Annotated in this window: 59 protein-coding genes, 3 tRNA genes and 1 other RNA gene; 45 read left to right on the top strand and 18 right to left on the bottom strand. The window is 58.8% G+C overall.

The annotated features are described in order from the left end of the window. Positions 1-249: 249 nt before the first annotated feature. Entirely contained in the window at positions 250-870 is a 621-nt protein-coding gene (locus HMPREF1249_RS05955) for an L-2-amino-thiazoline-4-carboxylic acid hydrolase (RefSeq protein ID WP_021775980.1), read from the top strand. Between the two features lie 392 nt (positions 871-1,262). After that, positions 1,263-2,216 (top strand): zeta toxin family protein, encoded by a 954-nt coding sequence (locus HMPREF1249_RS05950; RefSeq protein ID WP_008520812.1) that lies wholly within the window; start codon positions 1,263-1,265, stop codon positions 2,214-2,216. A gap of 427 nt (positions 2,217-2,643) precedes the next feature. Here the strand turns inward: HMPREF1249_RS05950 and relB are convergent, their stop codons facing one another. Beyond that, positions 2,644-2,841: a type II toxin-antitoxin system RelB family antitoxin gene (gene relB, locus HMPREF1249_RS08240; protein ID WP_008520816.1), complete on the bottom strand. Its 198-nt coding sequence runs from the start codon at positions 2,839-2,841 to the stop codon at positions 2,644-2,646. A 174-nt stretch (positions 2,842-3,015) separates the two neighbouring features. Here relB and HMPREF1249_RS05945 point away from each other — a divergent pair. After that, positions 3,016-3,091, top strand: a tRNA-Arg gene (locus tag HMPREF1249_RS05945). A gap of 116 nt (positions 3,092-3,207) precedes the next feature. Continuing rightward, on the top strand, positions 3,208-3,708 hold the full coding sequence (gene tadA, locus HMPREF1249_RS05940) for a tRNA adenosine(34) deaminase TadA (protein ID WP_008520818.1): 501 nt from the start codon (positions 3,208-3,210) through the stop codon (positions 3,706-3,708). A gap of 102 nt (positions 3,709-3,810) precedes the next feature. Here the strand turns inward: tadA and atpC are convergent, their stop codons facing one another. Genes atpC through HMPREF1249_RS05900 form a run of 8 tightly spaced genes read right to left on the bottom strand, consistent with a single transcriptional unit; the run spans position 3,811 to position 9,886 of the window. Further along, positions 3,811-4,218 carry an ATP synthase F1 subunit epsilon gene (gene atpC / locus HMPREF1249_RS05935; RefSeq protein ID WP_008520821.1) on the bottom strand — a complete coding sequence of 136 codons (408 nt, stop codon included), beginning with the start codon at positions 4,216-4,218 and terminating at the stop codon, positions 3,811-3,813. Then, a complete protein-coding gene (gene atpD, locus HMPREF1249_RS05930; protein WP_008520823.1) occupies positions 4,215-5,603 on the bottom strand; it encodes a F0F1 ATP synthase subunit beta in 1,389 nt (462 codons plus the stop codon). Before atpD ends, atpC begins: the two co-directional genes overlap by 4 nt. Positions 5,604-5,612: 9 nt before the next feature. Then, positions 5,613-6,482: an ATP synthase F1 subunit gamma gene (gene atpG, locus HMPREF1249_RS05925; RefSeq protein ID WP_008520826.1), complete on the bottom strand. Its 870-nt coding sequence runs from the start codon at positions 6,480-6,482 to the stop codon at positions 5,613-5,615. Next, positions 6,470-7,984 carry a F0F1 ATP synthase subunit alpha gene (atpA, locus tag HMPREF1249_RS05920; protein WP_021775984.1) on the bottom strand — a complete coding sequence of 505 codons (1,515 nt, stop codon included), beginning with the start codon at positions 7,982-7,984 and terminating at the stop codon, positions 6,470-6,472. The genes atpG and atpA overlap by 13 nt, the downstream gene beginning before the upstream one ends. 1 nt (position 7,985) lies before the next feature. Further along, a complete protein-coding gene (locus tag HMPREF1249_RS05915) occupies positions 7,986-8,489 on the bottom strand; it encodes a F0F1 ATP synthase subunit delta (RefSeq protein ID WP_008520828.1) in 504 nt (167 codons plus the stop codon). After that, entirely contained in the window at positions 8,486-8,965 is a 480-nt protein-coding gene (gene atpF / locus HMPREF1249_RS05910) for a F0F1 ATP synthase subunit B (RefSeq protein ID WP_021775970.1), read from the bottom strand. Before atpF ends, HMPREF1249_RS05915 begins: the two co-directional genes overlap by 4 nt. Positions 8,966-8,974: 9 nt before the next feature. Continuing rightward, positions 8,975-9,193: an ATP synthase F0 subunit C gene (gene atpE, locus HMPREF1249_RS05905; RefSeq protein WP_008520831.1), complete on the bottom strand. Its 219-nt coding sequence runs from the start codon at positions 9,191-9,193 to the stop codon at positions 8,975-8,977. A gap of 18 nt (positions 9,194-9,211) precedes the next feature. Next, on the bottom strand, positions 9,212-9,886 hold the full coding sequence (locus HMPREF1249_RS05900; protein WP_008520833.1) for a F0F1 ATP synthase subunit A: 675 nt from the start codon (positions 9,884-9,886) through the stop codon (positions 9,212-9,214). Positions 9,887-10,221: 335 nt separating this feature from the next. Between HMPREF1249_RS05900 and HMPREF1249_RS05895 the strand changes: the two genes are divergently transcribed. After that, positions 10,222-10,311, top strand: a tRNA-Ser gene (locus HMPREF1249_RS05895). Between the two features lie 342 nt (positions 10,312-10,653). Here the strand turns inward: HMPREF1249_RS05895 and HMPREF1249_RS05890 are convergent. Beyond that, the gene (locus tag HMPREF1249_RS05890) at positions 10,654-12,276 is read right to left on the bottom strand and encodes a dipeptidase (RefSeq protein ID WP_021775972.1); all 1,623 of its coding nucleotides are present in this window, start codon (positions 12,274-12,276) and stop codon (positions 10,654-10,656) included. A gap of 274 nt (positions 12,277-12,550) precedes the next feature. On the opposite strand from HMPREF1249_RS05890, the gene HMPREF1249_RS08165 reads away from it, so the two are divergent. Together HMPREF1249_RS08165 and HMPREF1249_RS05885 are read left to right on the top strand one after the other, a co-directional pair. Next, entirely contained in the window at positions 12,551-12,673 is a 123-nt protein-coding gene (locus HMPREF1249_RS08165; protein WP_021775977.1) for a hypothetical protein, read from the top strand. Between the two features lie 503 nt (positions 12,674-13,176). Further along, a complete protein-coding gene (locus HMPREF1249_RS05885) occupies positions 13,177-13,875 on the top strand; it encodes a hypothetical protein (RefSeq protein WP_155887017.1) in 699 nt (232 codons plus the stop codon). A 142-nt stretch (positions 13,876-14,017) separates the two neighbouring features. Here the strand turns inward: HMPREF1249_RS05885 and ssrA are convergent. The 4 genes from ssrA to HMPREF1249_RS05870 all read right to left on the bottom strand — a co-directional run bounded on the left by ssrA (position 14,018) and on the right by HMPREF1249_RS05870 (position 15,599). After that, positions 14,018-14,338: a transfer-messenger RNA gene (gene ssrA, locus HMPREF1249_RS07875) on the bottom strand. Between the two features lie 34 nt (positions 14,339-14,372). Next, a complete protein-coding gene (gene smpB, locus HMPREF1249_RS05880; RefSeq protein ID WP_008520843.1) occupies positions 14,373-14,843 on the bottom strand; it encodes an SsrA-binding protein SmpB in 471 nt (156 codons plus the stop codon). 73 nt (positions 14,844-14,916) lie between these two features. Beyond that, positions 14,917-14,994 (bottom strand) — tRNA-Pro (locus HMPREF1249_RS05875). A gap of 50 nt (positions 14,995-15,044) precedes the next feature. After that, positions 15,045-15,599: a hypothetical protein gene (locus HMPREF1249_RS05870; RefSeq protein ID WP_008522736.1), complete on the bottom strand. Its 555-nt coding sequence runs from the start codon at positions 15,597-15,599 to the stop codon at positions 15,045-15,047. Positions 15,600-15,758: 159 nt separating this feature from the next. Here HMPREF1249_RS05870 and HMPREF1249_RS05865 point away from each other — a divergent pair, with 159 nt between their 5' ends. Together HMPREF1249_RS05865 and HMPREF1249_RS05860 are read left to right on the top strand one after the other, a co-directional pair. Continuing rightward, positions 15,759-16,934 carry a coenzyme F420-0:L-glutamate ligase gene (locus tag HMPREF1249_RS05865; protein ID WP_021775973.1) on the top strand — a complete coding sequence of 392 codons (1,176 nt, stop codon included), beginning with the start codon at positions 15,759-15,761 and terminating at the stop codon, positions 16,932-16,934. Positions 16,935-16,967: 33 nt separating this feature from the next. Beyond that, positions 16,968-18,242 carry a hemolysin family protein gene (locus tag HMPREF1249_RS05860; RefSeq protein ID WP_008520848.1) on the top strand — a complete coding sequence of 425 codons (1,275 nt, stop codon included), beginning with the start codon at positions 16,968-16,970 and terminating at the stop codon, positions 18,240-18,242. 81 nt (positions 18,243-18,323) lie between these two features. Here HMPREF1249_RS05860 and HMPREF1249_RS05855 read toward each other — a convergent pair whose 3' ends face one another. Further along, a complete protein-coding gene (locus HMPREF1249_RS05855; RefSeq protein WP_008522742.1) occupies positions 18,324-19,478 on the bottom strand; it encodes a copper resistance protein NlpE N-terminal domain-containing protein in 1,155 nt (384 codons plus the stop codon). Between the two features lie 271 nt (positions 19,479-19,749). Here HMPREF1249_RS05855 and HMPREF1249_RS05850 point away from each other — a divergent pair, with 271 nt between their 5' ends. The 5 genes from HMPREF1249_RS05850 (at position 19,750) to HMPREF1249_RS05830 (ending at position 25,652) form a co-directional block, all read left to right on the top strand. Continuing rightward, on the top strand, positions 19,750-20,184 hold the full coding sequence (locus HMPREF1249_RS05850) for an OmpH family outer membrane protein (protein ID WP_021775979.1): 435 nt from the start codon (positions 19,750-19,752) through the stop codon (positions 20,182-20,184). Positions 20,185-20,303: 119 nt separating this feature from the next. Continuing rightward, on the top strand, positions 20,304-20,801 hold the full coding sequence (locus HMPREF1249_RS05845) for an adenosine-specific kinase (RefSeq protein WP_008520857.1): 498 nt from the start codon (positions 20,304-20,306) through the stop codon (positions 20,799-20,801). Between the two features lies 1 nt (position 20,802). After that, positions 20,803-22,227 (top strand): DNA repair protein RadA, encoded by a 1,425-nt coding sequence (gene radA, locus HMPREF1249_RS05840; protein ID WP_008522744.1) that lies wholly within the window; start codon positions 20,803-20,805, stop codon positions 22,225-22,227. After that, entirely contained in the window at positions 22,224-24,734 is a 2,511-nt protein-coding gene (gene leuS / locus HMPREF1249_RS05835; RefSeq protein WP_008522746.1) for a leucine--tRNA ligase, read from the top strand. The genes radA and leuS overlap by 4 nt, the downstream gene beginning before the upstream one ends. Next, positions 24,735-25,652 (top strand): DNA polymerase III subunit delta, encoded by a 918-nt coding sequence (locus tag HMPREF1249_RS05830; RefSeq protein ID WP_021775982.1) that lies wholly within the window; start codon positions 24,735-24,737, stop codon positions 25,650-25,652. It begins immediately after the preceding gene. Positions 25,653-25,704: 52 nt separating this feature from the next. Here the strand turns inward: HMPREF1249_RS05830 and rpsT are convergent, their stop codons facing one another. Further along, positions 25,705-25,971, bottom strand: coding sequence for a 30S ribosomal protein S20 (gene rpsT / locus HMPREF1249_RS05825; RefSeq protein WP_008520864.1), 267 nt, complete (start codon positions 25,969-25,971; stop codon positions 25,705-25,707). A 111-nt stretch (positions 25,972-26,082) separates the two neighbouring features. Here rpsT and HMPREF1249_RS05820 point away from each other — a divergent pair, with 111 nt between their 5' ends. The 16 genes from HMPREF1249_RS05820 to HMPREF1249_RS05750 all read left to right on the top strand — a co-directional run bounded on the left by HMPREF1249_RS05820 (position 26,083) and on the right by HMPREF1249_RS05750 (position 41,054). Further along, on the top strand, positions 26,083-28,002 hold the full coding sequence (locus HMPREF1249_RS05820; protein WP_008522753.1) for an ATP-dependent DNA helicase: 1,920 nt from the start codon (positions 26,083-26,085) through the stop codon (positions 28,000-28,002). 86 nt (positions 28,003-28,088) lie between these two features. Next, positions 28,089-28,223, top strand: coding sequence for a 50S ribosomal protein L34 (gene rpmH, locus HMPREF1249_RS05815; RefSeq protein ID WP_008520868.1), 135 nt, complete (start codon positions 28,089-28,091; stop codon positions 28,221-28,223). Further along, positions 28,213-28,608, top strand: coding sequence for a ribonuclease P protein component (locus tag HMPREF1249_RS05810; protein WP_008520870.1), 396 nt, complete (start codon positions 28,213-28,215; stop codon positions 28,606-28,608). Before rpmH ends, HMPREF1249_RS05810 begins: the two co-directional genes overlap by 11 nt. Beyond that, entirely contained in the window at positions 28,577-28,852 is a 276-nt protein-coding gene (gene yidD, locus HMPREF1249_RS07870; protein ID WP_081465268.1) for a membrane protein insertion efficiency factor YidD, read from the top strand. The genes HMPREF1249_RS05810 and yidD overlap by 32 nt, the downstream gene beginning before the upstream one ends. Next, the gene (locus tag HMPREF1249_RS05805; RefSeq protein WP_008520874.1) at positions 28,849-29,634 is read left to right on the top strand and encodes a YidC/Oxa1 family membrane protein insertase; all 786 of its coding nucleotides are present in this window, start codon (positions 28,849-28,851) and stop codon (positions 29,632-29,634) included. The genes yidD and HMPREF1249_RS05805 overlap by 4 nt, the downstream gene beginning before the upstream one ends. Positions 29,635-29,672: 38 nt before the next feature. Further along, on the top strand, positions 29,673-30,398 hold the full coding sequence (locus HMPREF1249_RS05800; RefSeq protein ID WP_008520875.1) for a R3H domain-containing nucleic acid-binding protein: 726 nt from the start codon (positions 29,673-29,675) through the stop codon (positions 30,396-30,398). 207 nt (positions 30,399-30,605) lie between these two features. Then, complete coding sequence (locus HMPREF1249_RS05795; protein ID WP_021775976.1) at positions 30,606-31,493, top strand: fructose bisphosphate aldolase; 888 nt, start codon at positions 30,606-30,608, stop codon at positions 31,491-31,493. A gap of 61 nt (positions 31,494-31,554) precedes the next feature. Continuing rightward, the gene (locus HMPREF1249_RS05790) at positions 31,555-32,802 is read left to right on the top strand and encodes a pyridoxal phosphate-dependent aminotransferase (RefSeq protein ID WP_008520882.1); all 1,248 of its coding nucleotides are present in this window, start codon (positions 31,555-31,557) and stop codon (positions 32,800-32,802) included. A 113-nt stretch (positions 32,803-32,915) separates the two neighbouring features. Then, on the top strand, positions 32,916-34,781 hold the full coding sequence (locus HMPREF1249_RS05785; RefSeq protein ID WP_008520884.1) for a thiamine pyrophosphate-dependent enzyme: 1,866 nt from the start codon (positions 32,916-32,918) through the stop codon (positions 34,779-34,781). Further along, on the top strand, positions 34,781-35,347 hold the full coding sequence (locus HMPREF1249_RS05780; RefSeq protein ID WP_008520886.1) for a 2-oxoacid:acceptor oxidoreductase family protein: 567 nt from the start codon (positions 34,781-34,783) through the stop codon (positions 35,345-35,347). The genes HMPREF1249_RS05785 and HMPREF1249_RS05780 overlap by 1 nt, the downstream gene beginning before the upstream one ends. Positions 35,348-35,351: 4 nt before the next feature. After that, positions 35,352-36,446 carry a butyrate kinase gene (gene buk, locus HMPREF1249_RS05775; RefSeq protein WP_008520888.1) on the top strand — a complete coding sequence of 365 codons (1,095 nt, stop codon included), beginning with the start codon at positions 35,352-35,354 and terminating at the stop codon, positions 36,444-36,446. Between the two features lie 12 nt (positions 36,447-36,458). After that, positions 36,459-37,364: a bifunctional enoyl-CoA hydratase/phosphate acetyltransferase gene (locus HMPREF1249_RS05770; RefSeq protein WP_008520889.1), complete on the top strand. Its 906-nt coding sequence runs from the start codon at positions 36,459-36,461 to the stop codon at positions 37,362-37,364. 39 nt (positions 37,365-37,403) lie between these two features. Then, positions 37,404-38,333 carry a DMT family transporter gene (locus tag HMPREF1249_RS05765; protein ID WP_021775985.1) on the top strand — a complete coding sequence of 310 codons (930 nt, stop codon included), beginning with the start codon at positions 37,404-37,406 and terminating at the stop codon, positions 38,331-38,333. A 105-nt stretch (positions 38,334-38,438) separates the two neighbouring features. Continuing rightward, on the top strand, positions 38,439-39,365 hold the full coding sequence (locus tag HMPREF1249_RS05760; protein WP_008520894.1) for a bifunctional enoyl-CoA hydratase/phosphate acetyltransferase: 927 nt from the start codon (positions 38,439-38,441) through the stop codon (positions 39,363-39,365). Positions 39,366-39,595: 230 nt separating this feature from the next. Continuing rightward, positions 39,596-40,666, top strand: a complete 1,071-nt coding sequence (buk, locus tag HMPREF1249_RS05755; protein WP_008520896.1) for a butyrate kinase — start codon at positions 39,596-39,598, stop codon at positions 40,664-40,666. Positions 40,667-40,670: 4 nt separating this feature from the next. Beyond that, positions 40,671-41,054, top strand: coding sequence for a hypothetical protein (locus tag HMPREF1249_RS05750; RefSeq protein ID WP_008520898.1), 384 nt, complete (start codon positions 40,671-40,673; stop codon positions 41,052-41,054). Between the two features lie 42 nt (positions 41,055-41,096). Here HMPREF1249_RS05750 and HMPREF1249_RS05745 read toward each other — a convergent pair whose 3' ends face one another. Both HMPREF1249_RS05745 and HMPREF1249_RS05740 read right to left on the bottom strand, forming a co-directional pair. After that, entirely contained in the window at positions 41,097-42,083 is a 987-nt protein-coding gene (locus HMPREF1249_RS05745) for an asparaginase (RefSeq protein WP_008520900.1), read from the bottom strand. A gap of 4 nt (positions 42,084-42,087) precedes the next feature. Continuing rightward, positions 42,088-42,732, bottom strand: coding sequence for a lactate utilization protein (locus HMPREF1249_RS05740; protein ID WP_008520902.1), 645 nt, complete (start codon positions 42,730-42,732; stop codon positions 42,088-42,090). A 193-nt stretch (positions 42,733-42,925) separates the two neighbouring features. On the opposite strand from HMPREF1249_RS05740, the gene HMPREF1249_RS05735 reads away from it, so the two are divergent. The 15 genes from HMPREF1249_RS05735 to frr all read left to right on the top strand — a co-directional run bounded on the left by HMPREF1249_RS05735 (position 42,926) and on the right by frr (position 53,745). Then, the gene (locus HMPREF1249_RS05735) at positions 42,926-43,273 is read left to right on the top strand and encodes a sigma factor-like helix-turn-helix DNA-binding protein (RefSeq protein ID WP_008522761.1); all 348 of its coding nucleotides are present in this window, start codon (positions 42,926-42,928) and stop codon (positions 43,271-43,273) included. Between the two features lie 4 nt (positions 43,274-43,277). Then, positions 43,278-44,639 (top strand): signal recognition particle protein, encoded by a 1,362-nt coding sequence (ffh, locus tag HMPREF1249_RS05730; RefSeq protein WP_008520906.1) that lies wholly within the window; start codon positions 43,278-43,280, stop codon positions 44,637-44,639. Between the two features lie 39 nt (positions 44,640-44,678). Continuing rightward, positions 44,679-44,951 carry a 30S ribosomal protein S16 gene (gene rpsP / locus HMPREF1249_RS05725; RefSeq protein WP_008522765.1) on the top strand — a complete coding sequence of 91 codons (273 nt, stop codon included), beginning with the start codon at positions 44,679-44,681 and terminating at the stop codon, positions 44,949-44,951. Positions 44,952-44,963: 12 nt separating this feature from the next. After that, the gene (locus HMPREF1249_RS05720; RefSeq protein ID WP_008520911.1) at positions 44,964-45,203 is read left to right on the top strand and encodes a KH domain-containing protein; all 240 of its coding nucleotides are present in this window, start codon (positions 44,964-44,966) and stop codon (positions 45,201-45,203) included. A gap of 2 nt (positions 45,204-45,205) precedes the next feature. After that, complete coding sequence (gene rimM / locus HMPREF1249_RS05715; protein ID WP_008522767.1) at positions 45,206-45,724, top strand: ribosome maturation factor RimM; 519 nt, start codon at positions 45,206-45,208, stop codon at positions 45,722-45,724. Between the two features lies 1 nt (position 45,725). Further along, complete coding sequence (trmD, locus tag HMPREF1249_RS05710; RefSeq protein WP_008520914.1) at positions 45,726-46,874, top strand: tRNA (guanosine(37)-N1)-methyltransferase TrmD; 1,149 nt, start codon at positions 45,726-45,728, stop codon at positions 46,872-46,874. A gap of 33 nt (positions 46,875-46,907) precedes the next feature. After that, positions 46,908-47,261: a 50S ribosomal protein L19 gene (rplS, locus tag HMPREF1249_RS05705; protein WP_008520917.1), complete on the top strand. Its 354-nt coding sequence runs from the start codon at positions 46,908-46,910 to the stop codon at positions 47,259-47,261. 190 nt (positions 47,262-47,451) lie between these two features. Further along, positions 47,452-48,282 (top strand): phosphate ABC transporter substrate-binding protein, encoded by an 831-nt coding sequence (locus HMPREF1249_RS05700; protein ID WP_008520919.1) that lies wholly within the window; start codon positions 47,452-47,454, stop codon positions 48,280-48,282. Further along, complete coding sequence (locus tag HMPREF1249_RS05695) at positions 48,279-49,151, top strand: PstC family ABC transporter permease (RefSeq protein ID WP_021775974.1); 873 nt, start codon at positions 48,279-48,281, stop codon at positions 49,149-49,151. The genes HMPREF1249_RS05700 and HMPREF1249_RS05695 overlap by 4 nt, the downstream gene beginning before the upstream one ends. Further along, positions 49,148-50,023, top strand: a complete 876-nt coding sequence (locus HMPREF1249_RS05690) for an ABC transporter permease subunit (RefSeq protein WP_008520923.1) — start codon at positions 49,148-49,150, stop codon at positions 50,021-50,023. Before HMPREF1249_RS05695 ends, HMPREF1249_RS05690 begins: the two co-directional genes overlap by 4 nt. Beyond that, on the top strand, positions 50,008-50,799 hold the full coding sequence (locus HMPREF1249_RS05685) for a phosphate ABC transporter ATP-binding protein (RefSeq protein ID WP_008520928.1): 792 nt from the start codon (positions 50,008-50,010) through the stop codon (positions 50,797-50,799). Before HMPREF1249_RS05690 ends, HMPREF1249_RS05685 begins: the two co-directional genes overlap by 16 nt. Positions 50,800-50,929: 130 nt before the next feature. Further along, complete coding sequence (gene rpsB, locus HMPREF1249_RS05680; RefSeq protein WP_008520930.1) at positions 50,930-51,748, top strand: 30S ribosomal protein S2; 819 nt, start codon at positions 50,930-50,932, stop codon at positions 51,746-51,748. A 13-nt stretch (positions 51,749-51,761) separates the two neighbouring features. Then, entirely contained in the window at positions 51,762-52,367 is a 606-nt protein-coding gene (gene tsf / locus HMPREF1249_RS05675; protein WP_008520931.1) for a translation elongation factor Ts, read from the top strand. A gap of 73 nt (positions 52,368-52,440) precedes the next feature. After that, positions 52,441-53,154 (top strand): UMP kinase, encoded by a 714-nt coding sequence (gene pyrH / locus HMPREF1249_RS05670; protein WP_008520933.1) that lies wholly within the window; start codon positions 52,441-52,443, stop codon positions 53,152-53,154. 39 nt (positions 53,155-53,193) lie between these two features. Beyond that, positions 53,194-53,745, top strand: coding sequence for a ribosome recycling factor (gene frr / locus HMPREF1249_RS05665; protein WP_008520934.1), 552 nt, complete (start codon positions 53,194-53,196; stop codon positions 53,743-53,745). The last annotated feature ends 24 nt before the right edge of the window (positions 53,746-53,769 follow it).

The raw sequence follows: 53,769 nt of genomic DNA, 5'->3' as shown, positions 1-53,769 counted from the left end.
AAAAAGCGAGTGGCCTTCTTATTGTAATGAAAAGCGAAATCCTGCAATAGAGGTTGCTCTTATTGTAATGAAACGCGAAATCCTGCAATAAGGGGGCGCTTAGTGCAATGAAACGCCAAATCTTGCACTAAGGGGTGCGCTTAGTGCAATGAAACGCGAAATCTTGCACTAAGGAATTTTTATTTGCACGTAATTTTCACAATATCACGTTTTTCTAGATGATACCTAGGACAAGCGGGGAGATTGACTATGAAATATGGAATCATGCTAAAATTCATGTGGGCAGCGTTTCATGGAAGTTTTGAAAGAGCTTTGAAAAGTGAATTGCAGGTTGAAGATGCCAGGTTCGTAATGGCGGCGGCTCACAGGGATTATAAGAAAATCCTTTCGGAAGTGGACGAGTTTGACAAGAAGAGCCGATTTAAAGTCTGTATTTTGAGTGCGTCTCTTTTCCTCGCAGTGCTAATGAATTTGCCATTCCATCCGACCGTAGAGCAGATGAAAAATTATTTCCGCAAGGCGATGTGCGATAATTTTTTTATGAAATTGGCAGCAATCAAAAGTGATTCTTATACTCCTAAAGGCCGCGCTAAATTAAAGGCGGACGCCGCCTTCAGTCAGACGGTAACCAACCCGTATGACTGGCGTTTTACCGTTCAAGATGGAGAAAGCATAAATCAGTACACAGCCGTTTTTACAAGCTGCGGAATCTGTTATCTGATGAAAAAGTGGGGATACTTTGAATATACGCCGGCTCTTTGTGCGTTGGATTATGACATGGCGGCTATGAATCACTCGGTATTTACCAGAAAGTCTACACTCGCGTCCGGCGGGTCTTGCTGCGACTGCCATTATGACCACAAGGCATAGATGAGGCACGAGTTAGCGTCGCCACCTTCATTCAATCTTTAAGGCCGGATATCAAGAGAGTCCATCGCTGAACGGACGCAATTTCCATATTTGCCCGTCGATAGGCCTTTGTGCACTCCTTACCGTCAGCGTCAAAACTTCGCTCTAGCTGTAACACGTCTCACAGAGGGAGAGGGCAGAGCAAAGCATTGCCCTTGTATTTTCATTTATTACTCGCGTGGTGTCATACAGATATATTGTCTTTCTGTCCTGCTGAACTTCGTCAGGGCGAGGGCTCAGAGATTGATTGGGTCGAAAGGTTCCTTCATTAACTATCGACCGAAACACAGAACGACCGCCGCTTGAAGCGTGAAAATGAACAGCTTAGCCGAACAGAGAAAGAAGGGGAACGAATGGCCAGTAACCGCAAGTTTTTGGCAACGGTGGACTATGAGGTGGCGTGTGAAATGTTGGCGATTCAGTCGGGGCTTTTGACGACTGAAATTATCGCAGAGGAAGGAAAAGAAAATCCCGATCAGTCAAAAATAGAAAAATTGACGGCGGAGTCACAGGCCCTGTGGGATGAAAAAGTCTCTCTTCAGCCGGACGACTTTCAAGCCATTCAGAGCGTGTTCGCTCGTTACGGAAAAGCTCATGAATGTCAAACTTTATCTATTAAAGAGTACGGCCGCGTCCTTCAAAAACTCCGAGAAAAAGTCTTTAAGCACGTCGTCTCCTCGGAGCACCCGGAAATTTTTATCCTCGGCGGTCAGCCTGGCTCAGGGAAAAGCACGCTTTTACCGTCGTTGGCAAGAGGAAAGGACATCGTGACTATCAACGGAGACGAGTTTCGATCGGCCCACCCGAATTATCACCAGATGATGGAAAAGGATCCTGAACATATGGCAGAACTTACAGATCCTGAAGTTCGCCGGTGGACGAAAGAAATTTTCGACGAAGCGATCGAACGGCACTTCACCATTGCTTTTGAGAGCACAATGCGACAGGACGAGCCGCTATGCACCACGCTGTTAACTCTAAAAAAAGAAGGTTACAGAGTTACAGCTTGCGTTAAGGCGGTACATGAAAATGACAGTTGGGAACGCTGTGAGAAACGATACCAGCGGGGACTGCAAGCGACCGGCTATGGACGTAAGGTGTCCAGGGCAAGCCATGATGAAGCCTATGCCCGAATGCCATTGACTTTGCAGCGGATTGAAAAAGGAGGTCTTGCCGACGAGATACGGATTTATGATTTAGAAGGGACTGAAATTCCGCATTCAAAAAATTCGGCAGCCGAAGAAGTACTGGCAATCAGAGAAAAGCGCGGCCAAGAGCTCGCCCAGGAAGCGAATCATCGAGTTTGATGGAGGCGAAAAATGCCAAACGTTCATTGAAGTTTATAGAAACACAAGGCCCCACCCCTTCGGCGGGGCCTTGTGTTTATTATTAAATTGTTTCCAAAGATGATTTCCCTTTAATAGCCAGTTCCCATATGGCTTTAGCGTTGTCTCTGACGTTTATTCCTGTTCCATCAGAAGGCGGGAGATTGGGAGCGAAACGTAATGAACCTGTGTGGGCACATGAGCGTACCGTTGATTTAGAGCCACAAAAGAAAAGCCCCAGTGGGAGGAGATGTCTGATGTGTTCACAGACCGATCGGATACGCACCAACGATAACGGAAGGCGACAAAACGAGAAAACAAGAATGGAACATAACAAAAATCGACGAAGCAATAACAACAATGCGGTCTGCCCATTAGGGTAGACCGCCTTTGTCCTTGATTTATTAAATCAATTGTCTAATCCGCAGGCTTTCCGCACTTCTTCCATTGAGTAAGACTTTTTCCCAGAACGCAAATACTCTTGATATGCCTCATCACCGATAGCCGCGTCTTCTAAATCTTCAAGATACTGATTTAGTGCCTGTTCGACGTGCCACTGCTCCGTGTGACCGGATTTTTCCGCTACTGCACGCAGTCTGGCTTGCATTTGTCCTGTAAGTTGCAAAAAGGTGTATGGACACCTCTTTTACTGCGATCTTTTTCTCGTATACCAAGGCAGTTTAATTATAGCCTCTTCGGCGATTGATAACGTTTTTCAGCCATTGAACCTTCTTTCATTCATACGACCTTTTTTCACTTTCTGTGCTAGAATAAACTATATGCGCCGGTAGCTCAGTGGATAGAGCATCTGGCTTCGGACCAGATGGTCGTGGGTTCGAATCCTGCCCGGCGCGCCAGAAGATAAGAAGAGGCTTCTGCGGTCAGCGCAGAGGCCTTTTTTCGGCTCGGTAAAATATCAATATCAAGGGGGCCTTGTGGAGTGGCGATCTGTTTTTCGTCTTTTGACTGTCAGATGATGGAGCAGGCGCTCTGCGAGGCTCGGCGCGCGTTTGCTGGGGGAGAAGTGCCAGTTGGCGCAGTTGTTGTCGATGAGAAGGGAAATATCATCGGCCGAGGGTATAACCTTCGAGCCGCTCTGCATGACCCGACTGCTCACGCGGAGATTGTGGCGCTTCGTGAGGCCGCTCAAGCTCTGGGGGGCTGGAACCTTTCAGGCTGCTCGCTGTTTGTCACGCTTGAGCCGTGTCCGATGTGCGCCGGCGCCCTCGTCCAAGCTCGGATCGCTCGGGTCGTTTTCGGCTGTCGAGACGAGAGGGCTGGGGCCTGCGGGTCGCTGTATTCTATCCTTCGGGACGGGCGGCTGAATCACCGGTGCGACGTGGCCGAGGGGCTGATGGCCGACGAGTGCCGGTCGCTTTTGCAGAGCTTTTTCTTGGCGGCTCGGGAGAAAAAACGCCAGTCCTTGGCGGCTCAAAGCAGATTTGAAGGCGTTGAAACGTCCAGAAACGAATGAGCTTTAATATAAAAGGGAACCGCCGGCGCTGTCCGGCGGTTCCCTTTTTGCGGTTTTGACAATTGCCATCTTGGCAGGTCGACCGCGCGAATATTGTAAGAATCAGCTGCTTTTCCTTCGGGCGTACTTGAGTCGCGTAAGGGCGCGGGCCAAGGCGGCTTGAGAGCGGAAATAGTCCTGCTGATTTTGTTGATGTTTCAGTTGTTCCTGCGCGCGTTCTTTGGCGCGCTGGGCGCGTTGGGCGTCGATGTCTTCGGGGCGGACGGCCGCCATGGTGAGCATGCGCACGTAGCCCGGCATGATTTCCACAAAACCGTCGCTGGTGACGGCGTAGCGCCACTCGCCGTCGACGACGAAGGAGACTTCTCCCTCAGAGAGGGCGGTCAGGGTCGGCTCGTGTCCCGGCAGGACGCCGTAGCTGCCGTCAACCGACTGGAAGCTGAGCTGTTCGGCCGGCCCGCTGTAAAACAGCTGGCGCGGCGTGACGATGTCCAGCTGAAACGTTTTCATTGCTCTTTTGCCTTTGCCAGCAGGTCGTCCAGCCCGCCGGTCATGGAGAACGCGGTTTCCGGTATCTTGTCCAGCTCGCCGGACAGCAGGGCGTCGAACGACCGCAGGGTGTCCCGAAGGGTGACGTATTTGCCCTCCCGCCCCGTGAAGGCCTGAGCGGTGGCAAACGGCTGGGAGAAGAACTGCTGGGCCTTGCGCGCCCGCATGACTGTGAGTCTGTCCTCTGCGGAGAGCTCTTCCATGCCCAAGATGGCGATGATGTCTTGGAGCTCTTTGTACCGTTGAAGCATTTCCTGTATGCCTCGGGCGATTCGGTAGTGCTCAGCTCCGACGGTGTCAGGTTCCAAGAGGCGGCTGGTAGATTCCAGAGGGTCCACGGCCGGGTAAATGCCCATTTCGACGATGCGGCGGCTGAGGACGGTCGTCGCGTCAAGGTGCGCAAAGGTTGTGGCCGGAGCCGGGTCTGTCAGGTCGTCGGCGGGGACGTACACCGCCTGAACGGACGTGATGGAGCCGGCTGACGTGCCGGTGATCCGTTCCTGCAGGCTGCCCATTTCGTTGGCTAAGGTCGGCTGGTAGCCGACCGCGCCAGGAAGGCGACCCATCAGGCTGGAGACTTCGCTGCCCGCTTGGACGTAACGGAAGATGTTGTCGATGAACAGCAGGACGTCCTGATGTTCTACGTCCCGGAAGTACTCGGCCATGGTGAGGCCGGTGAGGGCGGCTCTCATTCGGGCGCCCGGCGATTCGTTCATCTGTCCGAAGACGAGGGCGGTCTTGTCCAAGACGCCGCCGGCTTTCATTTCCCGCCAGAGGTCGTTGCCCTCGCGAGTGCGTTCGCCCACGCCGGTGAATACCGAATAGCTGTTGTGCCCTTTGGCGACGTTGTGGATGAGCTCCTGAATGAGGACGGTCTTTCCCACGCCGGCGCCGCCGAACAGGCCAATTTTGCCGCCTTTCGTGTAGGGAGCCAGCAGGTCGATGACCTTGATGCCCGTTTCCATGATTTCTGCCGTGGGGTTCTGCTCGGTGAACTTGGGCGCAGACCTGTGGATGGACCAGCGGTCCGCGTCGGTCAGTTCCGGGCCGCCGTCGATGACGCGGCCGAGCGGGTTGAAGAGCCGTCCAAGGGTTTCTTTGCCGACTGGGACTTTGATAGCCTCGCCGGTTGCGGTAACGGTTAGCCCGCGGGAAAGTCCTTCGCTGCTTTGCATCATGATGCACCGAATGGTGCGGTTGCCTAAATCCGACGCCGCTTCCATGACTTTTTCCTGCCCGTCGACTGCGGCGACGAGAGCTTCAAGCTGGCGGGGCAGCGGCTGTCCGACCGGAAAAACGACGTCGACCACCGGGCCCAGCACCTGCGTTATGTATCCCTGACTCATGACGACCTCCTAATTGGTGGCCTCAAAGCCGCCGGTTACTTCGGTTATTTGCTGAGTGATCATTTCTTGGCGCAGCCGGTTGTACCTCTTGGAAAGCCGGTTCAGCATGTCGTTGCCGTTGTCGGTTGCCGTCTGCATGGCCGAGCGGCGGTCGCAGTTTTCGCTGCAGTACGATTCGGTCATGGCGGCGTAGAGCACGCCGGCCAGATAGGACGGGACGAGCCGGCTGATGACGGCGTCGACCGACGGTTCGTAGATCATCACGTTGTCGGAGCGGACCGACCGATCGCGCCAGCGCGGGTTGTTCGGATCCAGCGGCAGAAGCGGCAGGACGAGCGGTGACGTGCTGAGCGGGGAAGTCATTCGGGTATAGACGAGCAGTATTTCCCGAAGTTTGTTCTTTTTGAAGAGCTCCAGAAGCTGGCGGCTCATCTCCCACGCGCGGCTCAGAGTCGGTTCGCCGGCGCTGTACAGGAAGTTCGGTTCAGGCTGCATACCCCGCTGGATAAACATTCGCCGGCCCATTTCTCCGACGCAGAACAACGTCACGTTGTCGTACGCCTCGGCGGTGCGTCGCGTCAGGTCGATGACTTCCCTGTTGTAGCTGCCCGCAAGCCCTTTGTCGCCGGAAATGACGACCAGCCCGGCTTCTCCGTGCGACAGCTTGGGCGCCCCAAAGTACGGGTGTTTTACCATGGTGCTGTGACGGAGCACGTCGGCGATGGTGTCTTTGATGACTTCAAAGAACGGCTGAACCTTTTCGAGCTGAGTGCGGGCCCGGCGGCTTTTCGCCTGGCTGATCAGGTACATGGCACTCGTGATTTTGAGGGTCTGTTTGACGCTCAGGATTCGCTCGCGAAGGGCGGCTATTTCTGCCATGAAGGCGCCTCTTGGGCCTTGAACGCCGCCAAGCGTTTGTCGAGTGCCTCTTTTTGTCCATCGGTCAGCTTTTCGCCGCGTTCCAGTTCCTGCATGAGAGGGCCGTCCTCTTGGGAAAGGTACTTGCGGACGTCCCGCGCGAAGTCACGGACGTGGGCGAGCGGCACGTCGGAGAAACCACCGCTTGTGACGTAGTACAGCGTGACTAACTGGCCGGCGGTCGAAAGAGACGAGCCAGGCGTCTGTTTGAGGACCTCTGTCAGCCTGTGCCCGGAGTCCAACGCTTCTCTCGTGGCGTCGTCCAAGTCGCCGGCGAACTGGGTGAACACTTCCAACTCGGCAAAACGCGCCAGAGTGACCCGCAGGTTTCCGGCCAAAGCGCGGATTCCTGCCGGCTGGGCGGCGCCTCCCACTCGGCTGACCGACAGGCCGGTGTTGACGGCAGGGCGGACTCCTGATCTGAACAGGTGGCTTTCAAGGTAAATCTGTCCGTCGGTGATGGAAATGACGTTCGTCGGGATATACGCGCTCACGTCGCCGGCTTGGGTTTCGATAATCGGCAGGGCGGTCATCGAGCCGCCGCCCCAGTGATCTTCCAGTCGGCAGCTGCGCTCCAGCAGTCGGCTGTGCAGGTAGAACACGTCGCCGGGGTACGCCTCGCGGCCCGGGCTGCGCCGCAGAAGAAGCGACAGGGCCCGATATGCTACGGCGTGTTTGCTCAAATCGTCGTAGATGATCAGCACGTCCCGTCCCTGATCCATAAAGTACTCGCCCATGGCCGTGGCGGCGTAGGGGGCGAGGTACTGGAGCGACGGCGAGTCGCTGGCCGGACTAGAAACGATGAACGTGTAGTCCAAGGCTCCAGCGGCGCGAAGGGACGCGTGAATTTGGGCGATTGAGCTGTTTTTCTGGCCGATGGCGCAGTATATGCAGATGACGTTCTGGTCTTTCTGATTCAAAATAGCGTCCACAGCGATCGTCGTCTTGCCGGTCTGCCGGTCGCCGATGATCAGCTCCCGCTGCCCTCGGCCCACCGGCACAAGAGCGTCGACTGCCAAGATGCCGGTTTTGAGCGGCACGTTGACCGGCTTGCGGGACATGACGCCAGACGCTTCCCGTTCCACCGGCATGTCCTTTTGGCCTACGATCGGCGCGCCGCCGTCGATCGCCTCGCCCAGCGGGTTAACCACTCGGCCAATCAGTCCGTCGCCGCAGGACACTGAAGCCGCTTGTCCGCCTCGGCGGCAGAGCGTGCCTTCCCGAAGGCCGCCGCCGTCGCTGAACAGGACGACGCCGACTCGGTCAGACTCCAAGTTCATCGCCATGCCGAGCGAGTCGTCCTCAAAGACGACCAGCTCGCCGTAGGTGACCCGGTTCAATCCGTACACGGTGGCAATGCCGTCGGCCAAAGAGACGACTTGTCCGGTTTCCCGGGCGTCCAGCTTCATATCAAAGGAGCGGATCCGCTCCCTCAGTTCTTCAATAATGCCATCAGAAAGCATGTTATACCTCCAGCAGCAGACTGCCCAAATCCCGGAGGGCTCCGGCCAGCGAATAATCGTACGTGACGCCGGACACGATGATTCGGAAGCCGCCGTACAGATCGGCGTCAATCTGCGGTTCCAGCACTACAAAGGAGACACCAAGCCGCCGGGCGGTCGCTTTTTCGAGCCGATGGCGGTTTTCCTCGCTGATCGGACGGGCTGAGGAGAGAATGCCCAAGGCGCCGCCTGCGGTGACGATGGCCCGCAGCCGAAGCAACCGGGCTAAGTCGCGCGCTTGGCTGATTTTTCCGCCCTCGGCCAGCAGGACTAACGTGTTAGCCGCTCGGTGATCCAACTTGAGGGAAGACAGCAGCCCCAACTTTTCTTGATGAGTCAGCAGGGGAGAGGCCAAAGTCCGGCCGAGCTCCGGGCAGAGCTCGAGCGCCTGAATTGCCGGAAGAAAATCGACGCTCTTCAGGCCCTCAAGCCGGGCGGCCTCGGCCAAGGGAAGCAGGGTCTTCATTCTTCGCCCCGGCAGAACCGGTCGATCAGCGTCAGGTCGTCTGCGTCGGTCATCTTTCGGCTGGCCAACTTAGCCGCCGCCTCAAGAATCAGCGAAGCCGTCTGCGTTTGAAGCCGCTCCTTAGCAAGTGCTTCTTCGCGGGCAATCCGTACCCGCATCTCTTCCAGCTCGTGCCGCGAGTCCTGTTTCGCCTGAGCGAGAATGATCTCGTAGGCTTGGTCGGCGTGATCCCGCGCGTCGTCAACAAGTCGGGAAGCCGCCCGGCTGGCCGCGTGCATTTGCTCCTGGTTGTGGCGCTGCAGTTCCTCGCCGACAGCCCGCGCGTCAGAGGCTCTCTTCAACTCGTCCGCAATAGCATCCTGACGGGCTTTCATCGCCCGGCGAAGCGGAGTGAAAAGGAACCGGCGCGCCAGAAGATAGAGCACCAGCAGGTTGAGCACAGTCCAGAGGATATTCCAGTCAACCTTGAGGAACATAATGCAGGCCTACTTCAGAAGGATAACTGCCATCGCGACGACGAAACCGTAAATAGCCGTTGCCTCGGCCAATCCGCACCCTAACAACATGGTCTTCATCACATCATTTTTGGCCTCCGGCTGACGGGCGATCGACTCACAGGCCTTCCCTGTTGCCAAGCCGATGCCGATTCCCGCACCGACGCCAGTCAAAACGGCGATCCCAGCACCCAAAGCAGTTAAAGACATAACACTCGCTCCTTTCGGTTAATCAAGAACATCCTGAGTGAACAACAGCGTGAGAAAAACGAAAACAGCCATCTGAATCAACCCGTCGAACAGGTCGAAGTACAGCCCTAAAATCGACGGAACGACCGCGGGGGTCAAATGATGAACCAGCGTCATCACGACGAACGCGCCGAAAATGTTGCCGAAAAGCCGCATGCACAGCGACAGAGGTCGGGTCGCCATGTCGATGATGTTGAAAGGAAGCATGGCGGGATTGGGCTCGATCAGCCGCTTTAGAGCCCCTTTCGGCCCTTTGACGGCTAAAAGGGTCCCGTAAATGACAAAAAAGCTGCACAGCGCCAGTCCAGCTGTGACGTTCAGGTCCTTCGTCGGCGGAACTAAATCCAACAGGCCCGATAGGTTAGCTACCGCAAGGTAGAGAGCCAGCGCGCCAAAATACGGCGAAAGGCCGGCGCACCGAGCCCCAAGCGTTCCGGTGATAAAGTCGTCCATTGTCTTGACAAAGACTTCGCCAACCAGCTGCAGCTTTCCCGGCCGCATCTTAGCCCGGCGTCCGGCTAAAAAGAACAGAACGCCCAACAAGGCGACAATGCCCCACGAAAAGACGACAGAACGAGGTACTTGAATGAGTCCTAAATTTACGCTCTGAGGCGTCACCGCCTGTTGAAGCTCTTGAGAGATAGTACCCGTCACCCGTCACCTCCTTTTTAAGCGCTCACAGTATATGCTTTTAAAAGAAAAGTACAAGGCTAAAAAATAATGGATTCTGAAAATGACAAAATATACGATATTCTGCAGGGTATATTCAAAAGAATATCATATTGTTTGGAAATAGACTTGTTGTCCCTCGCCCCGAGCCGTTCGGCAAAAAGTTGAAAAAAAGATGACATGGCACCTCATTGGAGGCTCGCCGTGTCGTTTTGAAGGAGACTGGGAATGAACCGAGGGGCCCCTGCTCAAAGGGTAGCAGGAGGAGAGAAGCCGGCTGTTCACAGCCTGAATTTTTATGATATAATGGCACGCGTCGCGGAGAGGTGGCTGAGCGGTCGAAAGCGCTTGACTCGAAATCAAGTGAGGGGCTTGCTCCTCCGAGAGTTCAAATCTCTCCCTCTCCGCCAGATACAAAAACAAAACTTGCCGCCGGCTGCAGACCGGCGGCTTTTTTATGCTGAACGCTCGAAAATGGTTTGCTGGTCGGTTCGTCTCAATAGAACGGGAAGTGAGAGGCCGTTAATAAATAAGGCTTGGGGAACCTTGCCTCATATTGGGCACCGTGATGAACGGGCGCGGGGGCTGTGAGTGCGCTTGCCGAAAACGGCGTTTTCCCTCGGCTTGCGGGGCCTTGACCGCCGCGTTGGCTCGTCCAGCGACGCTGTCGCCGCGGCGAGTTTTTAGAGCCCCTGCCCGATTGGCCTTGAGAAAAAATAAAAAGACGCCCGAAGGGGCGTCTTTTTATTTGCTTATTTGCCGCCGGTTCCGTCGGGACGGACGAACGGCCCGTCGGCGATCGACTCGGCCCACTCTTCGGGGAAGGGCGTCAGGTTCATGTCGATAGCTCCAAGACAGTACTTGCTGAACAGCCGGTCGCCCAGCTTGAGCCACTCGTCATGCCAGCCCTGCGCTTGGTCGTAGGCGTACTTCTGAATGAGCTCCAGACCGGCTGACCGATCGCCCTTGTTGATCAGTTCCGCGCTCTGTTTCAGCAGTTCGGGAACCCGAGCAAACTGTTCGTTCATTCGGGGCGTTCTCGCCTCGTGAATCTCGGCTCGGATCGGCTGATACCGCCAGTCCGCAATGCTCTGAACCCGAATGCAGCTCCACCAGCCCGATTCGGGCGTATAGGGAGTGCGGCGCGTGCCGGTTGAGTAGAGCGCCGGCAGTTCGCTCATCGATGCCCAGAGCGGCGTCAAGTACGTCGTGTCGGCGGCGCCGTAGCCAAACCATACGACGCCCTTAATCTCGTCCGGGAGCCGGCCGTCGACTTGGCAAATCTGAACGTACGTCTGACGGTAGTCGTTGATCGCCCGGGGGTACTCGCAGTCCTTATATCCCAAATTGAGCTGCTTGCGGTAGCGGGTCGGATTTCCCCAAGGGCCAGCGGCCTTGCCCTTGCTCAGGTCAAACGGCGTGCCGCCGTACCAATCGCCCTGCAGGGCGAACAGGTCGGCGACGGTCACTTTCTTATCCGGCTTGACCGACAGCGGGAAGCGGTACGCCCACGGATCCAGCTTTGCCGACGGGGCAAAAACGGACAGGGCGCGCCACTCGCGCAGCGACGAGTACAGACGGATTGTCGGGTAGAAGACCTCGGCGGGGCTGAAGTCCTTCGGATTGGCGTCCTTTGGGGAGATCAGGCCGTTCTTAACCGCGTAGTCGATCATATCCGGCGCGGCCAAGACGTTCGCCTTGTCGGTCAGGTCAAGATGACAGAGCCGAGCCCGGTTGGCCGCAACGAATATTTCGTCGTCTGGCACGCGCCACGCGGCCCACATCGTATTGCCGTATACCTCAAAGACCCACGTCTCGTTGCCGTCGGTAATCGGCATCGTCTCGCCGTCCGAGAACCAACCGTACTTGCTAACCAACTGTCCCATGAGCTCGACCGCTTCGCGGGCAGTCGCGCAGCGCTCGAGGGCGATTTCCTGCAGGTTATAGCAGTTCATCAGGCCGAAGGCGTTCTCGATCATCAGCTTTTTCGCCCGCTGGCTGTGCTCGTCGTCGGCTGTCATGGACATGGTGCTTTCGCCCATCGCCAGCCCTTTTTCGTTGATGAAGGCGTATTGGGACGTCAAGTATCGATACGTGTGGGGAGCTTCAGGAATCTTCGACATCGGCACGTCGGCTTCGTCGGGCGCCTTGCCGACTCCGTGCTGGGTAATGAGCCGCTCGCTTCCTGCCGGGTGATCGGCGGCGGCGATCAGCTTCAGACCAAAGTGATCGCTCAACGAGTCGCAGGTGTGCGAGATCATCGCCGTCCCATCGGCCGAGGCGTTTTTGCCCACGGCGAACACGGTGCAGCCGAACGCGGCAGACGAGAGGACAAGAGAAGCGATCAGTCCAACGAGCGGGGCAGCTTTTTTCATTCGGTCTCCTCCTCGAGGCGGGGACGAAGTCCCCAGATGTTTTATTGTGCTACTTGTGCGATATTATATCGTGTTTTATTTCACTTTTGGCGTTGCCTCCGGTACATGAAGACGTGTTTTGTAGCCGGTCGGTCGGCTCGTCGGCGTGGGCAGGTGAAAGGCGCGTGTTCCGCCGCGCTGGGCCGACCTGACGCGAGGGGGAGAAAACTCGAAGGGGCCGACGGAGCCAGCCGAGCTCAAGCGAAAGGACGGCAAACGACAGAAGGAGGATCCTTTGGCGGATCTCTCTGCGGAGGTCCAGCGAGAAGGGAGCCGTGATGAAATTTTCCCCGGTGGGGCGTTAGTTGTCCTCCTAGCGACGATCAAGTGGGGCGGAGCCGTGGCCTCAGGCGCCTAACCTGCTGAGAGGCACAGTGATATGATGGCTCAAGAACGCCTCGGCCGGAGAGCGGCTCATGGAAAGGGGAAGCCCCGTCCATGACGAAGCGTCAGGACGGGGCTTGAACGCGGAGAAAACGGCGGCAGAGGGGAGAGCGAAACCGACGTCACTCCCGTTGGATCCAGAAAGGTAAAAATAAGGCCTTCAACGCGTTCGCTTGGTGAATAAAGCGGGCGGCTGAAGGCCACAAAATTCTTGTAAGAGGTATTCGCACCGGGCACTCGGGAACACCTTCCGACCAATCGGCTTCACAGGGGAGTGCCCCCCTCCACCGACCCGGTGAGGCCACTATACTTCGATAGTATGGGAAAGTCAAGGGCGCCGGCCGGAACGAGGATAAAAGCTGTGGCAGAGGAATATCGTCGTTAATTCAATAAGGGGAGACCGGCACTCACGCCCTTTTGAGACAGAAGTATAAAAAAAGGCCTTCAACGCGATCGCTTGACGAACAAAGCGAACGATTGAAGGCCACTCTTCTTGAGGAACAGGGTGTTCTCACCGGGCATTCGGGAACACCGACCGACCAATCGGATTCACAGGGGGATGCCCCCCTCCACCGACCCGGTGATTTTAGTGTAACCCCATCGCCGGAAGAAGTCAAGGGCGCTGGCTTATCGATTGAAAACGAAACGGCTCTTCAAAAGATAGAGAACTCATCGGGGCTCCAAGTGCCCCCGAGTGCTCTATCTCAAGAAGAACCGTTTTCTAATCAAAGAGTAGCGCCGCCGCGTGACGTTGTCAAGGAAACAGGCACAGAATACGCAATATCGCCTAACGAAACAACGGACGTCGAGTACTCCATCGCCGGCGGCGCGGAAGCTCCTAAGTCTGAACAGTCATCACCGATTGAGGCCTCTTACAAAGTGACGACTGAAGAAACACCTGACCTCGTGAAACTCATCAGAGAAGGCAAGTTCAACCTGCGCGATGAAGGCGGCATGACGCCCGACCACGTCCCGACGCAGGGAGAACAGCTGACGCGAATTAGGGACATCACAAAGCAACTCGAGAAAATCGCTCCTCTGCGCACCGGCTCAAAGCTTGGCCCCAACACGCTCGGGTATTATCAGCCAATCGCAGACGTCGCGCGCACGCGGGCGGACAGGCAGAAGCGCGTTCGGCCTATCAGGCCTAAAGACGAACTTGACGGCCCAGTCTGACCGCGCGGGTAGTCTTGAGACGCGGCGGCAGCGATATGACTGCGGACTTTGGACTGCTTCGCTTGGCGTCCACGCGACGGACAGAAAACAGCAGGGCAAAAAATAAAACGCGGTCGCTTGACCGCGTTTTAACGTATTCAGATGGTGGAGGCGCGGAGAATCGAACTCCGGTCCTGACATAACGGGTACGAATGGGCGGCTACAGGCTTAGACGATCTCTTTTAACGCGCTGCGCCCGACGCCTGACCGACAGAAGGGTATCGGGTGCTGCGGATGGAAGGAAATGACGCTGCCCGCGATGATTAGCCCGCCCGGGAGGCGCGAGCGCTCCCTCTCCGTTTGGGCGGCCGCGTGCTTACGCAGCCAGTGCGAAATCGTTGTCAGTTCTTATGTTTGACGGGTAACGCCCGTCGCTCGGCCTGCTCCCAGACTTCCGCCATACCAGTCGAAACCGGTCGCCCCCGGTTCACGTTGATTATATCACATTGATTCTCAGGTCAGTTTCTGTTCCTCAGTTCTCTGGCGATGGAGCGCTGAACGTCCCGCTCTCTGATGTCGTCCCGGCGGTCTGCGGCACTCTTTCCCCGCGCGAGGCCCAGTTCAATTTTGGCAAGTTTGCCGCCTTTGACGTAGAGCTTGAGCGGCACGAGGGTGAAGCCCCGCTCTTTGACTTTTGCCTGGAGCCGGCGGAGCTCCCGACGGTGAAGCAGCAGTTTGCGCGCTCGGTGCGGCTCAACTTTGACCCATGCGGTGGCCTTCTCGTAGGGGGAAATGTGGACGTTTTCAAGCCACAGTTCGCCGTCCTTGAATTTGGCGTACCCGTCTTTGAGGTTGGCCCGTCCGGCCCGGATGGACTTAATCTCCGTGCCGGTCAGCACGAGGCCGCATTCCATCGTCTCCAGAATCTCGTAGTCGTGTCGGGCTTTTCTGTTGACTGCGGCGACCTTGTCGTCCGGCGAGTTCGGCATGATGGCCTCCTTTGCGTTCTTTCTAAAAAAACAGACCCCGACGCTTCCGCCGGGATCTGCCTGTTTTCTTGAATGGTCGGGGTGAGAGGATTCGAACCTCCGACCTCCTCGTCCCGAACGAGGCGCGCTAACCAGACTGCGCTACACCCCGACACGAGGCGCATTGTACCTCAGGGGAGGAAATCCGTCAAGCAGGGCGGATTATTTGCGGCTTCTTCCCCTGAAGAGAGACAGGCGTCCAGACGACCAGTCTTCGCTGAGCGGCAGCTCAAGCCATCCCCAAGGCGTTATCAAAAGAAAGCGGAGAACGATCTGCTGGTCTGCCAGCGAGGCGATGTGGTCGCTGTAGTCGAGCACGTCGCAGGGGATCCAGCAATCGGTCAATATCCAGGCTCGTCGGCACCGTCGGCCTGAGAACAGCAGGGCGTAGTCGAGGGCCCAACGCATCGCGCCATCGAGGTCGACCTCTCCAAGCCATACGACGGCCGCTTCGTCGCGCGGCCTAGGGCGTCGGGAGCTGGGCAGGAGACAGGCGTGGTCGTTGACCCAATTGAGCCGGTCGAAGAGCAGTTCAGGTTCGCTGCGAACAGCTTCGTCGTAGGGCGCTTCGTAGCCGTCCGAGAGGGTGAACCGCTGGCTGAACCAGCCGCTGATCTGACGCGTCAATTTGATGGTCCAGTCTGGATAGTCGAGCTTGTTGGGAGAGCCCATCAAGGAGCCAAAGGAGAAGAAGTCTCCCGTTTCGTTTCCTGCCATGGCGATCCACCTCCTGACTTTCTGTCCTTTGCGGGACAAGCATATCACAAAACAAACCGTCTGACGGCACGGAGCGGCTTTGGGCATGATAAAATGAGTTCTGTTTGATGAACCACGCCGTTGAGACGTGCTATTCTGCAGTTCGGGGAGATATGAGAAATGCGACACATTGGAACAGTTGCCCGGGGAATTCGTCTGCCTGTCGTCATGAGCGGTGACGACCTGAAGAAAATTGTCGTGAACTCGCTGATGGAAGCGGCGGCGAGCGAACCGGACGGCTTTAAGTTTAAGGATCGGGATATCGTTGGGGTGACCGAGTCGCTGGTGGCTAGAGCGCAGGGAAACTACGTGACGACTGAGGATATCGCTCAGGACGTCGCCCGGCTGACCGACGAGGGCGACGCGGTTCTTCTGTTCCCAATTTTGAGTCGGAACCGCTTTCTTGAGCTGCTGAAGGGGATCGTCGCGGGGGTGCGGGGTACGCTGCACCTCGTGCTGTCGTATCCGTGCGACGAGGTCGGCAACGGCGTGATGGACCGGCAGGAGTTCTACGAGAAGGCACATTTGCTGTCAGATTCAGCCTTTGACGAGGACGAGTTCCGGCGGGTTTTCGGCACGTGGACGCACCCGTTTACCGGGCTGGACTACGTGGAGCTGTACAAGTCGGTCGCGCCGGAGAAGATCAAGGTTCACTTTGCCCAGTCGCCGAAGGCGGCGCTGAGCTACGCGAAACAGGTTATCGTCGCGTCGATTCACGATCGGAATCTGCACCGTCAGGTCTTGGAGTGGCTGGGCGCGAAGGTGATCACCCTTGATCAGATCTGCGCTGCGCCTCAGGAAGGGCGAGGCTGGAACGACCGGTTCGGCCTGCTGGGGTCAAACTACTCCCGCGCCGGCGTGGTAAAGCTGTTCCCCAGAGACTGCGAGGCGTTTGTGGCCGACCTGCAGGAAGAGCTTCGGCGGCAGACGGGCCGTCAGATCGACGTTTTGGTGTACGGCGACGGCGCGTTCAAGGATCCGGTGGGCGGCATCTGGGAGCTGGCCGATCCGGTTGTCTCGCCAGCCTGCACATCTGGGCTGATCGGTATGCCTCACGAGATCAAGTTCAAGTACGTGGCCGACAACGCGGGAGATAAGACGCCGCTTCAGGCGGTCACCGAGGCAATCCAGGCAAAGGCGAAGACGTCCCGGTCGGACAAAACCGGGCTGGGGACGACGCCCCGCCGGCTGAGCGATCTGGTAGGGTCGCTGTGCGATCTCGTTTCCGGCTCGGGCGATAAGGGAACGCCTGTTATCTATATTTCGGGATACTTTGACAGCTACATCGTGCAGTAGCGCCTGAGTAACTGCCGGGGAGGTTCGTTGGGAATGCTGTTTTCCATGCTCGTTTTGGTCGTGTGCCTGATCTTGCTGTCGGCGTTTTTCTCCGCCGCGGACATGGCCTATTCAAGTCTGAACAAAGTCCGTCTTCGCCGGTTCGTCGACGAGGGGACTCCCGGCGCGTCGCGAACGATGGAGCTGGTGAAGGATTTCAGCCGGACCATTTCGGTGATCCTCATCGGCGGCAACGTGGTTGATATCCTCAATACCGCGGTTGTTACCGCCGCGCTGGCGTCGGTCTTTGGGCCGGTCGGCGCTCTGTATTCCACGGCGATTATGACCGTGCTGATCATTATCTTCTGCGAGATTCTCCCGAAGGCGTTTGTGAAGGATCACGCGGAGACGTTTGCCCTTCGGGCGTCGCCGGCCATTCGGCTACTGTCGGTGCTGTTCAAACCGTTCACGTGGGTTACCCAGAGCATTACCGAACAGCTGCGGGGGCTGTCGTCTTCCAAGGCGGCGTCGCCGAGCGTGACCCACGACGAGCTGCTGAGCATTGTGGACGATATGGCGAAGGAGAACACCTTGCCTCGGGTTGAGCGCGAGCTGATCGAGAACGCGATCAACTTCAACGAACTGAAGGTGTGGGAAGTTCAGACGCCGCGGGTTGACCTGTTCGCGCTGGACGTGGACGAGTCGTCGGAGCTCGCCCTGTCGTTGATTCTGAAAAATCACTACACCCGAATCCCAGTGTACGAGGGGACGACCGACAACATTATCGGCGTCCTGAACGAGAAGATCGTGCTGGAAAAAGTGGTAGCCGGCGAGCCGCTGAACCTTCGCGCCTGCATGGCAAAGCCCCTTCTGGTGTCCGGCGAGACGAGCCTGCTTGACGCGTTCCGTATTCTGAAGACGAACCGGACGCACATGGCGGTCGTCTTGGACGACTACGGCGGCACGTCGGGCATCATCACGCTGGAAGACTTGATGGAAGAGCTCCTGGGCGAGATTTACGACGAGCTGGACGACATCAAGGAGTACGTGACGCAGATCGACGGCAATGCCTGGTTGGCGGTGGGCGATATCTACATCGAGGACCTGTTCTTCAAGTTCCTTGGGACTATGGAGATTCCCGATACCGAGTCGCCGACGCTGAACGGGTGGATGCTGGAGGAGTTCAAGGTCTTCCCCGAGCTGGGAGCGTCGATTCAGTGGGGGCCTTACTCGTTCGAGGTCGTGAAGACGGCGGGCCAGCGGATTTCCCGCGTCCGTATCACCAAGGTTTCAGGCGCTGCCAGTCAGTCGGCGCCAGTCGGCAGTTGACCGACGATAAAAAAGAAAGAGGCGCGGCCTTTGTAGGCCGCGCCTCTTGTTGTTTGTGCTTGTTTGTGCGCGATACGAGGTTTAAAGTGTCTGGTCGGCCAGTTTGTAGGCCGCGTCGATGACCAACATGAGCCGGAGACGTCCGGTCTGAGACCTGACGGTCTCAAAATGGCCTTTGAAGGTCGCCTTGGCAGGAGAGGTCATCTTCTTGAGGGTCCAACAGGAAGCGATCTTTTGGGCCGCGGCGGAGTCTTTGACCGCATAGGTCAGGCCGGCTACGTTCATGGTCTCGCCGTCGGCGCTCTTCTGGTAAATGCCGGCCATGTCCAGCGCGACGTTGGTCAGGTCAGCCTCAGTCGTCCGAGTCATGACGAGGGACTTGTTGAACGGCCGCTCCGATTTGCCCGAGCCAAGCGAACAGCCCTTGTCGGTGGCGATGATGTACCGGGCAGCGCCGCTCGCGTCGGTCAGCAGGATGGTCTTGTGGTTGAGCTGAGCCCAGCGGCCCCACGAGTAGACGGGCTGTGCCTTCTTAGCGTCGAGTGTTTCTTTGAACCGGTAGGACGAGTCGCCGCGAAGGGTCAGAACGGCGTTTTCTTTCTTGTCCTTCTCGTTCTGCGTCTTGCCGGCGAAGGTCACCTGGGAGTTCACGTCCACGAAGCGATCATCGTTGAAAAGGTTTGCGTCTTCGCTGTAGTTCAGTTTGTAGTTCAGCGAGTCCTCGGTAATGGGAGCGCCTTTTTCGTCAGACAGGACGAGCGAACCTTTCTTGTCGAGCATGAACCAGGTCTTGTCGCCGCTGGAGGACACGAGCGCAGCCAGTTTGCCGGAGGCTACATTCCAAGTGCCCATTTCGACGAACGTCGAGTACGGCCGATCGGTCAGGTACTTGTCAACTCGGCGGTACAGTCCGTTGCCGGCAAAGCTGACGGTCACGTCCACGCCAGAGCCGGAAGCGGCAGGGAAAACGCCGTGCCAGTTCGTGTTGGCCAGCGAGGTGATCTTCTTCGGCTTGGGCGCTCTCTCGTAGTCCGGGGTCGAAGAGCCGCCGGAAAGAGCTCCGTCCACTGTTCCGGAGATGACGTCGCTGACCTTATCGGTGACAGCGTTGATAGCGGAGTCCTTGGCTACATCAGCGATCCCCTGAAGGAGAGGGCTCGACGCGCCGGCCGGAGCAGCAGAGGCTGCCGCGAGGGCTGAGGCGAGACAAAGTGCGGAGAAGCGAGATAGTTTCATTGTTTTCTTCCTTTCGTGTCGTGTCAAATTTGTGTTGATAACGCGTATGACTTCTACGGTGCAAATATTATATCTGACTGCCCGCGGAAAAAGGACAGAGGGAACAAAAATTAGGCCGATTAGCGCTCGGTGAATATGCATATATTATTTTTGCGGACATTTCTGTGGTTGATAAAGAGGCGTGATTCTCCTACAATATCGGTGAACGGACGGTTTGCGCGCCCTCGAACCGAATCGGTTCATATCTGGAATGTTCACGGGAGGTTTTTTAATGAAACTCACAAAAGTTCTGGCTGCTTGCGCGACGTTGGTAGTTTTGTCGGCTGGGGCGGCGTTGGCAGCTGACACAGTCGGCGTCATCGAACCCCAGAGGATCCTCGTTTCTCACCCCAAGTTCGAGAGCGCTCAGGCCCGTATCAAGACCATCATGGACAACAAGCAGAACGAGGCCAAAGCCGGCATCGAGAAAGCAAAAGACAATCAGGAGAAGGTCAAGATCTTCACGCAGAAGAAGCAGGAAGCTGCGATGGAAGAGCAGAAGCTGATGGCCCCGATTTTCAAGGACATCAATCTGGCCATTCGGACTGTTGCCAAGAACAAAAAGTGCACGGTTGTCGTCGACAAGGCGGCGACGTTCTTCGGCGGCTTGGATCTGACCGACGACGTGATTCAGGAAGTTAAAAAAGTCAGCGCCGGCAGCAATTAAGGGCTAACAAACAAGTGCGCTTCTCCGTTCTCGTAGCGGAGAAGCGCTTTTTGTTTATTCCGCGCCGGTGGGTTAGAATAGTGAATACAATGGCCTAACGCCAGTGAGGAGGCAACCCCATGGCAGAGATCAAAAAGATGGAACTTGTGTCGCTTGAAATTCCTGAAGACGGCAACCTGATTGTCGGGCAGAGCCACTTCATCAAAACGGTTGAAGACCTTTACGAGGCGCTGGTCACGTCCTCGCCGTACCTCAAGTTCGGTATCGGTTTCTGCGAGGCGTCCGGTGACTGCCTGATTCGGTCGGACGGCAACGATGACGAGCTCAAGGCCTGTGCCGTGAGGAACGCTCAGGCGCTGAGCTGCGGGCACAGCTTCGTCATCGTGCTGAAAAACGGCTATCCGATCAACGTCCTTCAGGCGGTCAAGAACTGTCAGGAAGTCTGCCGGATTTTCGCCGCGACGGCAAACCCCCTTCAGGTCGTCGTCTGCTCGTCCGAGCAGGGGCGAGGGATCTTAGGTGTTATTGACGGGTTCCTCCCTCAAGGGGTAGAAACGGAAGCTGACGTCGTGGCCCGAAAAGACCTGCTGAGGAAGATCATCGGCTATAAGCGCTAACATGCCGAAAAAGGACGTTCGCCGGTACGTCTGCAGCGAGTGCGGATATACCGGCTTGTACCCTTCCGGCAGGTGCCCGAGCTGCGGAAGCTGGGGCACGATGGCGGAAGAGCGGCCGACCGTCGTCCAGAACCGGGCGGGCGGCGCTCCTCGGGTGCTTACCCCCGAATCAATACGGGACATTCCCGCGCCGGTCAGGACGCCGTCAGGGATTGGAGAACTAGATCGGGTGCTCGGCGGCGGCTGGGTGCCCGGCGGGGTCGTGCTTTTAGGCGGCCAGCCTGGAATCGGCAAGTCGACGCTTCTCCTGCAGGTCTGCGGGGCGATGACGGCGGCAGGCTCAAAAGTGATCTACGTTTCAGGAGAAGAATCGGCCGGACAGCTCGGCTTGCGGGCTGCCCGGCTCGGCGTGCTGCACGACGGGCTGGAAGTGTGCTGTCACACGGTCATTGACGAGGCGCTTCAGCTGGTCTCGGATCACGCCCTGTTGGTTGTGGACAGCGTTCAGGCCATGAGAGCTCAGGACGAGGACGGCTGGCCCGGCACGCCGACTCAGGTTCGGGCGGTGGCGCAGAGGTGTCTGGATTTCGCCAAGACGTCGGGCGTTCCGACCGTGCTTGTCGGGCACATCACCAAAGAAGGCCGTCTTGCCGGGCCGATGCTTTTGGAACACATGGTTGACACGGTGATCATGTTCAGCGGCGAGAAGACGTCCCTGTACCGCACTCTGAGGGCGAGCAAGAACCGATACGGCGGTACCGACGAGCTCGGAATTTTTGAAATGGGCGGCGAAGGGCTGGTCGAGGTCTCAGATCCCAGCTACCTGTACTGGAACAGGTCGGACAGCACCGTTTCAGGCGTCGCGATGACGGTTTTGTTGGAAGGCTCCCGGCCGCTCGTGGCGGAGATTCAGGCCCTTGCGGCTCAGTCGGAGTTCGCGTACCCGCGCCGGATGGGAATGGGCGTCGGCGCAAACAAGCTTCAACTTCTTTTGGCCGTCCTTGAGAGCCGGTGCGGCCTTCCGGCAGGGAAAAGCGACCTGTACTGCAACGTGGCCGGTGGCTTAGAAGTGAGGGATCCGGCGGCCGATTTGGCGGTCGCCGCGGCGCTAGCTTCGGCAGTGAGCGGCGTCCCTATCGGGCCGGACTGCTGTCTGCTGGCCGAGGTGGGGTTGGCCGGAGAGTTGCGCCCTGTGACGGCTCTTGGATCCCGCCTCAAGGAGGCGGAGCGGCTCGGATTTCGGCGAGTGATCATCAGCAGCCGGGAAAAAGAGGCGCCATGCGGGCAGCTCGAGCTGATTCGTTTGGCGACGCTGGGGGACGTTTTGAGGGAATTGGGCGCCGCCGCTGGCGGCGCTGGAACAAGCAGAAAAAATAAACGGGACGACGAGGCGAAGAAGTCGACAGAGGAGAGACGCGGGATATGAACTACGATTTCACTGCAATCGAAAAGAAGTGGCAGAAGTACTGGGAGGAGCACAACACGTTCCAAGTGAAGGAAGATCCGTCTGTTCCGCCGGAGAAACGGCGGTACGTGCTGGATATGTTCCCTTACCCGTCCGGAGCCGGCCTGCACGTCGGTCATCCGGAGGGCTACACGGCGACGGACATTTACTGCCGCTATCTTCGCATGAACGGATACAACGTCCTTCATCCGATGGGGTTCGACTCGTTCGGCCTTCCGGCTGAAAACTACGCTATCAAAACGGGAACTCACCCCAGAGTGACGACCGAGGCGAATATTAACCGCTTCCGGCAGCAGATTAAATCGTTGGGCTTTTGTTACGACTGGAGCCGAGAGGTGGCGACCCATCAGCCGGAGTACTATCGGTGGACCCAGTGGCTGTTTCTCCAAATGTACCGAAAAGGGCTGGCCTACGAGGCAGAAACGCCGATCAACTGGTGTCCCTCATGCATGACCGGTTTGGCGAACGAAGAGGTCAAGGAAGGACACTGCGAGCGGTGCGGTTCTCATGTGGTCCGGCGCAACATGCGCCAGTGGGTTTTGAAGATCACCGAGTACGCTGAGCGGCTTCTGCAGGACGTGGACAAGCTGGACTGGCCGGAGGCAATCAAGGCCATGCAGCGCAACTGGATCGGCAAGAGCGTTGGGGCAGAAGTGACCTTCAGGATTGATGGCAGCGACAAGACGCTGACCGTGTACACGACCCGGCCTGACACGCTGTTCGGCGCCACCTACATGGTTCTGGCTCCCGAGCACCCGCTCGTCAAAGAACTGACGACGGACGAATGCAGGAAGCAAGTGGAAGAGTACATTGCCCGCGCCGCGCTCAAGTCGGACCTTGAGCGGACCGAGCTGAACAAGGAAAAGACCGGCGTTTTCACCGGCGCTTGGGCGATTAACCCGGTGACCGGGAAGAAGATTCCCCTGTGGATTGCCGACTACGTCATGGTATCGTACGGCACCGGGGCTATCATGGCGGTTCCTGCCCACGACCGGCGCGACTGGGAGTTTGCGAAAGTTTACGGCCTGCCGATCGTCCAAGTTCTTTCCGGCGGCGACGCGCAGAAAGAGCCGTTGGAAGAAGACGGCGAGCTGATAAACTCCGAGTTCCTGAACGGCCTCCGCAAAGCAGAGGCCATCGAGCGGATGATCGACTGGCTGGAGGAAAAACACATCGGCCGCCGAGCGGTCAACTACAAGCTGAGGGACTGGATCTTCTCGCGCCAGCGGTACTGGGGCGAGCCGATTCCGCTGGTTCACTGCCCGAAATGCGGCATCGTCCCGGTGCCGGAAGATCAGCTACCGCTGCGGCTGCCGGAAGTCGAAAAGTACGTCCCGACAGGCACAGGCGAGTCGCCTTTGGCGGCCGTTTCCTCGTGGGTGAACACGACCTGTCCCTGCTGCGGCGGGCCGGCCAAGCGGGAGACCAACACGATGCCCCAGTGGGCTGGATCGTGCTGGTATTACCTTCGGTATCTGGATCCGCGGAACGAAAAGGAATTCGCCTCGAAAGAAGCTATTGACTACTGGATGCCGGTTGATCTGTACGTCGGAGGCGCCGAGCACGCGGTGCTGCACCTGCTGTACGCCCGTTTCTGGCACAAGGTGTTTTTCGATCTGGGGCTTGTGAACACCGACGAGCCCTTCTCCCGGCTGGTGAATCAGGGAATGATTACTTCCTACGCCTACCAGAGGCCCAACAAGACGCTGGTTCCCACCGATGAAGTAGAAGAAACGGCACCGGATCGGTTTGTCGAGCGGGCGACCGGAGAGCCACTTGAACGGGTCATTGCCAAAATGTCCAAGTCCCTCAAAAACGTCATCAACCCGGACGACGTGATTCGCGATCACGGCGCAGATACGCTACGGCTGTACGAGATGTTCATGGGGCCGCTTCAGATGTCCAAACCGTGGTCGACCCAGGGTGTCGCGGGAGTTCAGCGGTTCCTCGAGAAAGTGTGCCGGTACGCTTCCAAGCCGCTGACTGACCGGCCTCTGGACGCGGAGACAGCAAAACTGCTTCACAAGACGATTCAGAAGGTGAGCGATGACACCGAGAGCCTGAACTTCAACACGGCTATTGCCCAGATGATGACGCTGATCAACGAAGTGAGTCGGGCTGATGACTGCCCGCGTCAGGTGCTGGAGCCGTTCACCCTGCTGCTGGCCCCGTACGCGCCGCATTTGGCGGAAGAGCTTTGGTCAACCGTTTTAGGCAACGAGCCGAGCGTTGCGGACCAGCCGTGGCCGAAGCACGACCAGTCGCTGACGGCAGAGACGACAAACCCCATAGCCGTTCAGATCAACGGAAAGAAGCGGGAGCTACTAGAGCTGCCTGCCGGCCTTTCCAAGGAAGACTTGCTGTCCGCCGTGCTGGCGTCGCCGGAAGTTCAGAAGCGGCTTGAAGGCGTCTCAATCGTCAAGTCCATCGTCGTGCCGGGCAAGCTGGTCAATTTGGTCGTCCGCTAAATGCCACGGCTCGTCGTGATCGTCGCTCCAAGCGGCGCGCAAAAGCGCCTGTTGGACGACGAGCTGGCTCGGCTTGCTAGCGAAGGGTTCTCGCTGGATCGGCGGTATCAGACATCCTCATGGGGACAGCTCGCCGCGGAAAGCTGCGCCTGCGGCCTGTTCGACGCGAAACGGGCCATCGTCGTGGAAGACGGCCTGAGCCTTGGGCCGCTTCCCGCCGACTGGCCGGCAAAAATAGGGGAGCAGGACGACGTTGCCGTCCTGCTCCTATACGAAAAGTCGCCTCAAAAACTCCTTGGCAAGGCCGCCTATGCGGCCTGTCGGGTTGTAAAGAACGAGCCGGCTCCGACGTGGCCTGACCGCCGCCGGGAGTGGCTGGTGCAGCTAGGACGCCAAGAGGGCATCCGGCTGTCCAGAGACGCCGCGGCTCTTTTAGTCGACTGGATCGAGGACGAAGAGGAGCTGCGCGGCGAACTCGACAAGTTTAAACTGGCGTTCCCCGGCGCGCCGATCGGCGTCGCCGAAGTGAACCAGCTGTCCAGCGACGAGGGCGGCCGGGCTTTGCTGGATCTGTTGGACGCGGTCGCTGACGCCAGCTTGGAAGGGGTTAAAAAGAGCTTAGAAAGCCTCCGCCTGCGTCAAGAGCTGATCATCGTGCTGAGCGCCCTGCACAAACGGGTCAGAGCTGCATGGTATGTCACGTGGCTTGGGGAAGGGCTCCAAAAGGCTTTGGGGCTCACCGATTATCAAACCCGAATTGCCTGCAAAACGGCCCGGCGATGGCCGCCGCATGTCCTAGCCCTGTTAACCGGCGAGCTGGTTCGGCTTTCGATGGCCGAGAGGACCGGCGACGGGCAGGGGTGGAACGGGCTGGAGATCGCTCTGTTGGGCGGCCTCTCCGCCTGTCGGCGGGCATAAAAAAAGACGCCGTTTCCGGCGTCGGGTGTTTCGGTTTGCTTGACGAGTGAGGTTAAGCGTTCAGGCTTTTAACCTTGTTGGACAGTCTGGACTTGCGGCGGGCAGCGGTGTTCTTGTGGATAACGCCCTTCACAACGGCCTTGTCCAGCACCGACTGGGCCGCGTCCAGACGCTTGACGGCCAGCTCGCTGTCGCCAGCGGCAACGGACTCAAGCACGCGCTTGACGGCCGTCTTGCAGCGGCTCTTCCAGTAACGGTTGTAAAGCCGGTTGCGCTCTGACGTCCGAACTCGCCTGATCGCTGATTTCTTGTTAGGCACCTGATTTCACCTCCTCGTACGACTAAAGCATTCTATCACGTTGAGCAGAAGATCTGCAATAAACCTCTGCGCAAATGTGGGGCTATTGTACCAAAAAATTGTGGTGATTGCATGGAAGATATTTTCGGCTCTGACGGGCTGCTGTCAATGGGCATGCCGGAGTTTGAGGTGAGGGAAGGACAGGGCGAACTGGCCGACGCAATCAGCCAGTTTCTTCTTTCGGACGAAAGAGTCTTTGCCGCCGAGGCTCCGACCGGCACGGGGAAAACCTACGCGGTCATGGTGCCGGCGATGCTTTGGGCGCAGCGGTACGGGCGGCGGCTCCTCGTCCTGACTTCCAGCGTGACGCTTCAGGAGCAGCTGGCGGATAAGGATATCCCAGCGCTGCAGGCCGCCCTTGGCCTCGAGCTGCGGTGCTGTCTGCTGAAGGGCAGAGGACACTACGCTTGTCTGCGAAAAGCCCTGTCGCTTGGCGACGAGGGCTTTCTGTCGTTTGACGGTGACGACGGCCAATTGTCCCAACGAATCGTCGCGTGGAGCGGCGAGACGGAGACGGGGGACTTGGCCGAACTGTCGCTGTCGGCGAATCATCCGGTCCTCGCCCGAATCGTCTCAAGCCACCAGACCTGTCTGGGAAAGCTCTGTCCGTGCCGGGACCGATGCTTCTACCGCCGGGCGATGCGTCGGGCGTCCGAGAGCGACGTGGTGGTGTCAAACTATCACAAGTATTTCGCGTACCGGCTCGACGGCGAGGAATTTCCGATTCCCTGCGACCTAATTGTCTGCGATGAGGCTCACGCCATGTCGGCGTCCGCCCGGTCCGTTGCGGCGGTCTCGTCACGGCGTGGGGAATGGGATCACGTCCTGCGCCACGTCCCGCCGGCGGTCAAAAGCCTTTTGGAGACGTCCGAAGGCGATTCGGAAAAGGCGCTGGCTGACGTCTTGACGTCACTTCGAGCTCAGGCGGAAGAGCTTTTCTTGTACCTTCAGCTTCCTCAGCCGGAAAATTCGCCGAACAACCCCTACAGCGACCGCGTTCTGGCGTCCGGCGGCGAGCTGACTGGCGGCGCGTCAAGGCTGGCTGAACGCGTTTTGTCCCACCCGGCCGCAGAGGACGACGAGGGGAATCTGCCGGCCGTCCAGTGGGCGCTTGGCCTTTCTGACATGGCCCGGCGGCTGAACCAGTGCTGTGATACGTCCCGATGGCCCGAGTGGGCGTACTGGCACGATCACGAAAGCCTGAAGTGTTCGCCGGTCACAGGGGCGCCGATGATTTCTGAGGTATTGGATACGCCTGACGCCCCGAAGATCGTGGCCGTGTCGGCTACCATGACGGTGGACGGAAAGTTCAACTTTTGGGCTGCAGAGACGGGACTGTGGCCTGATGAGACTCGGATTATGCCGTCGCCGTTCAATTTATCGGAGCAGATGTCAGTGCACGTGGTCGACTTAGGGGTCCGTGTCATGGACCGAGAATACGGTGAGCGGGTGGCGAAAGTATGCCGCCGGTACTGCGTCAGGAACAAAGGGGCAACGCTCGTTCTCCTGTCGTCGCGGCGGCTGCTTGAAAGCGTCGCTGGATATTTGAAAGGTCACGCCTCTGCCGACGGCTATTGCGTGCTCGCCCAAGGGGACAAGCCGAGCGCCGAGCTGCTTGCCCAGTTCCGGAAAAACGACGGGGAAGCGAAGGTGCTCGTCGGGCTAGCGTCGTTTCGGGAAGGCGTAGACGTGGCGGGCGACGCTCTGACGCAGGTCATCATCGATCGGATTCCCTTTTCGCACCCTGACGATCCGATAGTCCAAGCGCGCCGAGCCCTTGAGGGCGGAAAGTACTTCACCGCCGTCGAGTTGCCTGGGGCGAAAATGAGGCTTCGTCAGGCCATGGGACGGCTGATTCGATCGAAAACAGACCACGGCCGAGTCGTTATTCTGGACTCGCGGATCACTCAGAAACAGCAGTGGAAGTTCATCGACTCTCTACCGCCTGCTCCTTTGAAAAGAGTCGTGGTGAAGACGGCACCTTCCTGTTGATAGGTCAACCGTGATGTGTTATAGTTTCCCAGTTAGCTTAATAATCTCGGCAGGGGGAACCTCTTCTGCCTCTGGAGGTGTCTTGCATGAAACAGACTTTTCAGCCTCACAACCGGCCTCGGAAACGGTCCATGGGATTTTTGGCCCGGAGCCGCTCTGTCGGCGGGCGGGCCGTTTTGGCGAATCGTCGGGCCAAAGGCCGCAAGCGGCTTGCAGTGTAACCTAAGGACGCCGTTCTCGTATCCCAAAGAGATCCGACTCAGAAAATCCTGGGAGTTTGACACGGTCTTCCGCACCAAGGGGCGGCTTCGCGGCCAGTTGGTGCGGTTGCTCTATGTTCAGGCCCCTGACGGGAAGACCCGGTGGGGGCTGGCGGTTGGAAAGCGGCTCGCAAAAGCCAACGGACGGGTTCATGGCCGCCGGCTTCTGCGGGAGGCCATTCGCCGGCTTCACCCGTGGGTTCGGCAGGGACTGTGGATTGTCGCTTCCCTGTCAGAAACGGGATTGACTGCGCCGGCGCCTTTGGTGTATCAAGATTTGCGCCGGCTTTTATTGAGCCGCGGATTGTTGACCGATGTTCCGGCTGAGCCTCTCTGGAATCCTTGAAAGAGTTCTGTCTGGCTGCATTCGGTTTTATCAGCTCGGCATTTCACCGCTGTTGGGACGCGGAAAGTGTCGTTTTTTCCCCAGCTGTTCAGAGTACGCTCGTCAGGCGATACAGTTGCACGGCCCGTTGAAGGGCCTGTGGCTTGCCTTAAAGCGTATTGTACGATGCGGTCCTTGGTCTCCCGGCGGCTATGATCCAGTGCCGAAACCGGGCGAGGGGACGACAACCGTTAAGGAGAGGTGAATGCCGTGTGGGCAGCAGCCAGCAAAGCCTTATATGATTTTCTTTCGTTGATTTACAGCGTGGTCGGCTCATGGGGATGGGCAATCCTCATTCTGACGCTGATCATCCGCGCTGTTCTGCACCCGCTGAACAAGAAGCAGATGGTCAGCATGCAGAAGATGCAGAAGCTTCAGCCGCGAATTAAGGTCCTTCAGGAAAAGTACGCCAATGACCGGGAAACTCTCGGCCGGGAGACGATGGCGCTTTACCGGGAGAACAAGGTGAACCCGGCTTCTGGGTGCCTTCCCCTGCTGATTCAGCTGCCTATCCTTATTCTGCTGTTTCAGGTCCTTCGCACGTCCTCCTTTGGCGGCGCGTCGTTCTTCGGCATTTCGCTCGAAGGATCGGTGTACACGCAGCTGGCTCAGGCGACCGGCTTTGCGTTTAATAACCCGTCTGAACTGGGATTCTTCGCTCTGATGAGCCACGTCTTCAAGAATCCGTCAGGGCTGTCGAACGTCCTGATCTGGCTGCCCAACTTGGCCCTTGTGATTTTGATCTGCTACCTCACGTGGCTTCAGCAGAAGATGAGCTCGGCTGGAAACCAGCAGATGGGCGCCATGCTCGTTTTTATGCCCATCCTGATGGCGTTTATCTGCCTGAGTTTGCCCGGCGGCGTCGCCCTGTACTGGGCCGCGTCGAGCCTGCTGGCGGCCATTCAGCAGATTCAAGTTGTCCGAAAGGTGGAGAACGAGGAGAAGCCAGTTCTTCTGAAGGACCGTCCGAAGAAGGAAAGCGATTGACCGCTGTCCCTGCGGTTGTCAGCGGAGGAGGTAAGCCAATGACCGACGAAGTGATATCTCAAAACGACGAGATACTGACTCTTGAAGGCGGCTCGGAGGACGAAATTCGCGCCGAGGCAGCCCGCCAGTGGGGCGTTTCCCCTGACGAAGTAACGATTAAAGTGGTTGATCAGGAGAAGAGCTTTTTTGGGCTGTTCGGCCGCAAGCTCCGCGCCGAGGTCCGTCCGCTCTATCCCTGCCCTGTCAGGGCCGCGAAGAAGCGGCTGGAAACGCTTTTCGGCCTGATGGACTTTGACCTTGACGCGTCTGTGCTCGGCGACGACAAAATCAACCTGTCGGGATACGACTCAAAGCGCCTGATCGGGCGCCACGGAGAAGGGCTGAAAGTGGTCGACTACTTGTCGAACCTGATGTCCCGTTCGCAGGGAATCGGTGGCCGAGTGAGAGTCGACTGTGACGGCTACAGGCGCCAGAGGGAAAAAGAGCTGGAGCAGATAGCCCTTGACGCGGCTCAGGAAGCTATGAAGAGCAAGCGGACGGTCTTCTTGGAGCCGATGTCGAGCTGGGAGCGTCGGTTGGTCCATCTGGCGCTGCGGGAGAGCCTCGTTGTGGAAACCCATTCGGTGGGGATTGAGCCGCACAGGAAAGTCGCTGTTCGTCTGATCGGCTCGGGCCGAGACCGCGAAAGACCGGCTTCAGCTGAGTCCGAGGCGCCGCGGCGCCCGCATCGCCGGCCAAGACGCCGTCCAGCTCAGAATAACTAACCTATCGTCAGGAGCGGGAGTTGTCTCCCGCTCCTTTTTTGTCGTTCGGCGGACGCCGGCGACACTTGAGAAAGTACGGCAAAGTTTTTCTCCTGCGCGGTGAAAAACTGGCGAAGCCCTGTAAACGGGCCGAATATCGCAGGTCTGAACCGAGCTTTTAACGGTATAATACAAGCGTAGATTATTACGTTGAAAGGGGTCGGAAGGATGGACGCAAAACAGCTGGATCATATGAGATCAGGCAAGGGATTCGTGGCTGCTCTTGACCAGAGCGGCGGTAGCACGCCCCGGGCGTTGGCAGCCTACGGCATCGCCGAAGGATCGTGGAAGAGCGAGGAGGAAATGTTTGACCTCGTACATGCCATGAGAACCAGAATCGTCACGAGTCCGGCTTTTACGTCCCAGCGCATTTTAGGGGCGATCCTGTTTGAGCAGACAATGGAGCGGAGCGTCGAAGGCCTGATGACCGCGCGGTACCTTTGGGAGAAGAAGGGCGTCGTGCCGTTCCTCAAAGTGGACAAGGGCTTGGCCCCTGCCGAGAACGGAGTGCAGATGATGAAGCCATTCCCAGATCTTGACTCGCTGTTGGATCGGGCTGTCGAGCGGGGAATTTTTGGTACCAAAATGCGCTCCCTCGTGAAGGAAGCCAGCCCCAAGGGGATAGAAGACGTGGTGTCTCAGCAGTTCCAGTGGGCGGAAAAGATCATCGCTAAAGGACTGGTTCCCATCGTGGAGCCGGAGGTTGACATTCACGCGGAGCACAAGGACAAAGCGGAGGAACTGTTGAAGGAACAGATCGTCCGTCGGCTTGACGAGCTGGCGGAGGGGCAGAATGTGATTTTGAAGCTGACCCTGCCAACCAAGGCTGGGTTCTATGCTGACCTAGGGAATCACAAACGGGTCCTCCGAGTCATGGCCCTGTCGGGCGGATATAGCCGGGACAAGGCATGTGAGCTTTTGGCCTTGAATCACGGGATGATCGCCAGCTTCTCTCGGGCCCTGACGGAAGGGCTCTTGGTCGGACAGTCTGACGACGAGTTTAACAGCCTTTTGGACCGGGCGATCGAAAAGATTTTCAACGCATCTGTCAAGTAACGTTCAAGGACCGGAAGAACTCCGGTCCTTGAACGCGTATATACGAACTGGAGGGATATGAATGACGCTTTTGGCTCACCAGGAAAGGGCGCAGGGCGCTCCGGACACAATCTTCGCTTATGCCGGACAGGCGGCTACTCGGGCAGCCCAAGTCGGACGGGATAACATTGTCAACGCCACGATAGGGTCGTTCCTCAACGCTGACGGCTCTCTGGCAACCCTGCCGGCCGTTGAGCTGGCGATGGCCGAGGTGCCTTTTAAGGCCAAGGCCAGTTATGCGCCGATTGACGGGATCCCTGCGGCAATAGACGCGATGATCGACGACATTTTCCGGGACTGTCGTCCGAATGCTTTCATCGAAGGCGTTGCGACGCCCGGCGGCGCTGGAGCTTTGCACAACGCGTTCTCTAACTACTTAACTCGGGGTGACGTCTGTCTGACGACCAATTATTACTGGGACAACTACGACGCGCTGTTGCGGCTGAACGGCTGCTCCCTCGAGACTTTCCCAATGCTTGGCAGCGGTGAAAGTTTTAACACTGAAGGGTGCTTAGCCGCGTGCCGGGAGAGGGCAAAGAAGCAGAAGAACGTGATGCTTCTGCTGAACACGCCGGCTCATAACCCGACCGGTTTTTCGGTTCCTCTGGCGGATTGGAAGGCCCTTGTTGCTGGGCTGAAGGACTTGGCGAAGTCCCATCAGGACGGCGGGGTTGTGGTCGTCGTCGACGTGGCGTACATCGATTACGCCGGGTTCGGATCGCGGGAGTTCTTCAAGTGCTTTGAGAACTTGCCGGAAAACATGATCACGATCGTCTGCGCTTCGATGAGCAAGGGCTACACCATTTACGGTTACCGGTTGGGCTGTGAAATCTGCATTGCCCCGACGAAGGCCTCAGCAGAAGAGTTCAAGCACGCCAGCGGAACGACTGCCCGGGGGACGTGGTCCAACTGCAGCCGGCCGGCGATGGAAATGGTGCTTCAAATTGCCTCAGACCCTGAAAAGCTGGCTCGGTTCCGCCGCGAACAGGAGGAGTTCGCCGGCTCTCTGGCCCGCCGGGCGAACGCGTTTTTGTCCGAAGCCAAACAGGTCGGTCTGAAGCCCTGCCCCTATCAGAGCGGATTCTTCATTTACGTTCCTACGCCGACCGATGACGACGCTCGTCGTCTGGCTGCCGAGCTGCAGAAGGCCGACGTTTTTACCGTGCCGCTTGGCAAGGGCGTTCGGGTTGCCATCTGCGCTATCAGCGAGGAGAAGATAGCCGGTTTGGCGACGTTGATTCACAAGGATATGCAGGTGCTTGGGCTTTAGATCCCGTTAAGATTTTGGGCACTCCACCGTTTGGGCGGGCCCTTTGAGGGGAACGGGGGCAATTGACAAGCAGAGGCAGTCAGTGAGAAGTTTCAGTGACGGGGGGAGAGAGAATGAGAGAAATTCTTTTGGGGAACGAGGCGATCGCCCGAGCGATTGTCGAGGCAGGGTGCGAGGTGGCGACTGCCTATCCTGGTACGCCGTCTTCGGAGATCCTGCCGGCGGTTGCGTTTTGGGCTGATCAGTTAAAGACGAACACGGCTGTCGAATGGGGCGCCAACGAGAAAGTCGCTTTTGAGGTGGCTGTCACAGCTGCCATGTCGGGCAAACGGTCCTGCGTCGTGATGAAGCAGGTCGGCCTGAACGTGGCGGCCGACCCGTTCATGAGCACGGCCCTGATGCCTCAGCGCGGCGGGTTCCTTCTTGTCGTGTCGGACGATCCGGGCCCGCACAGCTCTCAGACCGAGCAGGATTCCAGAATGTACGCATGGTTCGCCAAGATCCCGTGCTTTGATCCGTCGTCAGTCAGCGAGGCGATGGAGATGGCCAAAGACGGTTTCGACCTGTCCGAGCGGTTCGGCATCACGGTCATGCTTCGCCCCACGGGGAAGATCGACCATGCCAAGCAGGCTGTCGAGCTGAGCGATATGGTTGTTCCGCCGCGTCCCGACGCCAAGTTTCAAAAAGACGCCAAACGGTGGGTCTGCCTTCCCGCGCGGGTGGTGGAGAACCATCCGCGGGTCAACCGCGTGGTGGAGGAGGTCCGTCAAGCCTTTGGGACTGAATTTGGAAAGTACAACTACGAGGTGCCCTGCGGAAGCGGCAAGGCCAAGCTCGGCGTCATCGCCGGAGGTTCGGCGTTCGCCTTTCTGACCGACCTGCTCAAGGACTTGGGGCGCGACGACGTGGACATTCTTAAAATTGGCACGCCGGTTCCTCTGCCTTGGCAGCTCTGCGACGACTTTATCGCCCGGCACCCTCGAACGCTGGTGTTGGAACAGACCTACCCGGTAATTGAGCGGCAGCTTCTGGACCGCCGGAACGTGATGGGCCGCTGGAACGGGTACGTTCCCGGCGCGGGCGAACTGACGCCTGACGTTATCGAAGGCGTTTTGTTCCGGGCCCTCGGCGAGGAACAAACGGGGAAGGCGGACGAGCGTTTGGCTGAGGCCCGGCGGCTGATGGGCGTGGCCGACAGGCCGCCGACCTTGTGCCCCGGCTGTCCGCACCGGTCGAGCTTCTTCTCGATTCGTCACGCGCTGCCGAAGGCGATCAACCCGTCGGATATCGGCTGCTACACCTTGGGAGTCCGTCAGGCGGCGGTCGACACGGTCATCGACATGGGCGCAGCTGTGACCGCCGCTTCAGGTCACTATTTGGCTCAAAAAGTCAACGGAACTATTGACCGGCCGATTGTGGCGACGATCGGAGACTCGACGTTCTTCCACAGCGGCATTACTGGGCTCGTCAGCGCGGTATACAACCGGCATGCGTTCGTCCTGTGCATTCTGGACAACCGAATCACCGCTATGACCGGCGGACAGGCAAGCCCGAACACTGGCGAAAAGCTTCGCCAGGGAGACGTCGGCCTTCAGGTGGAGCTTGAGCCGCTGTGCCGAGGGTTGGGCGTGGGCTACGTGAAGACCCTCGACGCTTACGATACGGTAGGCAACGAGGAGCAGGTGCGTCAGGCGTGGAATTACGCGCTGGAGCACCAGGAGCCGACGGTTCTTGTGTTCAAGTACCCGTGCATTACCATGCTGAAGGTTCGGCCCGAACGGCGTCCTGTGACGGTAGACAAAGACACCTGCATTGGGTGTCGGATCTGCATCAATCAGTTCAACTGCCCCGGCTTGGCGTACAGCGCCGAGACGAAGAAAGTCTCTGTTGACGAGCGGTACTGCGTCAGCTGCGGCGTCTGCACCGCCGTATGTCCGCACGGAGCAATCCGCCGCCGTGATGAAGGGAGAGATGCCTGATGCAGTACGTCATCGTTGGGACTGGCGGACAGGGCGTCCTTTTTGCCAGCAAGGTCCTTGGATATCTGGCACTGAAGAACGGGCAGAAGGTGCTGGCCAGCGAAGTTCACGGCATGGCTCAGCGAGGCGGTAGCGTGGTCAGCCACTTTAAAGTGGGAGATTACAGCTCGCCGCTTGTGACGCCGGGGCACGCGGACGTCATTCTGGCGTTTGACCAGAACGAGGCGGCCCGGAGCCTTGAGTTCCTTCACAGCGACGGCACGGTGGTCGTCAACCTGCACGACACGAAGGCGTGGAATAACGCGCCTTTGGCTGGCTGGCTGGCCGACAATCAGATACGAGTCTGCGCCATGGAGGGCTACGAGATTCTCAAAAGACATATGGGCGGCCGTTTCCTGTTCATGAACGTGCTGATTCTTGGTGCCCTCGTCGCTTCAGGCGTCGCCGGCATCAGCTACGACGAAATGGAGGCGGCTGTCGGAGCCTTGGCGCCTGAAAAGTTTAAGGCCGACAACCTGAAGGTGCTGAAGCTGGGCTACGACGCGGTGATGAGCCGCAAGGAGTGAGAGCGTGAGCTATCAAATTCTGGCAATCAACCCGGGTTCAACCAGCACGAAGGTCGCGTGGTTCTGCGACGATAAACCGCTTTGGAGTGAGACGATCGCTCACGACGCCGCTGAAACGAGCAAGTATCCCAGAGCGGCGGACCAGTACGACTTTCGGCTGAAGGCCGTGAAAGACTGCGTCGCTTCCCACGGGAGCCATCTCGAAGACCTGTCGGCCGCAATCGGCCGGGGCGGCATTATCGACCCGCTTCCCGGCGGAACGTACCGGGTTGACGAGGCTCTTGTCGCTCGGCTACAGACCGGCAAGCCGTGGGACCACGCGTCCTGCCTCGGCGGCCGGATTGCCTACGGCCTAGCGGAGCCGCTGGGGAAGCCGGCGTACATCATTGACCCAGTTTCGGTTGACGAGCTGTGTCCCGAGGCTCGCCTTTCCGGCCTGCCTCAGACGCCGCGGGTATCCCTCGTCCACGCGCTGAACGTGAAGGCGACCGTCCGTCGGGCGGCTCATGATCTCGGGCTTGACTGGCAGAAGGCGAACTTCGTCGTCGCCCACTTGGGCGGCGGCGTGACGATTTGCGCTCACGCCAAAGGGCGCATCATCGATTTCGACAGCGGAAACGACGGGGGCCCGATGTCACCCGAACGGGCCGGTCGGCTGCCGGCGATTGAGATCGTCAAATTGTGCTTTGAAAGCGGGCTGTCCCAGAGCGCCCTGAAAAAGTATCTGGCCGGCGGAAGCGGAATTAAAGCGTGGCTCGGCACTCACGACGTTCGGGCTGTCCGTCAAATGGCGACAGACGGGGACGCTAAGGCGCAGCTGATCTTAGACGCGTTCGCGTATCAGGTCGCGTGTTCGATGGGTATGATGGCGGCCAGTTTGTCCGGAGACGTGGACGCCCTTCTGTTCACCGGCGGCATATCGCACGACTCTGAGCTTGTGGCCGCGATCGAGCGCCGGGTCGGCTGGATTGCCCCGTGTCTGATTTATCCCGGAGAGGACGAGATGGCTGCTCTCTGCGGCGGCGCCCTACGGGTCTTTCAGGGATTAGAAACGGCGCGGGACTATCGGTCCAGCGTGCTGAAACGGGAATCGAATTAAGGAGACCGAATCATGAGCTTTTCGCACCTTACTGATTTATATGCCCTGTCGAGCCGCGGCGGCGTGAGGCGGCTCGCGGCAGTATGTCCCTACGAGGCCGACGCGCTGGAAGCCATTGCTGAAGCTCACCGTCGGGGGCTTGTTGACGCCCGTCTGGTAGGTGACGAAGGCCGCATTCGCGGCAAGGCGGCGGAACTGGGGCTTGACCTTTCAGGATGCTCGTTTATTCCGGCTTCAGACGATTATCAAGCCGCCCAGTTGGCGGTCACGGCGGTTTCTTCCGGCGAGGCCGACTTGCTGATGAAGGGCATGATCAAGACGGCGTCGCTGCTCAAGGCCGTTCTCAACAAAGAATGGGGACTGCGGAGCGGAGCGCTGCTTTCCCACCTCGCCATCGTGGAGCCGGACGGCATCGGTCGGCCGATTGGAATCACCGACGGCGGGATGAACATCGCCCCGGATCTGGCGGCGAAAGAGGCCATCATCGCCAACGCTGTTGAGTGCTTTCACCAGTTGGGAGTCGCGTGTCCCAAGGTGGCGTGCTTGGCGGCGGTCGAGGTCGTTAACCCGGACATGCCGGCGACGGGAGACGCGGCGGCCCTGACGGCGATGAACCGGCGCGGGCAGATTTCAGGCTGCCTCGTCGACGGGCCGTTGGCGTTGGATAACGCGGTTGACGCCGCGGCGGCCAAGACGAAGGGGATTGATTCGCCAGTCGCCGGCCAGGCGGATATCCTGCTGGTTCCCTCGATTGAGCCGGGCAACATGGTGGGGAAGACCGTCATGTTCCTCGCTCGGAAGTCGTGCGCCGGCGTCATCTTGGGGGCAAAGGCCCCGGTTGTGATGACGAGCCGTTTTGACTCCATGGAGTCAAAACTCCTGTCAATTTCTTTAGGCGCGGCGATAGCCCGCCGGTAAGTGTGAGAGAAGGCATCGGCTGAGAGGGGAGAACCGGCAGTGTCAAAAACGGTAAAAGGCTGTCTGCTCGCTGGGTTGACTGGGATTTTGTGGGCTCTCAGCAGCCCAATATCAAAGTACCTCGGACGGCGGGGAACAGACATCCTGAATGTGACGCTGATTCGCGTCGTGCTCACGTCCGTTCTGCTGGCGGCGTGGTTTTTGCTGAAACGACGGGAACTGTTTCGGATAGATCCGAAACTTTTTGCCGTGTTGTTCCTCTTCGGCCCGTTTCTTGGGGTGGGGCTGTACTACGGTTTCGGCATGTCGGCAGTTTACTTGCCTGTGGCGACGGCTCTGGTGATTCACTACACCTTCCCGATGATGGTCACGGTAACGGCCGCGCTGCTGCTCAAGGAGCGGCCTACCCGAAGCGACGTGCACTCCGCGCTGCTCATCATCGTCGGCGTGGTGCTGTGCGCGTTCACTCCCCAATGGACGATCGACACGACAGTCTCACTTCCCGGTGTGCTGTGGGGATTCGCCGCCGTGGTCGGCATGGTGGGACAGACCCTGTTCAGCCGCTTGGTGGTGAGGCAGGGAAAAATCAGCTCGCTGACGCAGCTGTTTTACGTTCACATCTCGGCGGCGTTTTGGCTGGCGGTTTATCGTCTTTTCGTTGACTGTGCGCCGCTGTCGAAATTGACTGCAGTCGACTTGAGTTGCACGCTCGTTCAGGCTGTGTGTTCCAGCCTGATCGCCTACGCGGCGTATGGGTTTGCGATGATCTTTATTCCAGCCTCAACGGCCAGCATGATGGCGTCCGGGGAAATCGTCGGAGCTGTGGCTATCGCCGCCGTCGCCTTGGGCGAGTGGCCGACCGTGCCGCACCTGTTGGGCTGCGCGGCTGTGATGACAGCAATCTGCGTCTCGGCCGCCGGGCAGCGCAAGCGGGAGCGTTTTAGCGTCACGCCGTCCGACGTGGCCTGAACGGGGAAAATAATGTAAAATTAACCGGTATGACGAAATATTGTGGTATTTTGCGGCTTCTGGGCTTGGGGGGCCGACATAATCTGAAAGGGGACATGTGCAATTATGGAACAGATTCGGTCGTTGAGCGCACTTCTTGAGCACGCCAAAAAGATCACCGCAGAGAAGGGGCCGAAACGGATCAGCGTGGCGAAAGCCGACGATCCGGGGTTGCTGACGGCGCTTGAGCAGGCTCGGTCGTGCGGGATGGCGACGTTTGTGCTGACCGGCGACGAGGACAAGATCAAAGCGGCGGCCCAGCAGGCGAACGTCGACTTGGCGAGCTATCAGATCATCAACGTGACCAACGAGCCGGAAATGGGATTGGCTGCCGTCAAGGAAGTGTCCGGCGGCAAGGCGGATATTTACATGAAGGGGCAGATTCACACGAACCACTTCCTTCGCGGCATGCTCAACAAAGAGGTTGGGCTCCGCATGGGAAAGAACACCATCTCTCACTGCTACTTCCACCACATCGAGGGATTCGATCGGATCCTCTTCATCTCCGACGCAGCGTTCAACATGTACCCCGATCTGGCTCAGAAAGCCGACATCGTCAAGAACACGGTCAAGCTGGCCAAGGCGTTCGGCGTCCAGTGCCCGAAGGTGGCGTGCTTGGCGGCCGTCGAAGTGGTGAACCCCGACATGCCGGCCACGCTCGACGCAGCGGCTCTGGCGGCGATGGGAAACCGTGGGCAGATCCCCGGCTGCATCATCGACGGGCCGTTTGCCCTCGACAACGCGATCAACGAAGAGTCGGCCAAGACGAAGGGCATCACGTCGCCGGTGGCTGGCAAGGCTGATATTCTGCTCGTCCCGAACATCGAGGCGGGCAACATGATGGCCAAGGCAATCGTTTACTTCACCAAGAACGAGACCGCCGGGCTGATTTTGGGCGCAGCCGCCCCGATTATCCTGACGAGCCGCGCAGACTCGCCGCGGACGAAGCTCACCTCGATCGCCGCTGCCGTTACTCTGGCGGACAACAAGTAAATAGCAGGCTGTCTCCTCAGGGCAGAGGAGACAGCCTTTTTTGCGATCGCTTTCAGCTGACGTCCGAGCGGGCCGCGCCTGAAACAGGCGTGTCAATCCCGGCGGCTGGACAGACGGAGACGGCGGGCATAAACTAGTTCCGCAGGAGTTGATTTGCCGCCGCTGTCTAGGCGGCGCTCAAGGCGGTTGGTTCATGCCGATGACCGAGCAGAAGGGGGAAAGTTCGTTCGATGAAAGTTCTAGCTATCAATCCTGGTTCGACCAGCACGAAAGTTGGATTGTTTGAGGACGGAAAACTGCTGTGGGATCACACGGACAGATTCGACAGCGACGTGATTGGAAAGTTCGCCACGATTGCCGACCAGAAAGACTTCCGCCGTGAGGGCATCGAAAAAATCATGGCCGACCACGGCGTGGCCCTGTCGGACGTGGACGCGTTTGTGGGGCGCGGCGGCCTGCTTCGTCCTATGCTCAGCGGGACGTACGACGTGAACGACGCCATGCTCGACGACCTGAAGTCGGACCGATACGGCCGTCACGCCGCGAACTTGGGCGGTCAGCTGGCTAAAGACCTGGCGGCTAAGGGCGGCTGCAACCGAGCCTACATCGTTGATCCCGTCGTGGTCGACGAGATGATGGACGTGGCGCGGATCACAGGGTTGCCCGACGTGCCGCGCCGCAGCGTGTTTCACGCGCTCAACCAGAAAGCTATCTGCCGCCGGGCTGCCGCCGACATGGGGAAGCGCTTTGACCAGTGCCGGATGATCGTCGCTCATATGGGCGGCGGCATCACCGTCGGCGCTCACGAGAACGGCCGGGTCATCGACGTGAGCAACGGCTTGGACGGCGAAGGGCCGTTCAGCCCTGAGCGCGCCGGCAGTCTGCCGTCAGGGCCGCTGATCGACCTTGCGATGAGCGGCCAGTACACCCGCGCCCAGCTCGCGAAGATGATTGCAGGCAAGGGCGGGCTGGTGGCCCATTTGGACACCAATGACCTCCGGGAAGTGGAACGGCGTATCGCTTCGGGGGACAAAAAGGCTCAAGCTGTCTACGAGGCCATGGCGTACAACGTGGCGAAGGAGATCGGCGCCAGAGCGGTCGCACTGAACGGGCAGGTTGACGCGGTCGTCCTGACCGGCGGTCTGGCTCACAGCGCCAAGTTCTGTGATCTGATCGTTTCGCGGGTCAGCTTCATCGCGCCGGTCAAAATTTATCCCGGCGAGGATGAACTGCAGGCTCTGGCCGACGGGGCGTTCCGCGTCCTGAAGGGCGAAGAGACGGCAAAGACGTACGGGGCGTAGGTCGGTGGCACAAAAGACGATCGAGACGGCCCTGAGCCCAAAGTGGATTCTGCGGCTGACCTGCCTGCCGTGGGCGTGGTTTGTGTGCCTGTCCGATTTTCTCCTGCCAGTTCGAAACGGCCTTCTGTTCGTCGTGCTGCCGATGATCGCCCTGCCGTGCTGGGCGTGCTGGGTAGGGCGTAAGGCCCGGCTGGGCCGGCAGGTCGTCGGGGCCATGGTCCTGTCGTGCGCCTTGTCGGTTCTTTTGACGTGGCTGACCCCTTTGGACTGGGGATACTACTTTAAGCCCCTGACGCCCGTTCAGGCCTCGGGGCTGTTCGCCGCGTCAGTAGCGATCCCAGCGGCTCTGCTGTGGCGCTTTGCAGAAGCGCCTGAGAGCGCCGATTGAAAGGTAAAAAAAAAGTCCCGCCGCAAACGCGGCGGGACTTTTTTATCGGTCAAGCAGGTAGTTTTGAAGCGCTTCGCCGGTCAGTCCGGCGCCGATGCCGACGGCCAGCTTGATCCGCGCCCGAAGCGGCGACAGGTCTCCGCCGTCGAGGGCTCCCATCTCGTGGAGCTTAAAGAAGCTGCCTTCGAAGGTCGAATGGGTCGTCACCCGACCGTTGGGACAGCGGGACGTGACGACAACCGGGATGTCCGCCTTGAGAAGCGTCCTGATGTAGGGGACCCAGCCGGGCAGGACGTTGCCGCCGCCGAAGCCGGATATCACCAGACCGGAAAGGTTTGCCGCGTCTTCGGCCAGCGACGCCATGACGCGCTCGCCGGATCCCAGAGACGAGTAGATCAACTCCACGTTTCGTGCCGGGATCGTTGAGCTGTCGAGGGTCTTGGTCCGATGGGGCCGTTGCCAGATGATGACTTTTCCGTCCAGAATTTCGCCGATGGCCTCGTTGGTCGGCCCGGTGTAGGAGGCCCGTCCGCAGTTGGTGAACTCCATCAGGTTTCGGGCGGGGAAAAGCTCGCCTTGGGCGCAGACCAATGGGCCCAGCCCCCAACACTCCTGAGAGCCTGCCGCGAGCAGCGCCTCGTTGAGGACGGCTCGGGCGTCGCTGCCCAGCTTGCCGTCCGGCAGCTTGCCGGCGGCAAAAATGAGCGGCTGTGGGTAGCCCCACAGCAGGTCGGCTAAGTAGCAGATCTCGTCTAGCGTGTCCGTGCCGGCCAGCACGACCACGCCCTGCCGCCCCTCGACGATTTGTCCGCTCAGCAGGGTGACAAGGTCTGAGGTCAGGCGGACTGTAAAGTGGCTGCTCGGCTGTCTTGTCCAGTCGACGATAGAGAGCCCCTCGCGAAGCGGCTCGGGAATCCAAGAGAGAAGTTCGTCCCCGGTTACTCCAGGAGAGACGGCGTAGTGACTGCCGTCAAGCGACATGGTCAGCTCGCCGCCGGCGATGACGAGCGCAATGTTCGAGGCCGCCATGACGCTAATACCCTAACGGCTCGCCGACCAAAATGACGTAGCTCTTGTGAGCGCCCGTCATGGTGGGAGCTTTTTCGGTGATGAGAGTCACGCGGCTGATCTGGTCGACTACTTTTTTCAGCGCGTCCGGCGAGTCAGCCAAGCTCTTGTTGAGCCGGGAAGCGTTTTTCGGCCCGGCGTAATCGCGGATTCGATTGAGTGCCGTTGGGATATTCGGGCAGAGTTTGTTCAGCCCGATGACGAAGATGCGGTCGCCCTGAGAAAAGCACATCGCCGCCAGCCGGTTGCCCACGCCGTCCACGTTGACCATGCGGCCGTCCTCAAGAAGCGCGTTGGAGCTGGTCAGGAAGACGTCGCAGCGCATCTCCTCAAACCGCGCTTCTGCGGCGGGAAGATCTCCCGCGTCTCCCCAGTGGCCAATGACTTTGTTGCCCCTGGCAAGCAGCGCCTCAATTGCGCCGATCTGGCGAATGGTCAGCGTTCCGGGAACACCGACCGATGCTGTCTCGGGAATCAGTTCAAGAACTTTCCGGAGGGCTTCCTGAGCCGTTTCCACGTACATTGCCACGTGACCGCGGTCATTCAACGCTTGAACGACCGAACTTGCGGCGTCGCGGCTTTCCTGCAGGTCGTCGGCTGGATGAGCCATTCTGAAACCTCCTTGTTCGTCCTCGTCGATAAGAGGATACTACTGGTTACTATACCGGCAATTTGACTGGAGAATGTTTTCATATGATAGCAAAAACGCTCAGACTGTCCAGCGTAAAAGGGTGTCAATGTAAAATGGTTGACACTGGTAAAAACGCGCCGTATAATGACTCGTCGCAAGTGAGGTGACTGGGATGAAGGACACGCTCGAGGCGCTGGAACAGCGGGTAAAGGACGCGCAGCTGTATGACCTGTATGGCCCTTTGCTCACCGGACGGCAGAGGCGGGCGTTTGAACTTCATTCAGACGAGGACTTGTCCCTGTCGGAAATGGCCCGGGAACTGGGCACTTCTCGGCAGGCAGCGTCGGCTTTGGTGCAGTCCAGCCGGGCAAAGCTGGCGGATTACGAGGCTCTTTTAGGGTTTTGTGCCAAGATTCGGGCGGTCCAAGGCGCCTTAAAGGATTTGGAAGGCTGTCTGGGTGACGTCCTCTCGGCGCAGCGGGCTATTCGGCGGGTGGAAAACGTCCTGAAGGGAGAATGATGCCGTGTTCGACTCTCTGAAAAACCGACTGGAGGGCATTTTTGACTCCCTGAGGAACCGAGGCAAGCTGTCTGAAAACGACGTGGCGGACTCCCTGAGGGAAGTTCGGCGGGCCCTGCTTGAGGCGGACGTCAACTACAAGGTGGTCCGCGATCTCGTGGAGCGCATCCGCGTCCGCGCGGTCGGGCGGAACGTCCTTGAGTCGATCACGCCGGCGCAGCAGGTCATCTCCGTCGTTTTTGAAGAGCTTGTGGCCCTGATGGGGGGCGGCAAGTCAAACCTCAAGATATCCCCTAAACCGCCCACGACCGTGCTCATGGTCGGGCTTCAGGGAAGCGGCAAGACGACCAGTTCGGCAAAGCTCGCCCGGCGTATCCGCCCCAGCCATAAGCCGTTGCTCGTGGCCTGTGACCTGAGACGTCCGGCGGCGGTAAAACAGCTGGAGATCCTCGCCAAGTCAGCGGAAGTCGGCTTTCTTGGCCCGGAGAACGACAAAACAGACCTGTTTGACTTGGTCCGACAGTCGAGGAAGTACGCCGCTGACCACCTTCAAGACCTGATTATTTACGACACAGCCGGACGTCTGGCGATTGACGAAGAGCTGATGACCGAGCTGGATCGGCTCAAAAGCACGGTCCAGCCGGATGAAATCCTACTCGTCGTGGACTCCATGTCCGGGCAGGAAGCCCTCAACGTGGCCGAGACGTTCCACGCCCGGCTTGGCCTGACCGGCATCGTGCTGACCAAACTCGACGGCGACGCCCGCGGGGGCGCGGCCCTTGCCGTTCTGGCGGCGACCGGCGTGCCGGTCAAGTTCGCCGGCGTCGGCGAAGGCATCGACGCCTTCGAGGAATTCGACGCCCGACGGATGGCCGAGCGCATCATGGGCATGGGGGATCTGGTCGGCCTGGCCGAAAAAGTCCGTCAGGCGACGACGGAGGAAGACCTGGCCAAAATCAGCCAGAGCTTTGCCAAGAAGAAGAAAAAAGGACTGAGCCTGGAAGACCTGATGCTTCAGTTTGAGCAGGTGGAAAAACTGGGGCCGCTCGACAAGGTCGTCGAAATGCTTCCGGGCAACTTAGGAAAAAAACTGGCCCAGCAGGCGCCTGACGCGGCGGATCCCCGTCGGCTGCGGCGCATGAAGGCGGTCATTCAGTCAATGACCCCGGCTGAACGGGAAAACCCCAAGCTGCTGAACGCGTCGCGTCGCCGGCGCATCGCCCTTGGATCCGGCACGTCAGTCCAGATGGTCAACCAGCTGATGAAGCAGTTTGACCAGATGAACCAAGTCTGGAAACAGTTCGGCGGCATGGGAATGGGAAAAAGCATGAAGATGGTTCGCCGGCTCGGCGGCCTTTTCAGATAGACCGATATTTCGGTTTCAGGCACATCAGGAGGTGCTCATATGGCAGTCAGAATCAGACTTTCACGGATGGGACGCAAAAAAGTTCCCTTCTACCGGCTCGTTGTTGCCGACTCACGGTCCCCGCGGGACGGACGCTTCATCGAGCAGATCGGCGTGTACGATCCCATGAAGGATCCGGCGGAGATTCGGGTGGACGAAGAGAAGGCGGTCAAGTGGCTTAATGACGGCGCGCTTCCTTCCGATACGGCTCGTGGCCTGCTCAAGAAGGCCGGCGTTTGGGAGAAGTTCGAAGCCGGCAAAGCCAAGGCCTAGAGGCCTTGTCTCATGGTGGACTATAAGGCCCTTGTTGAATTTGTTGTCCGGGAGCTGGTAACTCAGCCTGATCAGGTTTCCGTCTCAGTGACCGATCGGGACGGACGCCAGTTGGTCGACATTGCCGTCGCTTCCGACGATATGGGCCGGGTCATCGGCCGCCGGGGCAGCACCATCGGCGCCATTCGTCAGCTGGTCGGCGTCGCGGCGGCGAAGGCAGGAGACGCCGTCGACGTAGACATTATCGGTTAGCGATGGAGGACCGGGTCGTTATCGCCAAGGTCGTTGGCCCGCATGGGGTCAAAGGCGCAGTGCGGGTCGCCCCTCTGACCGATTTCCCCGAGCGGTTTGAGACGATGACGCGCGTTCGGTTTTACCGGGACGGCGAAGAAGTCGGCCAGTATCCCCTAAAAAGCGTCGGCGAGCTTCGTTCGAAAGGCCAAATCATCTTGGAGCTCGGCGGGCTTTCCGATGCAGCCGAGGCTGAAGCGCTTCGAGGGTGTTTTATCTGCGTGCCGCCTGACGAGATGGTTCCTCTTCCCGAAGGGCAGTACTGGATTCGGGACCTCGTCGGCCTTCAGGCCAAGGACGAAACCGGGGAAGTCTTAGGTGTCGTCCGGGACGTTTTAACGACCGGCGCGTCGGATATCTTCGAGATTGAAGGCTTGGACGGCAAAAAACACTTGGTGCCGTTTGTCGATCAGTTCATCCGTCAGGTTTCGTTGGACCGGCGGGAACTGGTGATCTCGATGATGGAAGGTCTGTGGGACTGAGATGGACGTAACCGTACTGACGGCGTTTCCCGGCCTGTTTGAGGGTTTCCTCCGCGACGGATTGGTCGGCAGCGCGCTGAGCCGCGGCCTCATCAAAGTCGAAGTGCAGGACCTGCGCCAGTGGGGCGTCGGCAACTATCGGGCGATCGACGACTACAGCTTCGGCGGCCGGGGCGGCATGACGCTTTCCGCGCCTGTCTTAGACGCCGGATTGTCAGCGGTCAGCCGGTCGGGAGAAGTCCCTTACGTGATTTACCCGTCCCCTCAGGGCGTTCCTCTGACCCAAGACTTGGTCGAGTCGCTTCCCCGCGACCGGCACGTGGTGTTCGTGTGCGGTCACTTTGAGGGACTGGACGAGCGGTTTGTGCAGAGCCGGGTTGATCTGGAAATTTCCCTTGGAGACTTCGTGTTGTCCGGCGGTGAAATTCCTGTCATGGCTGCGATTGACGCGATGGCCCGCTTGGTGGAAGGCGCGGTCGGCAAGGAGCTGTCAGTTCGGGAGGACTCGTTCTTTGACGGCATGCTGGACACGTGTCATTACACCCGTCCGGCCAGTTGGAATGGTCAGAACGTTCCGGAAGTCCTTCTGTCAGGACGCGATCGGGATATTGACCTGTGGCGGCGCCGCACGGCCGTTCGGCGGACCTTGGCCCGACGTCCGGATCTGCTCAGCCGGGCCGGCCTGATGGGGTACCTGTCCGACCAAGTTCACCTCGGTCTGGCGGTCGACCCGTTTGATCCGGCGCTTGCCGAGACGGCCTGTCAGTGCCTCGCCGTTGCGGACGCCTATGGCCTGGATCGGGTGCTCATGTCGCCCACACGGGGAAGTCTGGACGACTTGAGAGCTGCGCTGGAAGGCGCAAAAAGCGTTAAAGCGCTGCCTTCGCCTGATGGGATGGTTCGGTGGATTGCCCGCAAGGGGCGAGGCGCGCCGGCAGTTTTGTTGGCACAGCAGGAAAATGGTTTGCCATGGCTGGAGGCTAAACGGCGAATTGCCCAGGCCGAAGGCCCAGTTCTGGTCCTTTTGGGCGCAGAACGTTTTGACTCGGCGGCGTCTGTGCCGCTGAAGCGTATCGAAGCTACCGACCGAGCCTTGCCTCCGGTCGCTCTGGTTTCGGCTGTTCTTGATCGATTTTTCGGCTCACGCTGAGAGCGGAGAGCCTATCTGCAAGGAGGGTCATCGATGGATCCGAGAATTAAACTGGTTGAAGATAAGTGCATGCGTCACGATATTCCGGAGTTTCGTCCCGGCGACACGGTCCGCGTGAACGTGAAGGTTAAGGAAGGCAACCGGGAGCGCATTCAGGCGTTTGAGGGCGTTGTGATTGCCCGCAAACACGGCGGCGCTACCGAGACGTTCACCGTCAGAAAGATGTCCAGCGGCGTCGGCGTCGAGCGTATTTTCCCGCTTCACTGCCCGACGATCGCCGGCGTTGAGGTCAAGCGTCACGGCCGGGTTCGTCGCGCCAAGCTGTACTACCTGCGCAGCCGCCGCGGCAAGGCCGCCCGTATCACCGAGCGTTTGCTCACCAAGTAACCAGCGCAAGAAGAAAACCCGAAGGCTGCAAGCCTTCGGGCTTTCTTCTTGCGCTCATACGGATGAGATTGTAGTTCCCTCTCGGCGGCAAAATGCGTCAAGCGAAGCCAGTCGGCATTGGGGTCGTATTCGCGCGTTTGTTTGATATAATCATTATGAGCTTCAGATATTTTCACGAGGAGTGATATGAATGAAGAAAAGAATTTTTGCTTTGGCAGCTGCCGCTCTCCTGAGCGCCGTCTCGGCTTTTGGGTCTCCGCTTGACGCGTTCAAGGGCCAGAGCGGGACGATTGACATCGCTGGCGGAACGGCTCATATCCCGGTCATGAAGAAAGCGGCCGAGGATATCATGACGTTCAACCCTGATATCCGCATTAGCGTGGCCGGCGGCGGCAGTGGCGTGGGCGTCAAGCAGGTCGGCGAAGGGGTCGTGCAAATTGGCAACACTGGACGCGCCCTGAAGGCCGAAGAAGTCGAAAAGTATGGGCTGGTCACGTTCCCGTTCGCCATTGACGGCGTGGCTCTGGCCGTTAACCCGGCTAACCCTGTGAAGGCTCTGACGAGCGAACAGGCGAAGGGCATCTACACCGGCGCGATCACCGACTGGAAGGAGCTGGGCGGAGAGCCCGGCGCGATCGACATTTACGGCCGGGAAGACGGCAGCGGGACGCGCCAGACCTTTGACGATCTGGTGCTGGGCAAGAACGTCGAGTCCGCGCCGTCGGTCAACGCCGTCAACAGCAACGGCGCGATGAAGACCGCCATCGCGAACGATCCCCGCGCGATCGGCTACGTGGGCATTGGGTACTTGGACAGCTCCGTCGCCGCGGTGGCGCTTGACGGGGCCGTGCCGAACCAAGAGAACGCGGCGTCCGGAGCGTACCGGGTGACCCGTCAGCTGTACATGAACACGAAGGGCGAGCCGGAAGGGATTGTGAAGGCGTTTATCGATTACATTTACAGCGATGAAGGGGCGAAAATCATCAGCGACAGCGGCTACATTCCGCTGAAGCGCAAGTGAAGCGTCCTGAAAACGACGTCCTGACGATTAAAGCGCCGCTCTGGATTCGGGCAGCCGCCGGAGCGGCCGCTTCTATTCTGGCGGCGCTTTTTGCTTTTGTCCTGATTACCGCCCTCGACGCGCTGAGAGAAGGACGCGATTTTCACCTGCTGGGCGTTACGTGGAACGCCGCACGCGGGCTGTTCGGAGTGGCTCCGATGATCTTCAACACGGCTCTTTTAGCCCTCTGCGGCGCTTCTCTCGGGTGGCTGCTGTCCGTTGGGTTTGCCCTGTCGCTCCGCTTCGGCCAGCCTAAGGCCCTTCGGAGCGGCCTTTTAGTTCTGCTGCGGGGAATGACCGCCGTCCCGACGGTCGTTTACGGGTTCACCGGCCTTTTCCTGCTCGTTCCGCTGATTCGGGGACATCTGGGAGGTTCCGGGCTGTGCTTTCTGTCTGCCGCACTCCTTCTGGCCCTGCAGGGGATCCCCGCGATGACGCTCGTTATCGACGGCGCAGCGTCGCTGGTAGAGACGAAACACGCAGTTGCCGCGGCGGCGCTGGGCCTTTCGCCTCTTGAAATCGCTTCTCGAGTGACCCTGCCGGCCTGTCGCGGGGCCCTGCGAGACGCGGCTGTCCTCGGGCTGGGCCGAGCGATGGGCGACGCGCTGATTCCCGTGATGGTCGGCGGCAACGCCCTGTCCTTTGTCACTAGCCCTCTTGGGTCCATGAGGACGCTGGCGGCCCACATCAGCCTGACGTTGTCATCCGACCTGACTGGGGGAGAGCACCTGTCGCTGCTTCTTTCCGGCGGCGTTCTTCTCTCCATGGGGTTCCTCGTGGCCGGGATCGGTCGGGCGCTGCGCGCTCGGGAGGCGCGAAAGAGATCATGAAGTGCCGGGAAGCAAGTCTTACGATCCTCAGGCTGGTCTCGTTGGCTGCCGTTGCCATTTCGGTGGGAGCCCTCGGGTGGTTTCTTTTCCGGCGAGGGATCCCGGCGATCAACAGACAGCTGTTTTTTGGCCATGTACCGCCGATCGACGCGTTGCTCGCCAGACGGCCGGTTTGGGACGGAATATGGCCGGCGCTTGCCGGAACGAGCTGCGTCATGGTCCTGACGCTGGTTTTAGTCGCGGTTCCAGGACTTGCCTGCGGCGCCTACCTCGCCAGCCCGGGGACCTCTCGGCTCAAGTCCTTTCTCGGCTTGGCTGTTGACCTCGTGGCGGGTGTCCCCAGTATCGTGATGGGGCTTTTCGGCTTCGAGTTTCTCCTCCTCCTTCGCCGGACCGTCGCGCCTCACGCTACCACCTGTCTTTTGCTGGCGGCCGGGTGCTTGGCGCTTTTGACTCTGCCGACTTTGGCGCTTGGCGTTCGGGCGTCGCTTGCCGCGCTGCCGACTGACTTGGCCCTGACCGGGCGAGCGCTGGGGATGTCAGAATGGCAGACCCTTCGTCATTTGCTGCTCCCTGCGGCAGGGCGGGGAGTCCTCAGCTCGTTTATGCTCGTGCTTGGGCGTGCCGCCGAGGACACGGCTGTCATTATGCTGACCGGGGTCGTCGCCAGCGGAGGCCTTCCGGGCGGGCTGCTCGGAAAATTTGAGACCCTGTCGTTTTTCGTCTTCTACAAGTCAGGACAGTATCTGGACGCGGCGGACTTGAACCGGGCCTTCGGGGCGGCTGTGTCGCTCCTTGCGATGACGGGGGTTTTTCTGCTCGTCTCGTGGCATTTGAGAAAGGGGATGGACCGATCGTGGCGGAGAGGCTAGAGACGGCGCTGGATGTCAGCGGCCTGTGCGCGTCGTTTGCCGGCGCTCCGGTGCTCAGCGGAGTAACGTTCAGCGCGCCGCGCCGCGCGGTCACCGTTTTGGTCGGCCGGTCAGGTTCCGGCAAGACGACGGTTCTTCGGGCGGTCAATCGGCTGAACGAGTGCTTCCCCGGCTACCGGGAAAGCGGCTCCGTGACGTTTCACTTCAGCGACGGCGTTCGGCCTCACCGCGGTCCTAGATCCTTCGAGGCGACGGAACTCAGGCGTCGCGTCGCCATGGTCTTTCAAACGCCGTCTCCGCTTCCGCTGTCAATTCGTCGGAACCTCACCATGCCGTTGGAAGTGCTCAGAAACGTCCGAGGGAAGAGCGCCTCTGAAGAAGTTGAAGGGGCCTTGCGAACTGTTGGGCTATGGGACGAGGTAAAAGACCGGCTCGACGACAGCGCCGAGACGCTGAGCGGCGGACAGAAGCAGAGGCTGTGTCTCGCTCGTGCTCTGGCGCTCAAGCCGGAAATGTTCCTCTTCGACGAGCCGACAGCCTCTTTGGACGTGCGGGCGGCAGAAAGGTTGGAAAAGCTCATCACGTCCCTTTCGGCCAAGTTCCCGGTCGTCATGGTTTCCCACAGTTTAGAGCAGGCCCGGCGGCTTGCCGATCAGCTGGTCGTCATTGAGAGCGGAAAGACGGTCGGGATCCTGACGAAGGATCAGCTGGCGGAAAAGACAGAATCGGAGCTACGGCTTCTGCTTGACGGCTCAGAAGAGGTGAAAGACGATTGAGAGTCCTGAACCTTTGTGGTATAATCCCAAAGGTTTTTAATTCGTAAGCCGGATCAGGGCGAGGGCGGTGCCCTAGAGGGTCCCAAGTCCGCGACGACCCGGCCGACAAACAACCAGGAGGAATGAGAACATGGCAGTTGTCAGTATGAAGCAGCTTTTGGAGTGCGGCGTCCACTTTGGACACCAGACCCGCCGGTGGAACCCCAAGATGAAGCCTTACATCTTCACCGAGCGCAACGGCGTGTACATTATCGACCTGCAGAAGACCGTGAAGGGGCTTGAAAAGGCCTACGACTTCGTCCGCAGCGTTGGACAGGACGACGGCACGCTGCTTTTCGTCGGCACCAAGCGTCAGGCTCAGGACACGATCGCGGAAGAGGCGCAGCGGAGCGGCCAGTACTACATCAACCAGCGCTGGCTCGGCGGTCTGCTTACCAACTTCCAGACGCTTCGCAAGCGCGTTCAGCGCATGATCGAACTGCAGAAGATCGACGCGGACGACGACTGGGGCGAGCACACGAAGAAGGAAATCTCCCTCCTTCGCAAGGAGAAAGCCAAGCTGGAGAAGTACCTTCAGGGCATTCGGGACATGAAGAAGCTGCCCGACGCGCTGTTTGTCATCGACCCGAGACGCGAGGACATCGCCGTTCTCGAAGCCCGCAAGCTGGGTATCCCGGTCATTTCCATCGTCGACACCAACTGCGATCCTGAAATGATCGATTTCCCCATCCCCGGCAACGATGACGCGATCAGAGCGATCAAGCTGATTACCGGCCTGATGGCGAACGCCATGATCGAAGGACGGGGCGGCGTCGACGCGGCGGTAGAGCGCAAGCCCGAAGTTGCTGAAGAAGAGAACGAACTGGCTAGCGACGAGGACGTCCTGGACATGAAGGAAAAACTGACCGAGACCTACGGCTCCGAAACCGCCGAAGGCGAAGAAGACTAAGGGGGATCCCGTTATGGAAATTTCCGCTTCCATGGTAAAGGAGCTTCGCGAGCGCACTGGCTGCGGCATGATGGACTGCAAGAAAGCCTTGGCGGAGTGCGGCGGCGACATGGAAAAAGCCATCGACTACCTTCGGGAAAAGGGCTTGGCCAAGGCCGCTAAAAAGGCCAGCCGGAACGCAAAGGACGGCCGGGTGTTCTCTTACATTCACAACACCGGCAAAGTCGGCGTTCTCGTTGAACTGGACTGTGAAACTGACTTCGTCGGCCGGACCGACGAGTTCCAGCAGCTGGGGCATGACATTGCCATGCACATCGCCGCGACCAACCCGGCGTATCTTAACCCTGAAGCTGTCCCCGCAGAGGACTTGGAGCACGAGAAGGAAATCTGCCGCGCCCAGCTGAAAGAGGATCCGAAGTTCGCCGGCAAGCCGGAAAAAGTCTTGGAAGGCATCATTGAAGGCAAAATTCGCAAGTTCTACGAGACCAACTGCTTGACCGAGCAGTTCTGGATTCGTGACGACAAGAAGCAGATCAAGGATCTGGTCAACGATCTGATCGCAAAGCTGGGCGAGAACATGGTGATTCGCCGTTACGCCCGGTTCTCCATTGGCGAGTAGAAGAACCGTACAAAGGGGCTCGGACTTGGATTGTCCGCAGCCCCTTTTTTGCGACGAAAGGGGCGCTCTTGCGATGCGGTATCAACGGATCCTCTTGAAGCTTTCCGGCGAAGTCTTAGCAGGAAAAGTCGGCTTTGGACTCGACTTTCGGGCAATTGAAACTATCTGCGAGCAGGTGGCCCAGGTCGCCCGCGAGGGAGTTCAGGTAGGTCTTGTCGTCGGCGGCGGCAACTTTTTCCGCGGACGGCAGGCGACGGACGAAGGCATCGAACGCTCTCAGGCCGACTATATGGGAATGTTGGGCACAACGATTAACGCGCTGGCCCTTCAAGACGTTCTCGAGAGAAAATGTCAGCTGCCGACCCGTGTCCTGACTGCTATTGAAATGCGGGCTATTGCCGAACCGTACATTCGCCGTCGGGCTCTTCGCCACATGGAGAAGGGCCGGATCGTCATCTTTGCCGCGGGGACAGGATCACCGTACTTCTCGACGGACACCACGGCGGCGCTTCGCGCAGCCGAAATTGGCGCTCAGTGTCTCGTCAAGGCGACTAAAGTCGACGGCATCTATGACAAAGACCCTCAAAAATACCCTGACGCCGTCAAGTTCTCCCATCTCACCTATCAGGACGCGCTGGTCAAGCAAATCGCCGTGATGGACGCGGCCTCGTTCTCCCTCTGCATGGAAAACCACATCCCAATTGTCGTGCTCAACGTCCAAGAAAAAGGAACCCTGTGGCGGTTCTTGATAGACGGCGACGAAATTGGTAGTATAGTATCAGAATAAAGTCATCTATCCCAAGTCAGAACAAAAGGAGTGACGGTCATGGCGACATTCGACGTAAAAACACCGATGCAGAAAGTGATTGACCATATGAACGGCGAGTTCCTTGGCATTCGGACGGGACGAGCCCATCCGGGACTCGTCGGAGACGTCAAAGCCGACTATTATGGGACGCCGACGCCGCTGAAACAGATGGCTACCGTCAGCGTCTTGGACGCGCGGACGCTTCAAATCACCCCGTACGACCAGACAGCCGTCAAAACAATTGAAAAAGCCATTTTAGCAGCCAACATCGGCGTCACGCCGGTTGTCGACGGCAAGGTGATTCGGCTCAGCATGCCCGAACTTACCGGCGAACGGCGCAAAGAGCTGTGCAAGTACGTGTCGAAACTGGGAGAAGAGGCGAAAATCGCCCTGAGAAACCTCCGTCGGGACGCGAACGACTTCTACAAAAAGGCAGAGGACGCCGGTGAGATCAGCGAGGATCAGCTGAAAACGGAATTGGACGTGGTGCAGAAGGAGACCGATAGTTTCGTTTCTAAAGTCGACGAGCTTGTCAAAGAAAAAGAAAAAGAAGTCATGGAAAATATCTAAAAGACAAGAGGCAGCGGTCAAACT

It is taken from the genome of Jonquetella sp. BV3C21, assembly GCF_000468895.1.
GTDB lineage: Bacteria > Synergistota > Synergistia > Synergistales > Dethiosulfovibrionaceae > Jonquetella > Jonquetella anthropi.
The sequence above is the reverse complement of the archived record's forward strand: the minus strand, read 5'-3'. Positions and strand labels throughout refer to the sequence as shown.

Bases quoted from the DNA above. Each gene is read 5' to 3' on its own strand.
- HMPREF1249_RS05955 (WP_021775980.1), top strand. From the start codon at position 250: ATGAAATATGGAATCATGCTAAAATTCATGTGGGCAGCGTTTCATGGA.
- HMPREF1249_RS05950 (WP_008520812.1), top strand. From the start codon at position 1,263: ATGGCCAGTAACCGCAAGTTTTTGGCAACGGTGGACTATGAGGTGGCG.
- relB (WP_008520816.1), bottom strand. From the start codon at position 2,841: ATGCAAGCCAGACTGCGTGCAGTAGCGGAAAAATCCGGTCACACGGAG.
- tadA (WP_008520818.1), top strand. From the start codon at position 3,208: ATGATGGAGCAGGCGCTCTGCGAGGCTCGGCGCGCGTTTGCTGGGGGA.
- atpC (WP_008520821.1), bottom strand. From the start codon at position 4,218: ATGAAAACGTTTCAGCTGGACATCGTCACGCCGCGCCAGCTGTTTTAC.
- atpD (WP_008520823.1), bottom strand. From the start codon at position 5,603: ATGAGTCAGGGATACATAACGCAGGTGCTGGGCCCGGTGGTCGACGTC.
- atpG (WP_008520826.1), bottom strand. From the start codon at position 6,482: ATGGCAGAAATAGCCGCCCTTCGCGAGCGAATCCTGAGCGTCAAACAG.
- atpA (WP_021775984.1), bottom strand. From the start codon at position 7,984: ATGCTTTCTGATGGCATTATTGAAGAACTGAGGGAGCGGATCCGCTCC.
- HMPREF1249_RS05915 (WP_008520828.1), bottom strand. From the start codon at position 8,489: ATGAAGACCCTGCTTCCCTTGGCCGAGGCCGCCCGGCTTGAGGGCCTG.
- atpF (WP_021775970.1), bottom strand. From the start codon at position 8,965: ATGTTCCTCAAGGTTGACTGGAATATCCTCTGGACTGTGCTCAACCTG.
- atpE (WP_008520831.1), bottom strand. From the start codon at position 9,193: ATGTCTTTAACTGCTTTGGGTGCTGGGATCGCCGTTTTGACTGGCGTC.
- HMPREF1249_RS05890 (WP_021775972.1), bottom strand. From the start codon at position 12,276: ATGAAAAAAGCTGCCCCGCTCGTTGGACTGATCGCTTCTCTTGTCCTC.
- smpB (WP_008520843.1), bottom strand. From the start codon at position 14,843: ATGCCGAACTCGCCGGACGACAAGGTCGCCGCAGTCAACAGAAAAGCC.
- HMPREF1249_RS05870 (WP_008522736.1), bottom strand. From the start codon at position 15,599: ATGGCAGGAAACGAAACGGGAGACTTCTTCTCCTTTGGCTCCTTGATG.
- HMPREF1249_RS05865 (WP_021775973.1), top strand. From the start codon at position 15,759: ATGCGACACATTGGAACAGTTGCCCGGGGAATTCGTCTGCCTGTCGTC.
- HMPREF1249_RS05860 (WP_008520848.1), top strand. From the start codon at position 16,968: ATGCTGTTTTCCATGCTCGTTTTGGTCGTGTGCCTGATCTTGCTGTCG.
- HMPREF1249_RS05855 (WP_008522742.1), bottom strand. From the start codon at position 19,478: ATGAAACTATCTCGCTTCTCCGCACTTTGTCTCGCCTCAGCCCTCGCG.
- HMPREF1249_RS05850 (WP_021775979.1), top strand. From the start codon at position 19,750: ATGAAACTCACAAAAGTTCTGGCTGCTTGCGCGACGTTGGTAGTTTTG.
- HMPREF1249_RS05845 (WP_008520857.1), top strand. From the start codon at position 20,304: ATGGCAGAGATCAAAAAGATGGAACTTGTGTCGCTTGAAATTCCTGAA.
- radA (WP_008522744.1), top strand. From the start codon at position 20,803: ATGCCGAAAAAGGACGTTCGCCGGTACGTCTGCAGCGAGTGCGGATAT.
- leuS (WP_008522746.1), top strand. From the start codon at position 22,224: ATGAACTACGATTTCACTGCAATCGAAAAGAAGTGGCAGAAGTACTGG.
- HMPREF1249_RS05830 (WP_021775982.1), top strand. From the start codon at position 24,735: ATGCCACGGCTCGTCGTGATCGTCGCTCCAAGCGGCGCGCAAAAGCGC.
- HMPREF1249_RS05820 (WP_008522753.1), top strand. From the start codon at position 26,083: ATGGAAGATATTTTCGGCTCTGACGGGCTGCTGTCAATGGGCATGCCG.
- rpmH (WP_008520868.1), top strand. From the start codon at position 28,089: ATGAAACAGACTTTTCAGCCTCACAACCGGCCTCGGAAACGGTCCATG.
- yidD (WP_081465268.1), top strand. From the start codon at position 28,577: ATGTTCCGGCTGAGCCTCTCTGGAATCCTTGAAAGAGTTCTGTCTGGC.
- HMPREF1249_RS05800 (WP_008520875.1), top strand. From the start codon at position 29,673: ATGACCGACGAAGTGATATCTCAAAACGACGAGATACTGACTCTTGAA.
- HMPREF1249_RS05795 (WP_021775976.1), top strand. From the start codon at position 30,606: ATGGACGCAAAACAGCTGGATCATATGAGATCAGGCAAGGGATTCGTG.
- HMPREF1249_RS05790 (WP_008520882.1), top strand. From the start codon at position 31,555: ATGACGCTTTTGGCTCACCAGGAAAGGGCGCAGGGCGCTCCGGACACA.
- HMPREF1249_RS05785 (WP_008520884.1), top strand. From the start codon at position 32,916: ATGAGAGAAATTCTTTTGGGGAACGAGGCGATCGCCCGAGCGATTGTC.
- HMPREF1249_RS05780 (WP_008520886.1), top strand. From the start codon at position 34,781: ATGCAGTACGTCATCGTTGGGACTGGCGGACAGGGCGTCCTTTTTGCC.
- HMPREF1249_RS05770 (WP_008520889.1), top strand. From the start codon at position 36,459: ATGAGCTTTTCGCACCTTACTGATTTATATGCCCTGTCGAGCCGCGGC.
- HMPREF1249_RS05760 (WP_008520894.1), top strand. From the start codon at position 38,439: ATGGAACAGATTCGGTCGTTGAGCGCACTTCTTGAGCACGCCAAAAAG.
- buk (WP_008520896.1), top strand. From the start codon at position 39,596: ATGAAAGTTCTAGCTATCAATCCTGGTTCGACCAGCACGAAAGTTGGA.
- HMPREF1249_RS05745 (WP_008520900.1), bottom strand. From the start codon at position 42,083: ATGGCGGCCTCGAACATTGCGCTCGTCATCGCCGGCGGCGAGCTGACC.
- HMPREF1249_RS05740 (WP_008520902.1), bottom strand. From the start codon at position 42,732: ATGGCTCATCCAGCCGACGACCTGCAGGAAAGCCGCGACGCCGCAAGT.
- HMPREF1249_RS05735 (WP_008522761.1), top strand. From the start codon at position 42,926: ATGAAGGACACGCTCGAGGCGCTGGAACAGCGGGTAAAGGACGCGCAG.
- rpsP (WP_008522765.1), top strand. From the start codon at position 44,679: ATGGCAGTCAGAATCAGACTTTCACGGATGGGACGCAAAAAAGTTCCC.
- HMPREF1249_RS05720 (WP_008520911.1), top strand. From the start codon at position 44,964: ATGGTGGACTATAAGGCCCTTGTTGAATTTGTTGTCCGGGAGCTGGTA.
- rimM (WP_008522767.1), top strand. From the start codon at position 45,206: ATGGAGGACCGGGTCGTTATCGCCAAGGTCGTTGGCCCGCATGGGGTC.
- trmD (WP_008520914.1), top strand. From the start codon at position 45,726: ATGGACGTAACCGTACTGACGGCGTTTCCCGGCCTGTTTGAGGGTTTC.
- rplS (WP_008520917.1), top strand. From the start codon at position 46,908: ATGGATCCGAGAATTAAACTGGTTGAAGATAAGTGCATGCGTCACGAT.
- HMPREF1249_RS05700 (WP_008520919.1), top strand. From the start codon at position 47,452: ATGAAGAAAAGAATTTTTGCTTTGGCAGCTGCCGCTCTCCTGAGCGCC.
- HMPREF1249_RS05690 (WP_008520923.1), top strand. From the start codon at position 49,148: ATGAAGTGCCGGGAAGCAAGTCTTACGATCCTCAGGCTGGTCTCGTTG.
- rpsB (WP_008520930.1), top strand. From the start codon at position 50,930: ATGGCAGTTGTCAGTATGAAGCAGCTTTTGGAGTGCGGCGTCCACTTT.
- tsf (WP_008520931.1), top strand. From the start codon at position 51,762: ATGGAAATTTCCGCTTCCATGGTAAAGGAGCTTCGCGAGCGCACTGGC.
- pyrH (WP_008520933.1), top strand. From the start codon at position 52,441: ATGCGGTATCAACGGATCCTCTTGAAGCTTTCCGGCGAAGTCTTAGCA.
- frr (WP_008520934.1), top strand. From the start codon at position 53,194: ATGGCGACATTCGACGTAAAAACACCGATGCAGAAAGTGATTGACCAT.